The 57,671-nt window shown below is 38.0% G+C and carries 53 protein-coding genes (2 of these 53 running past the window's edge); 12 read left to right on the top strand and 41 right to left on the bottom strand.

What is annotated here, in order from left to right:
* The 5 genes from BMW39_RS07335 to BMW39_RS07315 form a co-directional block, all read right to left on the bottom strand.
* Positions 1-1,518, bottom strand: the 5' portion of a protein-coding gene (locus BMW39_RS07335) for a TonB-dependent siderophore receptor (protein ID WP_034973458.1). It extends 657 nt beyond the left edge of the window; only the first 1,518 of its 2,175 coding nucleotides appear in the window; it begins with the start codon at positions 1,516-1,518; the stop codon falls past the left edge of the window.
* A gap of 147 nt (positions 1,519-1,665) precedes the next feature.
* Positions 1,666-4,737, bottom strand: a complete 3,072-nt coding sequence (secA, locus tag BMW39_RS07330) for a preprotein translocase subunit SecA (protein WP_034973456.1) — start codon at positions 4,735-4,737, stop codon at positions 1,666-1,668.
* A gap of 96 nt (positions 4,738-4,833) precedes the next feature.
* The gene (locus tag BMW39_RS07325) at positions 4,834-5,055 is read right to left on the bottom strand and encodes a DUF2795 domain-containing protein (RefSeq protein ID WP_027382805.1); all 222 of its coding nucleotides are present in this window, start codon (positions 5,053-5,055) and stop codon (positions 4,834-4,836) included.
* Positions 5,056-5,176: 121 nt separating this feature from the next.
* The gene (locus BMW39_RS07320) at positions 5,177-6,205 is read right to left on the bottom strand and encodes a GDP-mannose 4,6-dehydratase (RefSeq protein ID WP_034973454.1); all 1,029 of its coding nucleotides are present in this window, start codon (positions 6,203-6,205) and stop codon (positions 5,177-5,179) included.
* A gap of 87 nt (positions 6,206-6,292) precedes the next feature.
* On the bottom strand, positions 6,293-7,108 hold the full coding sequence (locus tag BMW39_RS07315; RefSeq protein WP_051879825.1) for a T9SS type A sorting domain-containing protein: 816 nt from the start codon (positions 7,106-7,108) through the stop codon (positions 6,293-6,295).
* 167 nt (positions 7,109-7,275) lie between these two features.
* Between BMW39_RS07315 and BMW39_RS07310 the strand changes: the two genes are divergently transcribed.
* Both BMW39_RS07310 and BMW39_RS07305 read left to right on the top strand, forming a co-directional pair.
* The gene (locus tag BMW39_RS07310; protein ID WP_034973453.1) at positions 7,276-8,067 is read left to right on the top strand and encodes a DUF2797 domain-containing protein; all 792 of its coding nucleotides are present in this window, start codon (positions 7,276-7,278) and stop codon (positions 8,065-8,067) included.
* Between the two features lie 205 nt (positions 8,068-8,272).
* A complete protein-coding gene (locus BMW39_RS07305; RefSeq protein ID WP_034973451.1) occupies positions 8,273-10,282 on the top strand; it encodes an AsmA family protein in 2,010 nt (669 codons plus the stop codon).
* Between the two features lie 61 nt (positions 10,283-10,343).
* Here BMW39_RS07305 and BMW39_RS07300 read toward each other — a convergent pair whose 3' ends face one another.
* The 4 genes from BMW39_RS07300 to BMW39_RS07285 form a co-directional block, all read right to left on the bottom strand.
* The gene (locus BMW39_RS07300) at positions 10,344-10,688 is read right to left on the bottom strand and encodes a hypothetical protein (RefSeq protein WP_034973449.1); all 345 of its coding nucleotides are present in this window, start codon (positions 10,686-10,688) and stop codon (positions 10,344-10,346) included.
* A gap of 135 nt (positions 10,689-10,823) precedes the next feature.
* Positions 10,824-11,084: a hypothetical protein gene (locus BMW39_RS07295; RefSeq protein WP_034973447.1), complete on the bottom strand. Its 261-nt coding sequence runs from the start codon at positions 11,082-11,084 to the stop codon at positions 10,824-10,826.
* Positions 11,085-11,188: 104 nt separating this feature from the next.
* A complete protein-coding gene (locus tag BMW39_RS07290) occupies positions 11,189-11,803 on the bottom strand; it encodes a hypothetical protein (protein ID WP_034973445.1) in 615 nt (204 codons plus the stop codon).
* Positions 11,800-12,177: a hypothetical protein gene (locus BMW39_RS07285; RefSeq protein WP_131474271.1), complete on the bottom strand. Its 378-nt coding sequence runs from the start codon at positions 12,175-12,177 to the stop codon at positions 11,800-11,802. The genes BMW39_RS07290 and BMW39_RS07285 overlap by 4 nt, the downstream gene beginning before the upstream one ends.
* A gap of 122 nt (positions 12,178-12,299) precedes the next feature.
* Here BMW39_RS07285 and mfd point away from each other — a divergent pair, with 122 nt between their 5' ends.
* Genes mfd through pth form a run of 3 tightly spaced genes read left to right on the top strand, consistent with a single transcriptional unit; the run spans position 12,300 to position 17,156 of the window.
* Complete coding sequence (gene mfd / locus BMW39_RS07280; protein ID WP_034973442.1) at positions 12,300-15,647, top strand: transcription-repair coupling factor; 3,348 nt, start codon at positions 12,300-12,302, stop codon at positions 15,645-15,647.
* Positions 15,648-15,692: 45 nt separating this feature from the next.
* Positions 15,693-16,589 (top strand): hypothetical protein, encoded by an 897-nt coding sequence (locus BMW39_RS07275; protein WP_034973440.1) that lies wholly within the window; start codon positions 15,693-15,695, stop codon positions 16,587-16,589.
* A 3-nt stretch (positions 16,590-16,592) separates the two neighbouring features.
* Complete coding sequence (gene pth / locus BMW39_RS07270) at positions 16,593-17,156, top strand: aminoacyl-tRNA hydrolase (protein WP_034973438.1); 564 nt, start codon at positions 16,593-16,595, stop codon at positions 17,154-17,156.
* Positions 17,157-17,222: 66 nt separating this feature from the next.
* Here the strand turns inward: pth and BMW39_RS07265 are convergent, their stop codons facing one another.
* The 9 genes from BMW39_RS07265 to BMW39_RS07225 all read right to left on the bottom strand — a co-directional run bounded on the left by BMW39_RS07265 (position 17,223) and on the right by BMW39_RS07225 (position 25,856).
* On the bottom strand, positions 17,223-17,858 hold the full coding sequence (locus BMW39_RS07265; protein ID WP_034973436.1) for a carbonic anhydrase: 636 nt from the start codon (positions 17,856-17,858) through the stop codon (positions 17,223-17,225).
* A gap of 46 nt (positions 17,859-17,904) precedes the next feature.
* Positions 17,905-19,500, bottom strand: coding sequence for a SulP family inorganic anion transporter (locus BMW39_RS07260; protein ID WP_034973434.1), 1,596 nt, complete (start codon positions 19,498-19,500; stop codon positions 17,905-17,907).
* 135 nt (positions 19,501-19,635) lie between these two features.
* Entirely contained in the window at positions 19,636-19,929 is a 294-nt protein-coding gene (locus BMW39_RS07255) for a hypothetical protein (protein WP_034973432.1), read from the bottom strand.
* A gap of 10 nt (positions 19,930-19,939) precedes the next feature.
* Positions 19,940-20,617, bottom strand: coding sequence for a carbonic anhydrase (locus BMW39_RS07250; protein ID WP_034973430.1), 678 nt, complete (start codon positions 20,615-20,617; stop codon positions 19,940-19,942).
* Between the two features lie 173 nt (positions 20,618-20,790).
* On the bottom strand, positions 20,791-21,342 hold the full coding sequence (locus tag BMW39_RS07245) for a serine acetyltransferase (RefSeq protein ID WP_034973428.1): 552 nt from the start codon (positions 21,340-21,342) through the stop codon (positions 20,791-20,793).
* A 9-nt stretch (positions 21,343-21,351) separates the two neighbouring features.
* A complete protein-coding gene (locus BMW39_RS07240) occupies positions 21,352-22,500 on the bottom strand; it encodes a glycosyltransferase (protein WP_034973426.1) in 1,149 nt (382 codons plus the stop codon).
* A 96-nt stretch (positions 22,501-22,596) separates the two neighbouring features.
* Positions 22,597-23,547 carry a 3-oxoacyl-ACP synthase III family protein gene (locus BMW39_RS07235; RefSeq protein WP_034973424.1) on the bottom strand — a complete coding sequence of 317 codons (951 nt, stop codon included), beginning with the start codon at positions 23,545-23,547 and terminating at the stop codon, positions 22,597-22,599.
* A 203-nt stretch (positions 23,548-23,750) separates the two neighbouring features.
* Positions 23,751-24,671 carry a glycosyltransferase family 2 protein gene (locus tag BMW39_RS07230; RefSeq protein WP_034973422.1) on the bottom strand — a complete coding sequence of 307 codons (921 nt, stop codon included), beginning with the start codon at positions 24,669-24,671 and terminating at the stop codon, positions 23,751-23,753.
* A 27-nt stretch (positions 24,672-24,698) separates the two neighbouring features.
* Positions 24,699-25,856 (bottom strand): glycosyltransferase, encoded by a 1,158-nt coding sequence (locus BMW39_RS07225; RefSeq protein WP_034973420.1) that lies wholly within the window; start codon positions 25,854-25,856, stop codon positions 24,699-24,701.
* A gap of 88 nt (positions 25,857-25,944) precedes the next feature.
* Here BMW39_RS07225 and BMW39_RS07220 point away from each other — a divergent pair, with 88 nt between their 5' ends.
* Positions 25,945-26,721 carry a class I SAM-dependent methyltransferase gene (locus tag BMW39_RS07220; RefSeq protein WP_034973418.1) on the top strand — a complete coding sequence of 259 codons (777 nt, stop codon included), beginning with the start codon at positions 25,945-25,947 and terminating at the stop codon, positions 26,719-26,721.
* Positions 26,722-26,779: 58 nt separating this feature from the next.
* Here BMW39_RS07220 and BMW39_RS07215 read toward each other — a convergent pair whose 3' ends face one another.
* From BMW39_RS07215 to BMW39_RS07205, 3 genes are read right to left on the bottom strand one after another with little or no spacing between them, the layout of a single operon-like run.
* Complete coding sequence (locus BMW39_RS07215; RefSeq protein ID WP_051879823.1) at positions 26,780-27,583, bottom strand: glycosyltransferase family 2 protein; 804 nt, start codon at positions 27,581-27,583, stop codon at positions 26,780-26,782.
* 7 nt (positions 27,584-27,590) lie between these two features.
* Positions 27,591-28,709 carry a glycosyltransferase gene (locus tag BMW39_RS07210; RefSeq protein WP_034973416.1) on the bottom strand — a complete coding sequence of 373 codons (1,119 nt, stop codon included), beginning with the start codon at positions 28,707-28,709 and terminating at the stop codon, positions 27,591-27,593.
* A gap of 13 nt (positions 28,710-28,722) precedes the next feature.
* Entirely contained in the window at positions 28,723-29,286 is a 564-nt protein-coding gene (locus BMW39_RS07205; protein WP_034973414.1) for an acyltransferase, read from the bottom strand.
* A gap of 76 nt (positions 29,287-29,362) precedes the next feature.
* Here BMW39_RS07205 and BMW39_RS07200 point away from each other — a divergent pair, with 76 nt between their 5' ends.
* Entirely contained in the window at positions 29,363-30,370 is a 1,008-nt protein-coding gene (locus tag BMW39_RS07200) for a glycosyltransferase family 2 protein (protein WP_034973412.1), read from the top strand.
* Position 30,371: 1 nt separating this feature from the next.
* Here BMW39_RS07200 and BMW39_RS07195 read toward each other — a convergent pair whose 3' ends face one another.
* Positions 30,372-31,382, bottom strand: coding sequence for a glycosyltransferase family A protein (locus tag BMW39_RS07195; protein ID WP_034973410.1), 1,011 nt, complete (start codon positions 31,380-31,382; stop codon positions 30,372-30,374).
* Between the two features lie 126 nt (positions 31,383-31,508).
* Between BMW39_RS07195 and asnB the strand changes: the two genes are divergently transcribed.
* The gene (gene asnB / locus BMW39_RS07190; protein WP_034973408.1) at positions 31,509-33,335 is read left to right on the top strand and encodes an asparagine synthase (glutamine-hydrolyzing); all 1,827 of its coding nucleotides are present in this window, start codon (positions 31,509-31,511) and stop codon (positions 33,333-33,335) included.
* A gap of 16 nt (positions 33,336-33,351) precedes the next feature.
* Here asnB and BMW39_RS07185 read toward each other — a convergent pair whose 3' ends face one another.
* From BMW39_RS07185 to BMW39_RS07095, 19 genes are all read right to left on the bottom strand, one after another.
* On the bottom strand, positions 33,352-34,638 hold the full coding sequence (locus BMW39_RS07185; protein WP_034973406.1) for a nucleotide sugar dehydrogenase: 1,287 nt from the start codon (positions 34,636-34,638) through the stop codon (positions 33,352-33,354).
* A gap of 6 nt (positions 34,639-34,644) precedes the next feature.
* Complete coding sequence (locus BMW39_RS07180; protein WP_034973404.1) at positions 34,645-35,328, bottom strand: NAD-dependent epimerase/dehydratase family protein; 684 nt, start codon at positions 35,326-35,328, stop codon at positions 34,645-34,647.
* Positions 35,325-36,404: a non-hydrolyzing UDP-N-acetylglucosamine 2-epimerase gene (gene wecB / locus BMW39_RS07175; RefSeq protein WP_034973402.1), complete on the bottom strand. Its 1,080-nt coding sequence runs from the start codon at positions 36,402-36,404 to the stop codon at positions 35,325-35,327. Before wecB ends, BMW39_RS07180 begins: the two co-directional genes overlap by 4 nt.
* 29 nt (positions 36,405-36,433) lie before the next feature.
* Entirely contained in the window at positions 36,434-37,216 is a 783-nt protein-coding gene (locus BMW39_RS07170; RefSeq protein ID WP_034973400.1) for a glycosyltransferase family 32 protein, read from the bottom strand.
* A 35-nt stretch (positions 37,217-37,251) separates the two neighbouring features.
* On the bottom strand, positions 37,252-38,085 hold the full coding sequence (locus tag BMW39_RS07165; protein ID WP_034973398.1) for an alpha-1,2-fucosyltransferase: 834 nt from the start codon (positions 38,083-38,085) through the stop codon (positions 37,252-37,254).
* Complete coding sequence (locus BMW39_RS07160; RefSeq protein WP_051879822.1) at positions 38,082-38,915, bottom strand: glycosyltransferase; 834 nt, start codon at positions 38,913-38,915, stop codon at positions 38,082-38,084. The genes BMW39_RS07165 and BMW39_RS07160 overlap by 4 nt, the downstream gene beginning before the upstream one ends.
* Positions 38,916-38,926: 11 nt before the next feature.
* The gene (locus BMW39_RS07155; RefSeq protein ID WP_051879821.1) at positions 38,927-39,829 is read right to left on the bottom strand and encodes a glycosyltransferase; all 903 of its coding nucleotides are present in this window, start codon (positions 39,827-39,829) and stop codon (positions 38,927-38,929) included.
* A 44-nt stretch (positions 39,830-39,873) separates the two neighbouring features.
* The gene (locus BMW39_RS07150; protein ID WP_034973396.1) at positions 39,874-40,773 is read right to left on the bottom strand and encodes a hypothetical protein; all 900 of its coding nucleotides are present in this window, start codon (positions 40,771-40,773) and stop codon (positions 39,874-39,876) included.
* Between the two features lie 76 nt (positions 40,774-40,849).
* The gene (locus BMW39_RS07145; RefSeq protein WP_034973394.1) at positions 40,850-41,710 is read right to left on the bottom strand and encodes a glycosyltransferase family 2 protein; all 861 of its coding nucleotides are present in this window, start codon (positions 41,708-41,710) and stop codon (positions 40,850-40,852) included.
* A gap of 88 nt (positions 41,711-41,798) precedes the next feature.
* Positions 41,799-42,755 (bottom strand): glycosyltransferase family 2 protein, encoded by a 957-nt coding sequence (locus BMW39_RS07140; RefSeq protein ID WP_034973393.1) that lies wholly within the window; start codon positions 42,753-42,755, stop codon positions 41,799-41,801.
* Entirely contained in the window at positions 42,739-43,851 is a 1,113-nt protein-coding gene (locus BMW39_RS07135) for a DegT/DnrJ/EryC1/StrS family aminotransferase (protein ID WP_034973392.1), read from the bottom strand. The genes BMW39_RS07140 and BMW39_RS07135 overlap by 17 nt, the downstream gene beginning before the upstream one ends.
* Positions 43,848-44,303: an acyltransferase gene (locus BMW39_RS07130; RefSeq protein WP_034973391.1), complete on the bottom strand. Its 456-nt coding sequence runs from the start codon at positions 44,301-44,303 to the stop codon at positions 43,848-43,850. Before BMW39_RS07130 ends, BMW39_RS07135 begins: the two co-directional genes overlap by 4 nt.
* Positions 44,304-44,306: 3 nt before the next feature.
* Positions 44,307-44,699 carry a sugar 3,4-ketoisomerase gene (locus BMW39_RS07125; protein WP_034973390.1) on the bottom strand — a complete coding sequence of 131 codons (393 nt, stop codon included), beginning with the start codon at positions 44,697-44,699 and terminating at the stop codon, positions 44,307-44,309.
* Positions 44,696-45,652: a glycosyltransferase family A protein gene (locus tag BMW39_RS07120; protein WP_034973389.1), complete on the bottom strand. Its 957-nt coding sequence runs from the start codon at positions 45,650-45,652 to the stop codon at positions 44,696-44,698. Before BMW39_RS07120 ends, BMW39_RS07125 begins: the two co-directional genes overlap by 4 nt.
* A gap of 98 nt (positions 45,653-45,750) precedes the next feature.
* Positions 45,751-47,016, bottom strand: coding sequence for an ABC transporter ATP-binding protein (locus tag BMW39_RS07115; protein WP_034973388.1), 1,266 nt, complete (start codon positions 47,014-47,016; stop codon positions 45,751-45,753).
* A gap of 17 nt (positions 47,017-47,033) precedes the next feature.
* Complete coding sequence (locus BMW39_RS07110; protein WP_034973386.1) at positions 47,034-47,885, bottom strand: ABC transporter permease; 852 nt, start codon at positions 47,883-47,885, stop codon at positions 47,034-47,036.
* Between the two features lie 19 nt (positions 47,886-47,904).
* Positions 47,905-48,765, bottom strand: coding sequence for a glucose-1-phosphate thymidylyltransferase RfbA (gene rfbA / locus BMW39_RS07105; protein ID WP_034973384.1), 861 nt, complete (start codon positions 48,763-48,765; stop codon positions 47,905-47,907).
* A 19-nt stretch (positions 48,766-48,784) separates the two neighbouring features.
* On the bottom strand, positions 48,785-49,864 hold the full coding sequence (gene rfbB / locus BMW39_RS07100) for a dTDP-glucose 4,6-dehydratase (RefSeq protein WP_034973382.1): 1,080 nt from the start codon (positions 49,862-49,864) through the stop codon (positions 48,785-48,787).
* A gap of 8 nt (positions 49,865-49,872) precedes the next feature.
* Complete coding sequence (locus tag BMW39_RS07095; RefSeq protein ID WP_034974227.1) at positions 49,873-51,186, bottom strand: UDP-glucose dehydrogenase family protein; 1,314 nt, start codon at positions 51,184-51,186, stop codon at positions 49,873-49,875.
* A 177-nt stretch (positions 51,187-51,363) separates the two neighbouring features.
* On the opposite strand from BMW39_RS07095, the gene rimP reads away from it, so the two are divergent.
* The 4 genes from rimP to BMW39_RS07075 form a co-directional block, all read left to right on the top strand.
* Positions 51,364-51,831 carry a ribosome assembly cofactor RimP gene (gene rimP / locus BMW39_RS07090; protein WP_034973380.1) on the top strand — a complete coding sequence of 156 codons (468 nt, stop codon included), beginning with the start codon at positions 51,364-51,366 and terminating at the stop codon, positions 51,829-51,831.
* Positions 51,832-51,902: 71 nt separating this feature from the next.
* Entirely contained in the window at positions 51,903-53,138 is a 1,236-nt protein-coding gene (nusA, locus tag BMW39_RS07085) for a transcription termination factor NusA (protein ID WP_034963312.1), read from the top strand.
* Positions 53,139-53,247: 109 nt separating this feature from the next.
* Positions 53,248-56,115: a translation initiation factor IF-2 gene (infB, locus tag BMW39_RS07080; RefSeq protein ID WP_034973378.1), complete on the top strand. Its 2,868-nt coding sequence runs from the start codon at positions 53,248-53,250 to the stop codon at positions 56,113-56,115.
* Positions 56,116-56,413: 298 nt separating this feature from the next.
* On the top strand, positions 56,414-57,671 hold the 5' portion of the coding sequence (locus BMW39_RS07075; RefSeq protein WP_051879820.1) for a SusC/RagA family TonB-linked outer membrane protein. Its footprint extends 1,598 nt past the window's final position; the window shows 1,258 of its 2,856 coding nt (coding positions 1-1,258); the start codon lies at positions 56,414-56,416; its stop codon lies beyond the right edge, outside the window.

Raw genomic sequence — 57,671 nt, 5'->3', positions numbered from 1 at the left:
ACTGTTTTGGTAATTCCCGAAAACTGAGAATTTGTCTTTTACAATCTCATAAACCAATCCTGCTTTTGGAGACCATGCTGATTGATTGTAAGGATCAGTATCATTTATCCAAACTTTTCCGCCTTTAGAATCATTACTTTCATAACGTAATCCTAGAACTACATTAAGACCTGAAACAGGTGTGAAAACGTTGGAAACATATCCACTGTAAGTATTAAGGTCAGAATCAATATCATAATTGCTCAAGTTGGCAGGATTATTATAAAGAGCTCCTAAAGCAGAACCATTAAATCCAGAATAATCTCCACCATTAGCAGAAACCGTATCAAAAGCACCAGTATTCAAATAGATGAACCTGGATCTGTCCTTAGTTTGTAAGAAATCAAAACCTGCAACAGTTCTGTTTCTCATTCCATTTCCGAAAGTGTAATCGAAGTTGAAGTTCTGCTGTACTTGGAACCAAGATTTTTTACTGTCTTTTGTTCCTTGATCATATCTTTGAATGAGCAATTGGTTGTCCATCATTCCCAGTCCGAAATATGGACCGAATCCGTTTGAGAAGCTGTGAGAGTTATTAATATTTGTTGATGACTTGATGTTGTCATTGATCTTATAATTGATCTGTCCAAAGACGTTATTGACTCTTGCAGTTGTGTACAGATCATCACCAATGAAAGATTGTTTGTAATCAAGACCTGCTTTTTCCAGATCTTTCATATTATCAATGCCATTAAGTCCAACGGGAGATAGATAAAAGAATAGCTGCTCGCCGACTGCTCTGTTGTTGAACATTTCGTACTCCACATTAAACTGTAATCTGTCAGAAGCGTTATAGGTCAATGAAGGTGTGAATGCAAAATATGAATTTTTCATATCACTTTTCTGGAAAGTGCCAGAGTTTGTGTAAGCTGTATTAACTCGGAATAGAAGTTTTTTATCTGCAGTCAAAGGTGCGTTTACATCCGCCTGAGCTCTGTAAGTGTTATAGCCACCGCCAGTAACGGTAACATTTCCTCCGAAGGTACCATAAGGTTTTTTTGTAACTCTATTGACCAAACCTCCGTAAGATGCAACATTACTTCCATACAAAGTTCCGGAAGGGCCTTTTAACACTTCAAGTTTTTCAAGATTGATCGCGTCCACTGTTGTTGTTACAGGTGCTACCAAACCATTTCTCATAGAACCGGTAGAAACGAAACCTCTTAGAATTATAAATGATCCACCATCACCAGCTCTGCTGGTAGCGTTCCACATTTTTTGTAATCCAGTAATATTTCTGTAAGCATCATCTATGGTATATAAAAGCTGATTCTCTAAAGCTTTGTAACTAATTGATGATAGTACTTGAGGATCCTCAATAGCTTTTAAAGGCATTTTGTTAGAATAGTCACTATCTTTTTTTACCAAAGCATCGATGATAACTTCTTCTATGTTTTTCGAGTTGTTTACAGTATCATTCTCTTGAGCATATGCAAACGTGGAAACCAAAACCACAGCACTCACAATTATTTTCTTCATTAAGGACTAATTTTTTGCAAATGTATTATTTTTATTAATTCTAAATTAGAATTAAATATGATATTTGTCATTTTGTTAATAAATGTTAAAACAAAAAAGCTGTTGAAATTATCAACAGCTTTTTGGTTATATCGTAAAGTCCTTTGTTTATGCAGGAATTTCGCCTTTGTATAAGAATGAAACAATTTCTTTGTTCACTTTCTCTACCATTTCGCTAAACAAGTAGAAAGATTCTTGCTTGTAGATGACCAATGGATCTTTTTGCTCATAAACAGCACCTTGGGAAGAACGACGTAGGTCATCCATTTCTCTCAAGTGTGTTTTCCAGTTCTCATCAATGATAGATAAAGAGATATTCTTTTCAAAATCAGTAATCAACGATTCACATTTGGTTTCATAAGCTTGTTGTAGATCCGTTACAATCGTCATTGTTTTAATGCCATCTGTAAACGGAACCTGGATCATTTTGAACATCGAACCTTGATTTAGGAATACATTCTCGATGATTGGATAAGCATTTTCTTTAAGAAGGTTTAATCTTAAGTCATAATCTTCTTTTGCCGCTTTGAAAACGATGTCTGTCAACGCAGGAATCTGAGTGCTTGAAAACTGAGCTTCTGTAACCGGCGATTCCATTGTGAAATATTTGATGATATCGAATTCGAAATCTTTATAAACTCCAGTAGCTTTGTGTTGAGAAACGATTGCAGCAGCTGTATCGTAGATCATATTCACGATGTCGTACTTCAAGTGATCTCCGAACAAGGCGTTCTTTCTACGTTTGTAGATCACGTCACGCTGTTTGTTCATCACATCGTCATATTCCAACAATCTCTTTCTAACACCGAAGTTGTTTTCCTCTACTTTTTTCTGAGCTCTTTCGATAGACTTGGAGATCATAGAATGCTGAATCACTTCGCCATCTTTATGTCCCATTCTGTCCATCATTTTCGCAATTCTTTCGGATCCGAAAAGACGCATCAAGTTGTCTTCCAAAGAAACATAGAACTGAGAACTTCCTGGATCTCCCTGACGTCCCGCTCTACCTCTCAACTGTCTGTCAACACGACGAGAATCGTGTCTTTCTGTTCCGATGATCGCAAGACCACCGTTGGCTTTCACTTCGCCTTTCAGTTTGATATCCGTTCCTCTACCAGCCATGTTGGTTGCAATGGTTACAACACCTGCGCCACCAGCTTCAGCTACGATCTCTGCTTCTTTCTTGTGAAGTTTCGCATTCAAAACGTTGTGAGGGATTTTTCTTAAGCTTAATGCTTTTGACAACAATTGAGAGATCTCAACAGAAGTGGTACCAACCAAAATAGGTCTTCCAGCTTCTACCAATTTTTCGATTTCCTCGATTACTGCATTATATTTTTCGCGATTGGTTTTGAAAACCAGATCTTGTCTGTCATCTCTCTGGATTGGTCTGTTGGTAGGAATTACAACAACATCCAGTTTGTAGATTTGCCAGAATTCTCCTGCTTCTGTTTCCGCCGTTCCGGTCATTCCAGCCAGTTTGTTGTACATACGGAAGTAGTTCTGCAAAGTAACGGTCGCAAACGTTTGAGTCGCTGCTTCAATTTTTACATTTTCCTTAGCTTCAATCGCTTGGTGAAGTCCGTCGGAATAACGTCTTCCTTCCATGATACGACCTGTTTGCTCATCAACGATCTTCACTTCGCCGTCAATCACCACATATTCATCATCTTTTTCGAATAATGTATAAGCTTTCAATAATTGATTTAAAGTGTGGATACGCTCAGACTTGATAGAGAAATCTCTGTACAATTCTTCTTTCGCCGCGAACTCATCTTCTTTAGAAAGATTTTGTTTTTCGATATCAGCAATCTCAGTTCCGATGTCTGTCAAAACGAAGAATTGTTGATCCTCGTTACCAGCTGACATATATTCTACACCTTTATCAGTTAGATCGATTTGATTGTTTTTCTCATCGATCACGAAATAAAGATCTTTATCTACGATTGGCATGTCACGGTTGTTGTCCGCCATATATTGGCCTTCAACTTTTTGTAATAATGCACGGTTTCCACTTTCTGACAAGAACTTGATCAATTGTCTGTTCTTAGGAAGACCTCTGTAAGCTTGTAGTAATTTGAAACCGCCTTCTTTGGTTTTTCCAGCAGCAATTAATTTTTTTGCTTCGTTGAAAAGGACTGAAACGGTTTTCTTTTGAACTTCAACGATTCTGTCGATAGAAGGCTTCAAGACATCATATTCTTGTCTGTCGCCTTGTGGTACCGGACCAGAAATGATCAATGGCGTTCTGGCATCATCTACCAAAACAGAATCCACCTCATCTACAATCGCAAAGTTCAATTCTCCCTGAACCAATTCAGTTGGAGAAGTTACCATGTTATCTCTCAAATAATCGAAACCAAATTCGTTGTTGGTTCCGTAAGTGATGCTTGCCTGATAAGCTTTTCTTCTGGCGTCTGAGTTTGGCTGGTGAAGGTCGATACAATCGATGTTCATGCCGTGGAATTCGTACAATGGACCCATCCAAGCGGAGTCACGTTTTGCCAAATAGTCATTCACGGTTACCACGTGAACACCACGGCCAGGAAGTGCATTAAGATAAATCGGCAAAGTTCCAACAAGTGTTTTTCCTTCTCCGGTTGCCATCTCAGCAATTTTCCCTTGGTGAAGGACAACACCACCGATAAACTGTGTGTCGTAATGAACCATGTCCCAAACGACAGGCGTTCCCGCAGCGTCCCATTTGTTTTTCCAAACAGCGATGTCGCCTTCCAGCACCACAAAATCCTTTGTAGCTGCCAATTCGCGGTCTCTATCTGTAGCAGTTACACGAATTTCTCCGTTTTGCGCCAAACGTCTGGAGGTTTCTTTTACCAAAGCAAATGCTTCTGGAAGAACTTCAGCTAATACTTTTTCTTCCACTTCGTAAGACTCTTTTTTCAGAGTTTCGATCTTGGTGAAAAGTGCTTCTTTCTCGTCAACGTTGGTTGAGTTTTTTATCTGCTCTTTAGTTTCTTCAATTTGGGTTGTAAATTTTGCAGTGGCAGTTTTCAATTTCTCTTTGAACTCTGCTGTTTTATCTCTCAATCCATCATCGGATAATGCTTGGATGCCAGATTCTACTGTTTTGATTTTTGCGACAACTTTTTTTACTTCTTTAAGATCTTTTGCATTTTTGTCTCCCAAAAAACTTTTAAGAACTGTATTTAAAAAACTCATAATTTGCTATTTGCGGTTTGCACTTGGCTTGTGGCCAACTGCGTTATTTATTTAAAAGAATTGGCAAAAGGTAAAACCAAGAGCCAAAAAACCGAATTAATATTCGTCCTCGTTCCAGAGGTAATCCTCATCTGTAGGATAGTCGCTCCAGATCTCATCGATTGCATCATAGATCTCTCCTTCGTCCTCGATAGCTTGTAGGTTTTCTACAACTTCCATAGGCGCTCCGGTTCTGATAGCGTAGTCGATCAATTCTGCCTTGGTCATCGGCCAAGGTGCATCACTAAGGTAAGATGCTAATTCTAATGTCCAATACATAATTTATAATTTTTGCAAAAGTAAAAAATTAGGTGATACTTTATACACTTTTCTACTGATTTTCAACAATATTTAAAAATTATTTTATTTAATATTTAAATTTGATTGTCATCGTGGCGTATTACTGCGGATTTCCCAAAAACCATTCCACAAATTTTTTTATGCCATTTTGGAAGTTTGTGCCTGGCGCATATCCAATTATTGTCCTTGCTTTGGTAATGTCAGCATTGGTTTTTTGGACGTCGCCTGGTTGCATTGGCAGCATTTTTTTGTTTGCTTTTTTGCCAATTGTCGTTTCTAGGACAGACAGCATTTCGTTGAGTGTCACCACTTCACTTTCACCAAGATTGATGATCTCATAAACGTTCTCATTGGCCTCTAGATATTGGATAGATTTCAAAATACCATCAATAATATCATCAATGAAAGTGTAATCTCTAGCTGTGGAACCATCGCCATAGAACGGGATTTCTTTATTTTCGGAAATCAGTTTTGTGAATTTGTGAATCGCCAGATCTGGTCTTTGTCTTGGTCCGTAAACCGTGAAAAACCGCAGCTGGATCATATCGATATGATAAAGACTGTGGTAAACGTGGCCGATAATTTCGCCACATTTTTTTGTCGCTGCGTAAGGCGAAATAGGATTGTCCACATTGTCGGTCTCAGCAAACGGGATTTTCTCATTATTCCCATAAACACTTGATGATGAAGCACAAACGAACTTTTTGATTTCAAAATCTTTACACAGTTCCCAAAGATGCTGAGTGCCACGGATATTCACTTCTTCATATTCCAAAGGCCTTTCAATAGACGGACGAACGCCAGCCAAAGCCGCCAAATGGATCACGACATCGATTTTATGATTTTGGAAAATCGCTTCCAATCCTTTTTTATCCCGAATATCTTGATAGTAAAGTTGATAATTGTCTGACTTTGTTTCAGTTGATAATTTTTGAATATCAGTTTCTTTGTCCTTAAAATTAAACTCAGATTTTATATCCAAAGATTCAAGTGTATTTTGAACTTTGATCTTATAATCATAAAAACCGTCGAAGTTGTCAATATTAATGACAGAATGTCCATTTTTCAAAAGTTGTTCTACCAGATGAGAACCGATAAATCCACTGCCGCCAGTAACTAGATAATTCATAAGATCAAATGTTTTGCGAAGATAAGAATTAAACAAAAAAAAGAATCTCTTAATTGGGAGATTCTTTTAATATTCAGAGGATTATTTTTATTTGACAATAAACTTTTTGGTTTGTGAAACACCATTTTCTTCAACATTCATAATATACGTTCCTTTTGCAAGTTTGGAAACATTCACTTCTTTTGGAGTTGCTGTGCTGATGACCAATTTTGCAGAAGCGTCGTAGATCTTGATATTTTTCAGTCCATTACTTGGAGATGTAACATAGACAATTCCATTGCTGACCGCAGTAGGATAGATATTAAAACTTTCTTTTTTGGTGTTGTTGACCGCTAGAGCATCTACGGTTCCCACTAATTTGATATCATCAATTCTGTATCCAACCGCTGAATCCATAGTATTAGTAAAACGGATTCTTAGATTTTCTGTCTTCGGAATTGTTCCTGTAGCCGTCACATATTCCCAAACAGAAGCATTGGTACTAACTCTTGCATAACTAAGAGCGGTCCAGTTAGATCCATCTGTGCTCACTTCAACTTTTGGGACAAAGCTTGTGTTTGCAATGCCATTGTAATGCCCAAAAGATAAACTTATATCCTTGTATTCTGATGTCTTGATTCCTGAGATTGTCAAAAATTTCTCTGGTGCAGTTGCAGCTGTGGTAGCTCCTAAAAACAGACAGCCAGCTCCGCTAGCACCAGTATAACCGGTGGAAGAGAATGTTGTTCTTATATCAGAATTTCCACTGTAAACAATCGGAGAAGCATTTTGATATCCAGTGTAAACTCCCACGCTGGTATTTGTAGAGCCTGTTCCAGCACCAAAATTTTCTGTGAAAATAGTTGTTTGAGCAATTGCGAAGTTGGTCAGTGCTAATAATAGCAATGCATAGATATTTTTCATAAAAAGTGTTTTTAATTGCGACAAATTTATTATTAAAAATCAAATTGAGAATTATCTTAAGTTTATTTCCGATCATCCGCCAAAGTGCTCGTTCAAAGTCTTCGATAAATTTTTAGAAATTGATTTATAATGTTTACTTTTAATCCCAATTTCTAATCCACGACAAAATGCAATTCTCCGGACAAATCCTGAAAATGATCTCTCAAAACGGAAAACCGATCCAGTATTACCTCAACCTGAATGGCGATCTCATCAATATGAATCAGCTTTTTGGAAAAGAGCTTCACATCCAACATGTTGGCTACGAATGTGTGAATTGTGGGAGCGACGAAAAGATCTACCGAATGGGATTCTGCAAAAAATGCTTCTTCGAAAGTCCATACGCAAGCGACACGATTATCCGTCCGGAATTGTCAACCGCGCATCTTGGTGTGGGCGAAAGAGATCTGGAAGTTGAAAAACAGATCCAGCTGGTTCCGCATATCGTTTATTTGGCTTACACAGGCGATGTGAAAGTTGGCGTGACTCGAGAAGCGCAAATCCCGACAAGATGGATCGATCAAGGTGCAACGTTCGCTTTGCCAATTGCCATCACGGAAAACCGTTACGAAGCTGGAATGATTGAGGTAGAACTCAAAAAACACGTGGCCGACAAGACCAATCCGAAGAAAATGCTTTTGGATGATTACGAGGACACTTTAGATCTGATCGATTTCCGAAACAAAATCGCAGACTATTTTCCCAACGATTTCAAAAAATTTGCGGTGAGCGAGGAAAATATCATCAAACTCGATTTTCCTTATGAAAAACCTGAGAAAATCAATGTTTTCACATTGGACAAAAAACCGGAATTCAATGGCGTTTTGAAGGGAATCAAAGGACAATATCTTGCTTTTGAAGGTGATGATTTCATCAATGTTCGCGGGCACGAAGGTTATGTTGTGGAGTTGACAGTTTAGAAATTCGAAACCACAAAAGGCACAAAAGCTCTAATTTTATTAAAAGCTCAAATAAAGAAATTGTTTTAAAAGTTGTCTTTTTTTCTCTTTTGAATGATTAATTTTTTGATTTTCTTTTGTGACTTTTGTGGTTGAACACTCTTAAAAGAAAAAGGCATTTAAAGTTGGAACGGTTTTTAGTAATCAATTAGTTAGAAAAAATTAGATGAAAAAAACTTTAAAAGTTACCGGAATCGTTGTGGGAAGTATTTTGCTTCTCATCCTGATAGTGAACATTGGATTCACGCTTTGGCTCAAGTATCAGCTTCCGGATTACATCAAAAACAAAACACCTTACGCCATTACCTACAAAACTTTGAATGTCGAAATTCTCAGCGGAAGTATTTCGGCAGACGATATTTTGATAAAATCCAAAAATCCGAATGACAAAAAAGTTTTGGCGATTGATGGATTTGTTGACGGCTTGAATGTCAGTAGATTAGGAATCATTGATTTAATCAAAAATAAAAAAATCAATACCAATTCCATTAGATTGACGAATCCACGTCTCAAAATCAGATTGGCGCAAAAGAAAACCAAAGATTCCGTCAAAGAACCAATGCCGTTTTTCATCCGAAATATTGACATCACCAAAGGAAACATCGACGTTATAAATCCGGATGACTTAAAAGCTTTTTCAGCTAAAAACCTAAATCTCGAAATCAAGAATCTTAGCTTGAATGATAATCCGAACGAATTGCCGTTTGCGCTCGACAGTTACAAGATTACCGCGAAAGATTTCTTCGCTAAAATAAGTGACGTTTATACGATTAATTCCAGCGATGTTAAAACCAATAATGGGCAATTGGAAATCAATGATTTTGAGTTGAAATCGATTTTGGATTTTAAAGATTGGGAGAAAAGTTTTACGAAACAGAAAAGTCTCTTCAGTATCAAAAGCAAGAAAATTTCTTTCAATGATTTGGTTTTTGATAAGGCGAAACTGAATTTGAAAAATGCGCAGTTCATCAATCCGGAATTTGTGATTCAAAATCGTGATGCGAAAATCATTAAACCGAAAAATACAAAGAAAAATGGCATCGATTTGAATTTTGCCAATATTGATATTAAAAATGGAACCTTATCAATGCTGAAATCCAACGGCGAAAAATCCTTGTCACTTGCAAAATTTGATGCGAATGTGAAAGAATTTTTGATGGATGACGAAACTTCGAAGAACAAATTGCCTTTCAAATTCAAAGATTATAAAATTGTTGGGAATACGTTTTTTTACGATTCTGGCAAATATTACAATCTCAGTTTGTCAAGCTTCAATATGTCTTCGCAATCGATTGATTTAATGAATTTTAAAATGATTCCAAAAATGTCGCGCGCCGAGTTTGTGAGAACCATTCCGATGGAAGATGACCAATTTAATATTTCAGCAAACAGGATTCAACTTTCTGGCGTGGATTGGACTTTTGAAAAAGAACTCGACCTGCATTTGAAATCCGCGAAACTTCACAATGTGGACGCCAATATTTTCCGAAGCAAAATCCCGAAAGACAATCCAAAAGAAAAGTTACTCTATTCCAAAGTTCTTAGAAATATAAAATTCCCTTTAGTTGTTGACAATCTGAGTCTTATAAACTCAAAATTAGTTTATGAAGAAGACAAGCCAGACAACAACGGACCTGGAAAAGTATTTTTTACGAATTTCAATTTGAATGTCAAAAACCTGAATTCTAACAAAAAGAAAGGCACAAATACGAAAGTTCCGATTGTCATCAATTGCAATTTTATGGGCGTTTCTCCAATGAAAGTGAATTGGAACTTTGACACTTCGGACTTACGAGACAACTTTACAATCGGTGGTTACATCAATGATTTGCCGGCAAATGACATCAATCCGTTCATCAAACCTTATATGAATATCACAGCGACCGGGACAATCACGAGTCTTGATTATAATTTCAAAGGAAACAATGATATTATGAATGGGAAATTCAAGATCACACATAAAGATTTGAAGGTGGCGCTGATCGATAAAGATACCAAGGAGAAAAAGAAATTCCTCTCTGGCGTTGCCAATCTGTTTGTGAAGAAGGATTCTCAGAAATTCCCAGAATCTGTGGACATCTATGTTGAACGGAACAAGGAACGATCATTCTTCAACTTCTACTGGAAAGGTATTGAGGATGGACTTAAGAAAACTTTGCTGATCATCAAGATCTAAAAAACAAAGCCTCGTCTTTTGAGAGACGAGGCTTCTATAAAAAAACTAAAAAAGGAATTATTTAGAAATCAAATTCTTCTTTTTGTTCGTCTTCTTCTATTTTCTTCAAAAAGTCATCGAATTCCGGACCGCTGTAGTTGCTGTTGGCGCCATATGAATCGATGATCATCGCTTGGTTGCCGTACACGTCCTGCAAAAGGTACAGTGCCACGTTATCGCCTGGATCACTTGCGCCTTCGAATCTGTACGTTCGGATAATCTTCAGGTCTTCAGGTTTGTAAACAATTCCCTCGTCGCGCAACACAAATTTTTTATCCTCATTCATTAGAATTTCTTTGGTGATGCCTTTTTGTCTTAGTTTTTCCATCACTTCGGAAAGTGTAAGCATTGGTTTCGGATTATTCATAATGATATTTTTTATTGATGATAAACTTTAATCAAATCGCGAACCAAAAAAAAGACCTTACAAAATTGTAAAGCCTTAAAAAAATAAAAGTTATGAAAAATTAAATTATCCTTCTCTTCAAAAGATCGAGATAAATTACTTGTTAGCCTTGTAACGCTTGTCTGGCGTTCCGTCCTTTTTCAGGGTTTTGGCGGCTTTGTATCGTTTGTCCGGTGTTCCGTCTTTTTTCAGTTTGACGTCTGGCGTGTTTGCCACTTTTGCAGCTTTTGCTTCTACAGATGTTTTAGAAGTTTTCGCTTTGACCTCTGTCTTTGTTGCTTTCGCTGCTGGTGTTGTTTGTGCTGATGCTACTCCTAATCCGAAAGTAAGCAGCAATGTTGCTAAAAGATTTTTCATTTTGAGTTGTTTATGTTTTTTGATGAGACAAATTTATAGTAATAATTGATTAAAAATGAGAAATATAAAACTTTAACCAGAAATTATAAAAGCTTAAAATCTCCTTAAAAATTAAAGCGATAGGCCAGACTTATGTTCAGTAACGTCGCTTTGGAGTAATACTTCTCGAGGTCTGGATTCTGATTGCCGATCTTGGAATTGTAGAAATTAAGTTTCCCACCCAAAACGATTTCCTGCACGCCTTCTACATCCAAAACGTAAATAGCCTTTGCACCAAGATTCAGTCCACCATTACCTTCACGGAAGTCACCAGAGTTGTCCAGATAAGGGCTTTTCATTCGATAGGTGCTGTAACCTACAATCTCTTCCACGAAGAACGCTTCCGAGATCTTGTCTTTGTGAAAAACGTACCAATCAAAATTATTAATAGATGGTGCGCCGAGATATCCGAACAATTCCGGGTTTTTCAAAGTAGCCAGAAAATAAGTGTATTCTACGCCGAGACCAAAATTCTTGTAAAGATTGGTATTAAGCCCAATCCCGAATCCATAAAAATAATCGAAAGATTCACTTAGGAAATTATTGCCAAGCGAGGTCATCACCTTTACATGTGGATCCACGGAAAACTTCACTTGTTCTGTCCAGCTTTGTTTTCGCCGTTGTGCAGAGACAGAAATCGAAAAAATGGCGATGAAAAATAGAATAGATCTTCTTATCATTTCAAAGTAATGTCGTTGAAAATAATGTAGGTCACACCATCCGGAATCTCGATGCTGAGAGAATCTGCTGAGATTTTGCAGCCAGCGGTTTCAGTAGAGAAAGATTTGATCTTGAAGTTTTTCAACTGCAGTTTGTAAGAATTCTTTTCGTAAGGTCCAGCCAAGACAAAACTGCCACTTTCCTTAGGATAAGATTCTGCGATCACTTTTTTGTTGCTGACAAGATGAATGGGATCTTCCAAAAATTTGCCGTCCGAATACGTGAATTTGCCTTCTGCATAAGCCCGAAAGATATTGGCATCATCGTCCTTGCATCGTGTCAGGAGAACAGACATCAAGCAGAAAAAGGATAATATTTTGAATGCAAATTTCACTTTGGCAGTTTATTAGTGGATGTAAAATTAAAACTAATTTTTATTAAAAATAGTATCTTTGCCAAGAATTACGATTCCGGGAACAAGCTCGGAATCGTTTTCCTGTTTACACATATTTCAGAATGGAATTAAAAAAAATCAATGAAAATCTGCTTCCCGATTTGCTTAAGAAGGAGTTTGGGAGTGAGATTTTTTCACAATTAGATAGCAACCAACATATTTCTGTGAAAGGAAGCGCAGGTTCGGCTGTTTCTATTTTCACGGCAGAATTGTTTCTGGCGCACAAAAAGAATGTTCTTTTCATTGTCGATGACAAGGAAGATGCGCTCTATGTAAACTCAGAAATGGAAGATCTGCTTGGGAAAGAAAATATACTCTATTTTCCAGCAACGCATTTGGAACCTTATCAAGTTGAGAAAACGCAGAACGCCAATTTGGTTTTGAGAACTGAGGTCATCAATAAAATAAATTCCGAAAAATCTCCGAAAGTCATTGTGGCTTACGTTGGCGCATTGTCCGAGAAAGTGTTGAAGAAAGAAGATTTCAAAGCAATTTCGCATCAGATCAAAGTCGGTGACCAATTGGATTTTGATTTTGTGGATGAGTTGCTGAATCATTACCAATTCAACCAAACCGATTTTGTTTCCGAGCCTGGAGAATTCTCTGTTCGTGGTGGAATTGTGGATGTTTTTTCTTTCTCTAATGAAAAGCCTTTCCGGATCACATTTTTTGGTAATGAGGTGGAAAGCATCAAAACTTTTGATATCGAATCTCAACTTTCATTGGACAAGATCATGGAATTCCAGTTGGTTTCCAATATGAACTTTTCGGTTTCAGGGAACAAGGTTTCTTTCTTCGAATTGCTTTCTAATGACAGTTTGATCGTATCAAAGAATCTATTTCTCGGCGTTAAGAAAGTCAAGGATTTTTATGAAAAATCATTTGAGAAATTTGAAACACTAAGCAAAGAGATCAGTCATAGAAAGCCGGAAGAATTGTTTATTTCCGAAAATGAATTCAAGAATAAACTGATCAAGTTCAAAACCATCGATTTCAGTTCACACAAATTTGAACTTCCGAAGATCAAAACATTGGAACTTAACCAAACACAACAGCCAAGTTTTCACAAGAATTTTGAATTATTGATCGATGACCTTCAGGAAAAACAAATTCTCGGTTTTGACACGTGGATCTCTTTCTCATCGGAAAAACAAAGAGAAAGATTGCAATCAATTTTCGAAGAATTGGGACATCAGATTCCATTTAAAAGTTTTAGATCCGAACTTCATCAGGGTTTTGTGGATCTTGAACATAAACTTCTGGTTTACACAGACCATCAGATCTTCGACCGTTATCAACGTTACAAATCCAAAGACACGTTTGCCAAATCCGAACAGCTGACTTTGAAAGATCTGATGTCTTTGAAAGTGGGCGATTACATTGCGCACATCGATCACGGCATTGGGAAATTTATGGGCTTGGTGAAGGTCAATAACGATGGGAAGATCCAGGAATGTTTCAAACTGACGTATAAAAATGGCGATTTGCTTTACGTGAGCATTCACTCGCTTCATAAAATCTCAAAATACAACGGACCAGACGGAAAGGAAATTGTCCTCAGCAAACTCGGTTCGCCAGCGTGGAAATCATTAAAACAAAAAACAAAAGCGAGAGTCAAGCAGATCGCGTTTGATCTAATAAAACTTTACGCGCAACGAAAAACCGCGAAAGGCTTCCAATATTCGCCGGATTCTTATCTTCAAAATGAGTTGGAAGCGAGTTTCCTTTACGAAGACACGCCGGATCAGGAAAAAGCGACTTTCGATGTGAAGCGCGATATGGAAGATGAAGGCGTGATGGACCGTTTGATCTGTGGCGACGTAGGTTTCGGGAAAACGGAAATTGCGATCCGTGCGGCCTTCAAAGCGGCGACGGACAGCAAGCAAGTGGCGATTTTGGTTCCAACTACGATTCTGGCTTTCCAGCATTACAGAAGTTTCAAAGAGCGATTGAAGGATTTTCCGGTCAATATTTCTTATTTGAATAGATTCAGAACGGCGAAACAGAAATCCGAAACTTTAGCTGGATTGAAAGACGGAAAAGTGGATATCGTGATCGGAACACATCAATTGGCTTCGGAGAAAGTGAAATTCAAGAATTTAGGTCTTTTGATCATTGATGAAGAACATAAATTCGGAGTTTCTGTAAAAGATAAACTGAAGACGATGAAAACCAATGTTGATACCTTGACGTTGACGGCAACACCGATTCCAAGGACTTTACAGTTTTCTTTAATGGCCGCACGAGATCTTTCGGTCATCAAAACGCCACCACCAAATCGTCAGCCCGTTGATACGAGTATAATTGGTTTCAGCGAAGAAGTGATCCGTGATGCGGTTTCGTATGAACTTCAGCGTGACGGACAGGTTTATTTCATCAATAATAGAATTGAAAATCTGAAAGACATTGCAGGATTGATCCAACGTTTGGTTCCAGATGCGAAAGTCGTGATCGGTCACGGACAGATGGAAGGGAAACAATTGGAGCAAAACGTCCTCGATTTTATGAATGGAAAATATGACGTTCTGGTCGCTACAACGATCATCGAAAGTGGAGTAGACGTTCCGAATGCGAATACGATTTTCATTAATGATGCTCACCGATTTGGAATGGCGGATGTTCACCAGATGCGTGGACGAGTTGGGCGAAGCAACAGGAAAGCATTCTGTTATTTGATTACGCCACCGTTTGATATGATGACTTCCGATGCGAGGAAACGTCTGGAGGCGATTGAGCAATTTTCGGACCTTGGAAGTGGATTCCAGATCGCGATGAAGGATCTGGAGATTCGTGGTGCGGGCGATCTGCTTGGAGCGGAACAAAGTGGATTCATCAACGAAATGGGATTTGAAACGTATCAGAAAATGATGCAGGAAGCTTTGGAGGAATTGAAAGATGATGAGGATTTTGAAAACCTTTTCGAGAATGAGGAAGACCGTCAGAAGTTATTCAAATCGACGAAGGAAGTGAATATCGATACGGATCTTGAGTTGATGTTGCCGGATCATTATGTGAGCTCGACCGAGGAAAGATTGTCATTATATCAAAAATTAGCTGAGATCAATAATGCCATCGACCTTGCAAACTTCGAAAATGAATTGAAAGATCGATTCGGAGAATTGCCAGATGAAGCCATCAATCTCTTAAAATCTGTGGAGCTGAAATGGCTGGCCGCGGAAATTGGATTTGATAAATTGGTCGTGAAAAACAAAGTGTTCCTCGGATATTTCCCTGCGAATCCTCAGGACAAATTCTATCAAAGTGAAAAATTCAAAAAAATAATTGCCTACCTCACACAAAATCCGAAGGAAGCGACGTTAAAAGAAAAGAACAACCAGCTGATGATGCGGAAAGACAACGTGAAAAATGTGGATGAGGTGAATCTGGTTTTGAATAGGATCTTGGCTTAAAGGATTTATTTTAAAAAGTTAACTTTGCAAACACAACAATAATCAATGAAAAATTTATTTTATTATTTGTCTCTCATCTTCGGGCTTTTAATGCTGTCTTCTTGCGATCCCAATCAGGATGCAAACGGTGACCTTCTGGTAGGTATGGATTACAATCCAAACACGAATCCCGGTGGTGGAACAGTGACTCCGACCAAACTGCTAAAAAAAGTCACCATCGATGATGAAGGTGATATTATGACCTATAATTATACTTATAATTCAGACAAAAAATTGACGGCTGTAACGACCAGTGACAACAGCATTAAAATCGATGTCACTTATCTAGCTTCCGGTAATATCGCAAAGATCGTGAGAACCGAAAATTTTGCTGGTGATATCAGTACAGAGGAAATAGTTCCGGTCTATACAAGCAATCAAATAACCAAGCTGAATGTAACGCATACCGAAACTGGCGGCTCTATAAAAAGTATTGCCAACCTGACCTACGCTGCCAATGGCTGGCCTTCTATTGTCAATGAAGATGTTTTTGGTGAGGATAATACAAGTGTAGTTGCCAATTTTGTATCCAACCTTTCTTATTCTGGTAACAACGTTTCCCGATGGAATTTCAAATCGAAATTAAATGTGGGACTTCCTGTTCCTGTGTTCGATTTTTTACAGGAATTGGAATTGACGGTGAATCTCTCAGCTTATGATAACAAGATCAATCCATACAACTTGCTTCCAAAGGATTATTTGATATCAATGATCCATGCAGAAGCTGATGCCAGCAGTATCACAGGTTTTGCTAAAAATAATGCGGCAACGATAAATGTTATATTTAATCTAGGCGGAACTGATATGGAAGATACTCAGACTGCGACCTATGTCTATGATAATGATGGTTATCCTACTACCGTCACTGCTACATCCATCGTTACCAAATTCGAATATCAGTAATCCATGAAATATCTTATTGTCGGCATTGGCAACAAAGGGGAAGAGTATGCAGAAACGCGACATAATATCGGTTTCAAAGTAGCGGAAAAGATCGCTGAAAAGATAGAAGCTCCTTTCAAATCTTCGAATTTTGGACTTTTGGCAGAAGGAAAATACAAAGGCAGAAAAGTCTTTGTCCTAAAACCTGATACTTATGTGAATCTCTCCGGAAATGCCGTGAAATTCTGGATGCAGAAAGAGAATATTCCTTTAGAAAATATTCTGGTCATTACAGATGATCTGGCTTTGCCATTTGGTTCTTTGAGGATGAAAATGAAAGGTTCAGACGCTGGACATAACGGTTTAAAAAGTATCCAATCCCAACTGAATACGCAAAACTATCCAAGATTAAGATTCGGGATCTCTGCAGAATTCTCAGAAGGCAAACAAGCAGATTACGTTCTTGGAAAATGGAATGAGGAGGAAAAAGAAAAACTTTCTGAAAGAATCGAAAAGTTTTCCCAAGCCAGTTTATCTTTCGTCTTTGCAGGCATTCAGAATACGATGACTGCTTTTAATGGGAAATAAGTAAGCCGGATAAAATAAATTACCCGGCCTACAAACCTAATTAATTGTATAAAGAAAAAATATTTTTTAGATCCAAGTGACCACTCCGGTCTCAACATCGTAGTTGGCTCCTACGATTTTGATCTTGCCGTCTTCTTCCATCTTTTTAAGCGTAGAACTTTTGGTACGGATGTCTTCAATAGCATTTTTTACATTGCTTTGATTCAGTCTTTCCAATAGGTCTTCATTTTTAGAAGAACGCTCTTCACCGTCAGTGATGATATCTTTGATGATGTGATCGAAGTGATCGATCAAATGGTTCAGGTTGTCCATTCCAAGACCTTGAATCGCTGCTGCGTCCAATCCGCCCTTCAATGCGCCACATTTGGTGTGACCTAGAACGACAACCAGTTTGGAACCTGCCACGTTGCAACCAAATTCCATAGAACCAAGAATGTCCTGATTCACAAAGTTACCAGCAATTCTCACGCTGAAAATATCGCCCAATCCTTGGTCAAAGATCAATTCGGCAGATGTACGGCTGTCGATACAGCTCAAAACTACAGCAAATGGCCATTGTCCCGCACGCGTGTCATTGACCTGAGACAAAAGATCTCTGTTCGCTTTTAGATTTTTAACGAATCTTTCGTTTCCTTCTTTCAGGATTTCAAGCGCTTTGTCAGGAGTAATGGTCGTTTGTGTTTCGAATGTATGTGCTTTCATATTTTAAATGTTTTAAAAAGTATTAATGTTAATGATCTTGCAATTTTTACATTGCTCTTTTGTGGTTGACGATGACGTGCGAATCTTGATCGCTCGCATAGTCTCTGTAAGACGTTTTGAAGCCAAGCAATTCGACTTCTATGTCTTCTTCTTTCGCTCTCACATTGGCAAAATCCTGGATCATCTCCAGAACATCTGTTGTGATGTACGAGGTTGTTTTTGCATCAATGATGACTTTGGAGCCAGATTTTACGTTCTTTAAAGTTTTCTTGATGGCTGCTTTGTTCAGGAAGGATACTTCCTCTGCCAGTTTTATCGTGATCTCATCTGCATCGTCCAAAGTGGCTTTGTTCAGATAATAAGCACGCTTCATATTTCCCTGAAGAATGTAGAATACTGAGATCAATAATCCAATTCCCACACCTTTCAAAAGATCGGTGAAAACAACAGCCAAAACGGTTGCTACAAAAGGAATGAACTGATATTTTCCATTGTGCCAGAAATGTTTGAAGGTTGCAGGTTTTGCCAATTTATATCCTACCAAGATCAATACCGCTGCCAAAGTTGCCAATGGAATTAGATTTAAGATCACTGGAATCGACAAAACACATATCAGCAACAAAACACCGTGAATGATTGCTGAAGCTTTGGTAGTCGCTCCAGCATTGGCATTAGCGGAACTTCTTACCACCACAGACGTCATCGGCAATCCACCAATGAAAGAGCTGATGAGGTTTCCAATGCCTTGTGCTTTCAACTCGAGGTTGGTATCAGTGATCCTTCTCCTAACATCCAATCTGTCCGAAGCTTCAATACAAAGCAAGGTCTCGATAGATGCCACGATTGCGATAGTTGCTCCTGCAATCCAAACTTTAGGATTCGTAAATCCATTGAAATCTGGAAACGTGATCAGGTTTTTGAAGTCTTCCAATGAACTTGGTGTTGGCAAAGTCACCAAATGTTTTTCAGAAATTGCCAAAGAACTTCCAGACATTTTGAAAAATTCATTCAAGAGAATTCCCGCAATGACGGCAACCAGTGCGCCAGGTAAAAGTTTTATTCTTTTCAGAAAAGTAATGTGGTCCCAAGCCAGCAAAATTGCTACAGAAACCAAGGTCACAACGATGGCTCCCGGATGGATCGCTCCAAATAATTCTGAGAAATATCCGAAATTCAGACCTTTATCAAAAATAGATTCGTGGCCTTCATAATCACTGTCAAATCCTAAGGCGTGCGGAATTTGTTTTAGAATAATGATGATTCCAATACCAGCCAACATGCCTTCGATGACATTATTAGGGAAATAATTTGAGATACTTCCTGCCCGGACAAATCCTAAAATTAATTGTAGAATTCCCGCAATGATCCCTGCGCAAAGAAATAACTCAAACGCACCAAGGTCTGTGATGGCAACCAAAACGATGGCCGTCAAACCAGCAGCCGGACCAGAAACAGAGATGTTGGAATTACTGATGAATCCGACAACAATCCCGCCAACTATCCCAGCAATGATCCCAGATAATGGCGGCGCTCCTGATGCTAACGCGATCCCAAGACAAAGTGGCAAAGCCACGAGAAAAACGACAAGACCGGAAGGAAAATTCTCTTTGATCCCTCCAATCAAAGATTTTGATTTTTGCATAATAATGTAGCAGAAGTCACTGATAATGAATATCAATTATTCTAAAAAAGTGTTGATTGACTTGATACAGAACAAAGCCTACTGTTCAATAAAAACAGCAAACAAGAATCTCGTTTTATAGAAAAACGAAATGAATCAAGCTTCCGGGGGAGGAGAAAATATACTGAGGTAAGGCGAAAAATAGATATTGGTTTCCCAATTAGGTGTTGTATTTTTCTGAGGGACAGTTTCATAAAATTTCAGAAAATCATGAATGTCCAAAGTTTTAGGAATGGTCTTTTCGTAAAGCACAAAAGTGTTGGCGTGGGTCTCTTCCTCGTTGACTATAACATTGGTTCTCGGCAATTCCCAACCAAACATGGCGGCAATCCCAGGAAGCGCCGTAAAGTTCAGAAAAACCGTTAATATTATAATACTCCAATACTTCATATAGAAAATCTTAAATAAGATTTTTGTTGTTCTTTTTACTCATCACCCAATCAGAATCTGTCAGGTTATATATTTTCTGGATGTCTTTTAAAATCTTTTCAAAATCGATTTCCAGATCAATTATTTTTCCTGTTCTAAGGTCGAAAACCCAACCGTGAACAATAGGATATTCATCCAAAATGTAACGTTCTTGCACGCAGGCCATTTTTATTACATTGATGCATTGCTCCTGAACATTCAGTTCTACAAGGCGATCATATTTTTTATCGGCATCCACAGAATCCAACTCTTCCTGATGAAGCCTGTAAACGTCTCGGATATTTCTCAGCCAAGGATTCAAAAGTCCTAGGTCCTGAGAGGTCATCGCTGCTTTTACGCCACCACAATTGTAATGGCCACAGACGATGATGTGTTTTACTTTCAGATGTTCAACTGCGTACTGAATTACCGCTGTAGAACTCATATCCAAAGTGTTGACCACATTGGCAATATTCCTGTGAACAAAAACCTCGCCTGGTCCTACACCCATCAGTTCCTCTGCCGTTGCTCGACTGTCGGAACAGCCGATGTACAAGTAATCTGGGTGCTGTGTTTTAGCAAGGTCGTGGAAATAATTCGGATTGTCCGCTAGTTTTCCTTCGACCCATTTTTTATTGTTTTCGAAAATACCTTCGTATGAGTTTGTCATCACAATAAAATTTGCTGATTTATAATTATTTGATTCGGCGCCGTTATTTTTAAAAACTAATAGACCAAATCAATAATTACACAAAAATATAATATAAAATTTAAAAACAATGAGATTTAACAAAGTTTAATACTGGAAAATATGATATCAAAGTCGATAAATAATAAAATTAATTATATCTTATGGTTAATATAACCTTCAGTCGCATTCGGTTTTGAAGTTATGATTGCAGGATTTCCCAAAACGATAGAATTATCAGGAACATCGGTGTTGACATAAGCATTCGGAGCAATGAGAACATTGTTTCCAATGGTGATATTCCCGACGATCACGGCATTTGGGCCAATCCAAACCTCGTTGCCGATCACAGGAACACCTTCGTTTTTTCCTCGGTTGGCTTGTGCTATTGTAACGCCTTGCGCAATGTTGCAGTTTTTTCCAATTTTAGTTTTCGGATTGATGACAAGAGCGCCCCAATGTCCTAGATAAAAACCTTCCCCGATCTCGGTTTCTGCGTAGATCTGAAAGCCGTATTTGATCTGGTAATGGCGAAGAATCAATCGGTAAAATTTTCCTGTTAAAGATGATTTAGGATGTTTCTGAGCATTCCGGAACCAATAGATATAATGCAGATTGGGACTGAAACATTTTTTCAGCATTTGAAAATGAGACAGATATTTTCCGCTTTCCCGGTAAAAATCTTTTTGAAGAATAGAATGACCCATTGGATAAAATTACAAATTATCAATGATCTCCATGATCTTATCCACAGAATTTTTTAGGTCGAAAGGCATTTCATAATGCTCAAGATTGTCCTGATAGGTTTTGAAATGTTCTGGATTGGTCAAAGCTTGTCTCATTCCATGATAGATTCCTTCTTCCGAGTTTTCTGTGATCAAGCCTAATTTTCCGTTTTCCAACATTTCTGCTACGCCGGAAACATCGGTTGCGATGATATTCTTTTTGAGCGTGATAGCTTCAAACAAAACCGTCGGGAAACCTTCGTATCTTGAGCTTAGAATATAAAAATCGGCTGCTTTGAAGTAAGGATAAGGATTATCTGTAAAACCAAGCATGGTTGCTGTTTTGTCGATGCCTAACTCGGTTTTCAGTTTCTTTACATTTTCGAAATCGTAACCGTCTCCAACAATTAGTACTTTGTGTTGGAAACCTTCGTCCAGAAGTCGTTTGTGGACTTTCAACAATCGGTCAAATCCTTTCTGAGGAAAAACCGTTCCTACCGAAATGAATACAGGTTGGAGGTCTTCGGACTTCGGGCTACCAGCTTCGGACTTTACTAAAATCTCATTGGTGTCCAGCGGATTGTAGATTCGTACGATCTTCTGTTTTTCAGTCTCCGTTTTTGCTAATTCTAAAAAGGTTTGTTCGATTTTTTCCGAGATGACCATCACTTTATCATAATGGAAAAAATGTCTGATCTTCTCGGCTGTGTAGCCGCTAACCTTAGTCAAATCATTGTGGATCCACATTAGTTTTTTGGAAGACTTCAATGGACTATTGAGAACCTCATCCATAAAACCGTGGATGGCCGCAAACTCGATATCGTAGACTTTGTTTTTCAGTTTTCTTTTGTAAAGTATTTTTGGATATTTCTTCAAAAGTTGCTGATAGACAACGCGGTATATTTTTTTTGGAATGTCTTTTGGGCGATTGGTCGTGATCATCTCGCCACGATTGAGGTACATCACATTTACCCAACCCGGAACATCTGTCAAATATTTTCCGGAATATAGATTGAGCAACAGATCAATTTCATACTTGTCCTTCGGAAGGTTTTTGAGGAAAGTTACCAGCACTTTTTCCGCGCCACCATGGCGAAGAGAACCAATTCTGATAAGGATTTTCTTTTTGTGATCTTCCATCAATTGAAGAGAGGAATGTAAATTTTGTTTTGCTAAAATAACAAAAAATGAAGAAAATCGCTTCTCTTCATTTTGTATAGATCTTTAAAGTATTATTTAGAATTCCAAAATTCCTGCGCCCCAAGAATAGCCAACACCAAAACCAGCGACCATCACTTTGAAGCCTTCTTTTATCTTGCCTTGGTCCAAAGCTAGTTTCAAAGCAATTGGAATACTTGCAGACACTGTGTTTCCAATATCTTTCATATCCAGGAAGAATTTCTCGTCTGGAATATTACAAAGATTCTTCAAGTAATTCAGCATATAAGAACTTGCCTGATGGAAAACGAAAAGGTCGATATCCTCCAGTCTAAGTTTATTTTTCTCGAGTGTTTCGCTGATCAACGCCGGAATATTTTCTAGCGCGAATGTGAAGATTTTAGGCCCTTTCATGTAAAGAACTGGCTTTTCTGACGCGTTTCTCGCACCGCCATTTTCAACAATCAGATTATTGTAACCGGCACCGTCTGTTCCTACAACGTATTGGAAATCTGCTTTGGAATCGTCTTTTTCGATAACGGAAACCGCTGCGCCATCGCCAAAGATACTTCTGTTGGATTTGTCATTCTTATCCAAAAACTTGGTGTAAGTATCAGAAGTGACCAACAGAATATTTTTTGCTAATCCAATAGATATCAGGCCTTTCGCCAACGTCAATCCATAGACAAAACCAGAACAACCGAGATTGAAATCCAAAGCGCCGATGTTTTTCGGAAGGTTTAACTTATCCTGTAAAATACAAGCTGTCGTTGGAAGGAAGTAGTCTGGACTTTGGGTACAAAAAAGGATAAAATCTATTTTGCTGCGGTCGTATTTTTTGAAAAGTTTTTCGCAAGCTTCTACGGCCAGATCAAGTGCAGTTTGGGAATCATCTACAAAATGTCTGGATTCTACACCGATTTTTGATTTGATCTTGTCTGCATTCCACTCTGGGAATTCATTCGCAATATCTTCGTTGGTTAATATATTTTTGGGCAGATAGTATTCTATCGCTGCAATGTTGATCATATTAGCGTGGGGTAAATTTTTGCAAAGATAACAATAAAGAATGTTATGTGAATAATATAGTATCTTCAATAGATTGATCCAAACAAGCAAAATCTGATGCTTTGATAAGACCGAATCGATATTAAATGTATTTTATTATAAATAAATCAGCAATGTCGTAAAATATTTTTCTGTTTTATGAATTTCGATGATGACAGTTTTTCTTAAATCAATCGTTTGAATTTTATTAATTCAAAGATGATCACGAACGGGATCAAAAGCGCAACCACCAATTTGTTTTCAGCATTTTTTACTATTCCCGAAAAAGATTGCAGGTTGTATCGAGAATATCGGATATAATTAAATTGCAGAATCACCCACATCTTGAAGTAATTTTTTCTTAGATAAGTATTGTACTTCCGGATGATCTCAGAAAAGAAAAAAGAAAATCCAGCCATATATTTTTTCCCCGGCCCCATAGATTTGGAAATGTTTTGATGCGAATCGTGCTGGAAATATACCCGCAAAACCTTGTTGATGTACATGAAATTGTATCTATAGCTCAACTCGAACCAAAAAAGATTTTCTGGAATGTAAACATCGATCTCGGGATAGGAATATTGTATTTTTTTCAGAATTTCAACCTTGTGGAAACTGCTCTTTTCACCTTTTACATGATACTTGAAGCGCATTTCGAAGTCGTTCGATATCCAAAAGTCAAAAGGATATTTGGTTCCAATAAAATTTCCGTCCTGGTCCTCACAATGGTAAACCAGTCCACAGATATTATCTTGGGTTTGGATGTCTAGGCTATTCCAATCTTCAACAAATGTAGAAAGGCAATTGTCTGTCAGTCCGTCGTCGTGGCCTGTCAAATAGAGAAATTTTCCATTGGCATTATGGATTCCGATCTCGATATTCTTTGTGACCATCTGATTGGTTTCATTCTGAATGATCCGGATAGGGAAAGTCGCTTTGTCTTGCAACGCCTTCAGAATTTGGATGGTGTTGTCTGTAGAACAATCATCTACGACCAGCCATTCAAAATTTTTGTAGTCTTGCTTTTGCAGGGTCTCAAAAACATACGGTAGAAAGCTTTCTGCATTGTACGTCGGGGAAAAGATGGTGATCAAAGGGCTTTCCATAGAATGTTGGTGACGGATTATTTATTATTAAGAACGATTATTTGCGAGCGTAACAAACAATTCTTCAATTTGCCTATTGATGATCGAATTGTCAAATTTCACTTCCATATTTTTATTATTGTTGATGATCCTGTTTGTAAGATCATGGTCGTAGATAAATCTTTTCATTGCTTCTGCCATTGCTTCCGCGGAGTAATCTATCAACAGCCCATTTTCATCGTGGGTCATCATTTCGGAAATACCGCCCACGTTGGTACTGATGATTGGTTTTCCAAGAATCAAGACCTCACCTATGGTCAACGGGTAAGATTCAGAATCAGAAGATAATATGTAATAATCGCAAGCTTTTATGTAAGGATATGGATTTGATTTTGCACCGTAGAAAAGAAAAGAATCCTCCACATCCAGTTCTTTTGCCTGTTCCTTAAGCGGCAGATTTTCCTCGCCGTCTCCAATGATTACAATTGAGTGCTCAATGCCTTCATCCAAAAGCGATCTGTGAGCTTTCATCAATGTGTGGTAGCCTTTTCTCCTGTTCAGCCTTCCTATTGAAAGAAAAACGGGTCTTTTTTCATAATCGATTTGAAATTCTTTTGATTTCAGCCTTGTTCCGTCTATGTCAATAGGATTGTAGATGACCTGGCTGTTGGGATAGTTAATTTGATATTCATCTACGATCACTTGTTGGGTCTGTTGGGAGCCAAAGACCACCCAATCAAATTTTTTGAGTTTATTGAGTAGTCGTAAGTTATTGTTGTGGTCTTTCCCGTCTCTGATGTCTGTATGGAACCAAGCGATCTTTTTAGCATTTTTGTCATGACTATTAAGAACATCATCGAAACTGGTATATGTTGGAGCAATGATCAGATCAAATTTTTTTTTCAGATAGAATCTTTCAACGAAAAAAGGAAACTTTGCGAGAAATCTTAGTTTTATATTCCTTAAAACTAATTGAATCAGAAAAAATAATTTGAACTTTGAAAGGTCTTCCTTGCCCTTTGTCAGCGAGATCAAATTGACGTCGCCCGGGATCTGATCTCTCATTCCGCCTTGATACATTTTGAGCAACAAGGTCACATCGAAAATATGTTTATCAAGATTTTTCAATTGATTAATAACAACTTTTTCCACACCTCCAAACTCCATAGAACGGTGTATAAAAAGTATTTTTATTTTTTGCTTCATTGTGTTTCTTGATAAAATAATTCTTAATAAGGCAAATATATGACTGTTTGTGCAATTCTTTTGTATTTTTGCACCACAAAGCATATTTATGAATAAAATCTCCGAAATCGTTTCGACCTTTTTTGCATATCTGAAACGTCCAGACCTTTACCCTGAATTGAGACGTAAGATCTGGAAAAACATCTTCAACCGTTCATCTGGATTGAGAGGCAAAGAAGAAGCCGAAAAGTGGTGCAAGAGTATCGCCATCTCCGAGAAAGATTTTATAGAAAAAGTGCTCAATACGACTTTCGTCCCTTTCGAAAAACTATTCCCACAAGAATTTGCTTCGGCGTTGCAAGCTCAGGCAAAAGCACCTGTAAAAATGGGTGGCGCAGGTTCTCTAAGTGTGATCTATTACATCAATGAATTTGCAAATGCTCAAAGATCGATTGAAACTGGCGTAGCTTACGGATGGTCATCTTTTGCGGCTTTGGCTTCATTGGTTCACAGAAATGGAACGCTTTACAGTTCGGACATGCCATATATTTTGCAAAACCAAAGTGAGGATTTCGTAGGTTGTGTGATCCCAGAAAAATACAAGAAAAACTGGGACCTTTACAGATATGCTGATAAAGAATCTCTTCCAAAGATTTTTGAGAAGTCAAATTCTTTTGATGTTGTGCATTATGACAGCGATAAAACTTACGACGGTAGACTTTGGGCTTACAATCTGCTTTGGAGTAAACTGAAAAGTGGTGGCATCTTCATGAGTGATGATGTTGGGGACAATGCCGCTTTCAAAGATTATTGCGAGAAGAACAAACGCAAACCACATATTATAGAATTCGATGGCAAATATGCCGGCGTCATTATAAAAGACTAAAACAAAAACCACAGAGACTTTCTGTGGTTTTGTTTTTTATGATAAATTATTCGATTCTTTACAAAAACTTTCTCATGATCTTTGTCCACATGTTGTTTTGCTTCGTTTTTAAAAATAGTGGTAGGTTTTCTATTTCAGCTATTTTTTTTCCATAAAGAGTGTCGATATTCCTGCGCTTTGCTGAGTTCAGGATGACCTGATGCCAGTTGTGATTGAGCTTCTCCTTCTTTGTTGATTCCTGAGAAACACCTTTTTCGTGCAAACGGTAATAGTAAAGCGGTTCTTTGATGAATATGAAATTTCCGGTTTCGTAAAGCTTGAGATAAAGATCCTGGTCCACTGCAGAAGTGAGGTTTTGGTCTATTCCTGAGGTATTTTCGTATGCTGATCTTTTGAAGGTCAAAAAGTGATTGGCCTCGAGAAAGATATTGAAGAAATTCTTGTTCCCATTCTTCACCTGCCTGGAATGCTGGAATAGTCGCAAAGGCTTCAAAGCATCATCACAGAGATGAAATTGAGAATATGTGACCACATTGTTTTCTGTATGGTTTTTCATGCTGATTTCCAGGGCATTGTTCGCAAGCGCGTCATCCGGGTCTACAAAACCACAGATTTCACCTTTTGCTAATTCGGCACATCTCTTTTTGGTAAATCCAACGCCTTTATTCTCATCATTTTGGAATAATCGGAATCGGGAATCATCTTTGGTCAATTCCCTTATCTTTTCGTAAGATCCATCAGTTGAATGGTCGTCTACCAAAACAACCTCAAAGTTTTGATATGTTTGGGACATGATGCTTTTGTAGCAATCCAAAAAATAATTGTAGTTGTTGTAATGGGCAATGAGGATGGAAAAGAGCATAGGAATATTATAACTTGATGGAATTATGAATTGCACGACTGACGTCTGCAATATGCTTTTGCATAGAAAAATGATCATGGATAAACTGTCTTCCTTCATTTCCCATTTCTCCAATGATTGCAGGATTTTCCAGAAGATATGTCATTTTTTCGGCCATCAGTTCCATGTCGTGTTCATCTACCAGAAATCCAGTTTTTTCATTAATAACAATATCAACGATTCCACCATGTTTTGTAGAAACGATGGGAAGTCCAGCCGCAGCAGCTTCTATAATGGCTACCGGCGTTCCTTCTGCATCACCATCCGCGGCTGTGACAGAATGTTGAACGAAAACGGCGCTTTGCTGTAATAGTTCCAACTGCTTAGCTCTATCGATCCAGCCAATAAAATCGACGGATCTTTCTATACCTAATTTTAGGACAAGATCTTTGCATTCTTGTATGAGTTCACCATCGCCGGCAAATGTTAATTTTGCATCTGGGATTTTAGTTAGGACACGGGAAAATGCAGTCAGGGTTGTGTGCGGAGATTTGGAATGGGCGAATCTTCCAATGGCCAACAATTGCTTGGAGTGATAGTTTGGAATGACCTTAAAAAATTCTTCTCTCGCACCGATTGGAGAGTAGATGATCCTATCCTCAGAAAATCCCAGTTCTACCAATTTTGGGATCATGTTTTTTGCAACTGGGATCGTAAAGGTTTTGTATTTTCCAAAATCTTCGTACAGCTGCTTATGTCGTGCGACGAAATCAAATTGATGGATCTCGTACCCAAGAACATTGGCCACTATTGGGATGTTTAATTCTTCACAGGCTTCTCTGACAGTCGCTCCAGTGACCAGATAATCGGCTACTACGCAGTCGATCTTTTCTTTGATAAGGATTTTTTTAAACCTTCTTTTGATGATGGCAAGCAACCACTTCTGATTCTTAAGAGAGAGTAAAGTGAAAAAATATCTGGTCAGTTTTTGTTTATTGAGACTGGTGTCCTGATAGAAAAATGGAAGAAATCCACCGAACAGCACGATTTTCTCAAACGGAAGCAGTTCTATGTAACTTCGGACGAAAGGACCCATTGGTTTGTTCCTGCCAGGTGTTGCGATGAGTATCTTGGGTTTTTTTTCCATCTCTTGTGGGCTTTTACAAAGCGATTATCTGTTTCTCTTGTTTGTTGATGATGATGGAGTTGCTTGGCACATCCTTATGGATCACACAGCCAGCTCCTAAGATCACATTGTCACCGATGGTCACATCTTTCAAGATGACAACATTGGCGCCTGTCCAAACATTGTTTCCCATTTTCACTTTGCCGATGTTGAAGTCGGTTTTTGAAACTGAAAAAGGTTGTTTTGTGTATTGGTGGTTGTGGTCGAAGATCTTCATCCCTTCGCCAAGGATACAATTCTCACCGATCTCGATTTCGCCGAGACAAGAGATCGTGGCTCTGGTGATATAGGTATTGTCTCCAATCGTCAATTTTGCATTGGACTTTACTGTCAAAAAATTGGATTGGTTGATCATCACATTCTTTCCGATCTGGAAATTTGCATTGGAAGCGATGTCTAAAAAGTTATCTCGGCCTAGACGGAAGGAATCGTGGATCACACTTTCCGGAGTGAAAAAAAGACTTCTCTGGCTGGAAATGATACAATCATTGGCGAAGTTTTTTAGTTTTATAAAAATAAAGCCTAAGATTCTTTTCATTTAAAATGATGTTTTAAGCTCAAAAGTATTAAATATTCTTTATAATTTCGCTATTAATTAATCACAAACCACGACGATGGCAGACAGTCAACCTTTGATCAGTATCAATATTCCCATTTATAATTGCGAGAAATATATCGTCAGATGCTTGGAATCTGTAAAACAGCAGACATACAAGAATATGGAAGTGATCTTGGTAAATGACTGTACGCCAGATCAAAGTATGATTTTGGTTCAAGATTTTATTGATGCAAATCCTCAACTCAATGTCAAGATCATCGAGCATGAAAAGAATTCTGGACTTTCTGTGGTAAGGAACACGGGCATCAAATCATCTTTGGGAGAGTACATCTACTTTCTGGACAGCGATGATGAGATCACACCAGACTGTATAGAACTGATTTTGAAAACAGCTTTAAAGACTGATGCTCAGATTACTATAGCACAAAATAGATGGATCAACACGTTTGATAACAGCACCAAGGATTTTGGATTTGCTACGACTGCTCCCAAAAAATATTATGATAATAATCTGGAGATATTTTCGGTCTACAGCGCTGGTGGATTTCCATCGTCATCTTGGAACAAGTTGATAAAGAGGAACTTCATAGTTGAGAATAATATCTATTTTGTTCCAGGATTGTTTGCTCAGGATGAGCTTTGGTTCTTCCATCTACTTTTAAAGACCGATACTTTGGCCATTATTGATGATATAACTTATTTATATTATTTGCATGGCGAATCGGTGATCTTCAACAGAAAGAAAAAGAATTTTGAAAATTTCATGACCATTTTGGAACATTTTACCAATTCCTATAAACAGGAAAAAAATCCGGAGCTGAAAAGGTTGATCAAAAATAAGATCATTCTCTTCAAAGAAATGGTTCTCATCATGCAATGGAAAGCACTGAAGGACAAGGAATATCTGAACACCAATATTTCGCGCATGCAGAGTCTGACAAGATTGAGCCTTTTTGATTATCTAAGTTCAGCAATTTCTTTGGACATCAAAAAGAAGAATATTTTTCAGAATCTTCCTTCCTTTTTGGCGACAAGGTTTTTTATTTGGCGCTTCGAAAGATAAGCTATTTTTTGTATTGATAGAACAATGACATCATAGAGAAATTGGATAGCAAAAGCATATTGTACAATTTTGCAATTCCTTTGAATTGAGACAAAACTGTCTTTTTGTCCAGCCCAGAATAGGAATCCTGAAGTCTTTTTTTCTGTTTCTCTTGCTCTTCAGAAGTCATCTGTCCAGAAAAAAGATGGAAGATCTTAATGGCATTGACCAGATTTTTAAAAGCAACGAACTCGAAGATCGATTTTCTAGGTTCGTAGATTCCTTTTTCTTTGAATAATTCTCGGAGTAACAGATCGGTCCTGATAATATCAATTTTTTTAGCAGAAAGTAATTTTGCGGACGAATCTGGATGGATGTAATGCGTGTAGGTCGCGTCACAACTTCCTATAGATCTGGCCTCTTCCAAGATCAGCCTTTCTACGATCTCGTCGGCATTGAGCAAAGGTTCTGTGAATCGGAAAGAATGAGATTTGAAAGTCTCACTTCTGTACAAACCTCGCAGATGGATGTCATATCTTCCCACTGTTTCTTTGATCGCCTGCTTACCGGAAAGTTCTCGGTATTCAAAATCTGTAGAATATGTTTGGTGGATATTGTGAATGCTTCTGATCTTGCCATCTGTGAATTTGGTGATGACAATTGGTGTTACAATGTCCAGATTCGGATCTTTGAGAAAAGTATCATAACATTTTTCAATCGTATCCAGATCGATGAGGTCATCGTGGTCAAATAGAAAAATGAATTCTCCCGATGCCTTGTCCTGCCCATAAGCTTTCGAGTACTGTGCATATTTCTGATTTTCCTTTGTGTAGACCTTCACTCTGGGATTCTGTTTTGCAAACGATTCCAGATGTTCTAGAGTGGAATCCGTAGAGCCATCATTCACACAGATGAATTCTAAGTTTTCATACGTTTGACCCAAAAGGCAGTTCATAGAAGATTTTACAAAATCTCCCAACTGTACAGAGTTGTAATAGGTCGTAATGATTGAGATCAGAGGTAATGCTTGCATACATTTACAAATATGCGAAATTATTTTTTCATTAATAGGATCAAATCAAAAACATCATTTGGCGTAGAAAAGCCAATTGACAGGTTTGGTAAATTAATGTTAAATTTGCGGTATAATATTACTTATATGTGTGGAATTTCGGGGATTGTAAAGAAAAATATACAGGAAGAAGTTTTCTATAAACAAACTCTTAAGGACATGACGGACGCCATCGTCCATCGTGGACCAGACGATGAAGGGCATGAATATTTCCATAATTGCTTTTTAGGTTTTCGAAGGCTCGCCATTGTTGATCTCTCGACAGATGGTCATCAGCCAATGTATTCCAATACAAAAAATGAATGCATCGTTTTCAATGGAGAGATCTATGGCTACCGTGATTTGAAAAAAGGTCTTTCGGATTATCCTTTCCAAAGCAATACCGATACAGAAGTGATATTGTCTCTATTCCAAAAATATGGTTCCGAAGTTCCCCAACATCTCAACGGGATGTTTGCATTTGCTATCTGGGACGATGAGAAACAGCAACTATTTTGTGCCAGAGATCGATTTGGCGAAAAACCATTTTATTATGCCATTGGCAAAAATGGTGAATTCATCTTTGCTTCAGAGATCAAAGCTATTCTTGCAACAGGTCTTGTAGATGAAGAATTGAATGACGAAGCCGTACATCATTTCTTACGCCATATGTATGTTGATAGTCAGCAAAGTATCTATAAAAACATACACGTTCTGCCACCCGCCCATCAATTGATTTATAAAAATGAAAAAATAGAGATCTCACAATATTGGAATTTTCCGACGGAAGAAATTGAGATCTCTGAGGAAGAAGCTGTTGATCAATTCCAAAAGTTAGTCGAAGATTCCGTAGAAAAACAATTGATTGCCGATGTGAAAGTGGGCGCTTTTTTAAGTGGTGGATTGGATTCCGGAACGTTGGTGGCACTTTCATCACAGCACAATCCCAACCTCACGACATTAGGTTTTGAATACCAAGGCGACTGGAACGAGATGCCAGAAGCCAGAAGCATCTCGAAGAAGTATAATACCAACCATCTGGAGGTTTCTTTGAAAGATGAGGAGATTCCGAAGATCCTCGTAGAAGTTTTGAGAAAATTGGATGAACCACTTGCTGACACCGCTATGCTGGCAACCTACACGATCTGTAAGGAAGCTGCGAAGAACATGACGGTCGTGATCACAGGAAATGCTGGAGATGAGCTTTTTGGTGGCTACACTTGGTATCAAAAACAAAAAGAGATTTTGGAAAAAGGTAAGGCAAGTTCAACTTTGCTCCCATTTTATAAAGTTGGTTCTACCATTAGTGAGAAATTGGGTTTTTCAAAAGGGCGGGAATATTTTTTGGATAAGGTCTTCAGAGCAAAGTTTCCGGATATTGTATCTTATCAGAAAGAAAAGGTACATAATAACTTTACCCAACAGGAAACAAATTCTCTTTTGAAGTCAAGGACCAATTATCAGCATTCTTACCATTTCGAGCTGGACAAAAACAATCTGAACACGGTCATGAAAATGGATCTTACCAATATCATCCCAGGAGATTATATGGTAAAAGATGACAGAATCGCCATGATGCATTCCATAGAATTGAGAACACCTTTTTTGGATAAGGATCTGGTAGAATTCTGTTCCACGCTTCCGGCAAAGCATAAAGTGAATTCTCAGCAGACCAAGATCATTTTAAGGAAAACCTTTGGCAAATTACTGACAGATCATATTCTGAACAAGAGAAAACAAGGCTTCGGTGCACCTATCGAAAAATGGCTCAGAATTCCTGACATGGAAAAGCTTTCTTCGGAAAACCTAAAGGATCCTAGCTCCAAGATCTTTGAAAAATTAAATTTCAATGAAGTTCAGAAACAATTGAATTACAACTACAAACACTGGTCTCTCTTGGTTTTAGGGATTTGGATGAGAGAGCATGCGGATTAGTTTTTTTGATTAAGTTTTACAACCTTTTTACGCCACTTTCCTTTTCCAGGACGCCTTTCACATCATAGATGATCCCATTTTCGGAAAGCAGATTTTTGATGTTGATGGATTCAAATTCCTTATGGGAAACGGCAAGGATCACCGCCTCATATTTTTTGAAAGGTGCTTTGCTGATGATGTCGATGTCATAAGTTTCCTTCACTTCCGCCGGATTTGGCCAAGGATCGAAAACATTCACGCAGATGCTGTAATCTTCTAAACTTTTCACCACATCGATGACCTTCGTATTTCTGACATCCGGACAGTTTTCTTTGAAAGTGAAACCAAGGACCAAGACTTCAGAACCTTTGATCTTGAGGTCATTTTTGAGCATCATCTTCACCGTTTCGCTGGCGATGTAATGTCCCATGGAATCATTCATTCTTCTGCCAGCAAGGATGATCTCTGGATGATAACCAAATTCCTGCGCTTTCTGAGCGAGATAATAAGGATCCACGCCTGTGCAATGTCCGCCCACAAGTCCTGGTTTGAAGTTGAGGAAATTCCATTTTGTAGACGCCGCTTTCAAGACATCATTGGTATCGATTCCCATTAGGTTGAGGATCTTTGCCAATTCATTCACAAAAGCAATATTGATATCACGTTGAGAGTTCTCGATCACCTTTGCCGCTTCAGCAACTTTGATGCTTGGAGCCAAATGTGTTCCAGCGATGATAACCGATTTGTAGAGTTCATCAATCTCTGTTGCAATTTCTGGAGTCGAGCCAGAGGTTACTTTTAATATCTTTTCAACGCTGTGTTCCTTATCGCCAGGATTGATCCTTTCCGGCGAGTAACCCGCAAAGAAATCAACATTGAATTTTAGGGCTGATTGTCTTTCGATGATCGGAATGCAATCTTCCTCGGTCGCGCCTGGATAAACGGTTGATTCATAGATCACAATATTTCCTTTTTCTATCACAGAGCCCACTGTTTCACTGGCTTTGCGCAGCGCTGAGATATCAGGATGGTTGTTCTTGTCCACAGGTGTTGGAACTGTAACGATGTAAATATCAGAGTCTTTGATGTCATTGATATCATCAGAAAGAAATAATCCGTTCTGCTCATTGGATGGATTTTTAGAAACCAGAACTTTCAGAAGCGCTTCGGAATCTACTTCGTGTGTGCTGTCTTTGCCTTGTGTCAGTTCTTCGATCCTATTTTTTTTAAGGTCAAAACCTACAACGGCATATTTTGTCGCAAACAATCTCGCAAGCGGCAATCCAACGTATCCAAGACCAATAACGGTAATTTTTTTCTTCATATTTTCTTAGAGAGAATAATATTTCTGTAGTATATTACAAAGATAAGAATCCTTATTTGTTAAGTTGTTTTTCACAAAGTATTCTTCCACATCCGGCACATTGATGTCGTATCCGGAACCACTTTTTATTAGATTAAGGTCTAGCTTGGTCCCATAGAAACGCTCGATCACCTCCAGAATTTCAATAATTGCATAATTCTGAATATAAGCAACATTGACTATTTTGTTGAGGGCCTGCTCATCCAGTAGTTTGAATGTGATGTTTTTAATATCATCTGCGTCGATCAGATTTCTTGTCGCTTTTGTGTGGACATTTATCGTTTCATTATTTCTGATAGAACGGATGAGGTAATTCATGAGAAGGTTTGGATTTCCGCCTTTACCAACCGCATTGCTGACCCGGAGAATCAAATATCTCTCACAAGAATACTTAATGAGCTGTTCCATTTTTAATTTATGAAGCACATAATCGCTTCCTGTTTTGGAGGAATCGTAAATGCTGCAGGTCGAAAAATAAACAAAGATCTTATCTCTATTTTCTTCGAAGGTTTTTCTGATCAGATTTTCTTCTCTGATAAATTCTTCTGGTCTGTCTTCCAGTGAGTTAGAGACGCCAGAGGCAAAGAAGATGATATCCTCTCTATCATCATTGACGAATAATGATCCGATAAGTCCGTTGCCTACGATCATTGTAAAAGTTTTTTTAATATTTTCTCTGAAGCTTTGCCATCTCCAAATGGATTCTTCTCCGTTTGAAAGACGAATTCATTTTCGTCATTCCAAATCTTGTAGAATTCGGTTTTGATGGTTTGCAAATCGCTGCCAACCAAAACACCACAATTACAATCCAAGACTTCTGGTCTTTCTGTTTCTTCTCGCAGGATCAGGACTCTTTTTCGGAGGCTTGGCGCTTCCTCCTGAATTCCTCCCGAATCTGAGATGATCAATTTTGCGGAAGCCATTTTTCTAATGGTTTCCAAGTAGGGAAGTGGTTCTGTAAATATAAGATTGTCAGGCTTTTGGTCTTCAAAGACATCTAAGATGTTTTTTCGTGTATTTGGGTTTGGATGCAAAGCCCATTCGAAAATAACCTCTGGATTTTCTAGCGCTAATTCTTTGATGGCTTGTGAGATTTCCTGCAATGGTTTTCCTATATTTTCCCGTCGGTGAGCGGTAATGAAGACCTTGTTTTGATATTCTATCTCAATATTCTCTTTATTAAGAATATATTGGATCAAGTCTACGATCGTGTTGCCTGTGAGCAATACTTTTTCTTGAGGAATTCCTTCTTTCAAAAGATTGTTCTGAGATAAAGTTGTCGGTGCGAAATTGACGTCACTGCCCAAAGAAACGACTCTTCTGTTGTATTCCTCTGGAAATGGCATTCTAATATCGGCAGTTCTAAGGCCAGCTTCGATGTGATAGAATTTTCTCCTTTCCATAAAAGCTACTATTGATGAGGCCAAAACCGTAAATGTATCACCTTGAGCAACGATTTTTGTAATATTTTCTTGATGAACGAGGTCAGACAAACTGTTGATCAGTTTTGCAACCAAATTAGAATTGGTAAAATCCAGAGACTGCACAGAAAGCCGAAAATCTGGCTTCACATCGAAACTCTCTTCCATTTTGGTAAGGAGATCATCGTGCTGTCCCGTATTGATGATGAGAACTTCCTCATTCTGCAAACGAAACTGATCGATCAGTGGAAAAACTTTTAAGAATTCTGGTCTGGTCCCGTAAACAATGGCAATTCTTTGGCTCATCAATTAGTTTTTGGTAAAAATAATAAATCTTAAGGTTTTATCCGTCTTAAAATATGTTTTACTAGCATTTTCAGCGGGAATTGATCTAAAATCTCATCGGCAGAGATGATCTTCATATTGTTGACCGCATTGTGGATTTCCTTTTTCCCTTGTTTGATGTCTGAAATATTCTTCAAGTGATGATAAGCGTGCACGTAATCTTTGAAAGGATTTGGTGTGTCCCTTTCATGCCAAGTTCCTACAAAATGGTGCGCCGCGTAGTTCTTTGGAAGATCCAGACAAAAATAAGTCGAAGGATAGATTGCGATGCCATCTTCAAGTTCTTGATATTCATCTCTCGTCGGGTCAGCTTTGTAACGGTTGATCAAAAGGTCTGAGACGAAAACCGTATTGGTCGTAAGGTCAAAATCTGTTTTCTCATTATAGAAATCCAATACTTTCTTTGGCCAAGGATGTCCAGCTTCTGTAGCCCAAAGTGCTGTGAAAGGCGAACCTTTGATTTCGAACCCGGAAAATGCCCTGTGAACCAGGAATTCGTCCAAAGAAAATTTCACTTCCACATCGATGTCCATGTAGATCCCGCCGTGCTCGAATAATGCTAAAGCTCTGGAATAATCTGAGACAAAGGCCCACTTTTTCTTTTCTGCCGCCAGCCTCACATACTCACAACAATTGATATCGAAGTTGGACTCGTTCCATTCGATGATCTCATAATCCGGAAGGTTTTTCTTCCAGGAATCTAGGCAGATGTAAAAAGATTCTGGTTTAGGATTGCCTCCGAACCAGCAGTAGTGTATTTTTTTTGGGATCATTTTTTTCTATTTGGAATCAAAATTTTTGGGTACTGTTATTTCAAATCAAAATTAAAATCTCTGACCATTACCCATTTTGGATTGTATTGATAAAGATTTGTATTCTCTATTCTTCGACTACCAAAAATAGGGCAAATTGTGTTGCCTTGAGATTGGTAAAGATCATTGGAAATATATGCTGCCCAAAATGAAAAGGTGGAGTTGGATAGCACCAAATTTTTTGACTTGGCAACCCACAAAAAGCTTGATATCACTTTATCTTGCTTAAGGTCAGGGTAATGTAGGCGATGCGTGTGCTCATCTAAGAATTTGAAATTATCCTGACACCAATTCATATCGTCGGACAGAATATTGATTTGTTTCCAGTTTTTATTCTTAAAATAATTATCGAAGACATGTTTTATAAATTCGATTTGATCGTAGCCATAGATGGAGGAATTTCCCTTTTCATAAAAATCACCTCTTCTGATATTGATGGTTAGTTCGTCAGCATCTGGCTCTGGCAGTTGATTTAAAAATGCCTTTACAAATTGTGAGCTTAGAAGATGCTCCCGGATAAATTCATTGAGCTGATTCTCAACAAAGTCTTCTCCAAAAACCTGATAAAATTGATTGGAGCTATCTTTTTTGTGATAGAATTTGACCTCTTTTTCTTCAATGACATAGCTCTTCAAACCGGGAAAGTACAGAAGCAGGTCGGCCATATGTTCTGTATAAAGAAGCCTCAATGTTTTTCCTTTTTGCTCGAAGATGTAGGCACGCAAAAAAAAGTAGAGCAGATTTCCCCATCTCGCACCACCAGGCGTGATGATGACTTCCGTGCTGTTGGGAAGTATGTTGAAAAATAGTCGCTTTAGAAAGTGTCTCATTTTATGAGATATTTCGTTCTATTAACAATTTTCATTGTATTTGTAAAACCTAAAACCCATGGATTTAAGTATTTTAAAACAATTTTTAATGATTCTCTTTTACGGAATCCATATTTTTTTAAGTAAATGAGTAAGCGATAGAAATTTTCTGTTTCTAGTTGAGAATCAAATTTCTGGTCAGAGAATGTTCCTATGATGTCTCTAACTTTAATGATGTTGACCAACCATTGTTTTGATAGAGTTCCTGATGAAAAATGCTTTATTAGGATTTGACCTGTGACGTAGTTCGTGTATTTCTTAGCAGCTTTTAAACTAAATATCAAATCATATCCATGATATCCTGTGATATTTTCATCAAAATTTATATCATCATACACATTTCTTGTACATGCCAGGAATACACCATCTAGTAGTTTTACTTTTTCATGTTCTTTCCCGGAAAGGTTGTTGTTGATCCATTCTTTGTTTTCGTTATCAACCTGTATAAAATGTAATTTGCTATGGCCTTTGTTCCACCAACTGGCGGGAACATATGAATAATAATCTCCACCGGCTACTCCAACGACACCACAGTTGGGTAACTCTAATGTTTTAATCAGCTTGTGACCCCAGTTATTTTCGCAGAAGAGAATGTCTTCATGAATAAAAAGGAGATGGCCAAATTTTGACTGTTTAGCGCCTAGATTGTAGGCAGCACATATGCTCATCTTTCCTGGATTAGAAATTTTGATGATCTCGTAAACGATGTTATCTCCAATAGTTTGAGATATATTTTCGGAAATCTGTTGGAAATAATGTTCTTGATAAGATGAGATGATAATTGAGATCATGATGAGGTAATTTAACTTACATTAAAACTTTTCAATAAGTTCTTGGCGTACAGTCTTAGAGACTTATTGTCAACAAATTGCTGAAAAAGTAATTTGTGATAATAGGGATCTAGGAAGTTATATTTTTTAGAGGTTAGTTCTTTCGCAATACGGTCATTCATGACGATGTTTAGCGAATTTTTGTATCGTACAGATTTATTATTTTCAATAAGGTCTTTGTAAACATTATATGCAAATTCCGATTGCTCACGTCTTTTAAGCGATGCAAACACATTTTTACCATGAATCCTGTAGACCGCATGAAAATCTTTTGTGTAAATCCCCAGACCATTGTCCAGAATGTGATGCTTCACATGGGTGTCACAATAATAATTGTACTTTTCACGTAGACTTAAATCCAGAGCAGAGCTTCGGAAAACAATGGTCATCGTCTGGATTTTCATGAATTCTTCAAAATCTACCTGTGTAAATTTGAATGTTTCATTGCCATTGAAAAAGTCTTTTCTAAAGTAGGGGAAATCTTTTGTAGATCCGTCGTTGTATAATTCTTTGTACTGATGGCAAGCTAATACTACATCTGGATTCTCCTCTAATAAGTCGATTTGTTTCTGAAGCTTATTTTCATTGGTCCAAAAATCGTCACCCTCACACATGGCAATATATTTTGACCCAGATTCCTGGCACTTTTGTAATGTGAAAATAAAATTAGGCATCCAGCCTAGATTGATCTTCTGTTTTACAAAGGTAACAAGGTGCTTTTTCGGATGATTATTCAAAAATTTTTCTACAACTGTTTGTGTGTTGTCTGTAGAGCAGTCGTCCGATAAAATAATTCTAAAATCAAAATTGGTTTTTTGATTTAGGACGTTTTCTAATGCCTCTATTATATACTCTTGCTGATTGTAAGAGATCATAAATACAGATAGAAGAGGAGGGTTTTCTTTATGCATCATGTATTTTAAATAGAATGATATAATCTTGTAAGAAACCTTTTTATTTTCGATTTTAATTTTTTACTTTCTTCTAATTGCGCTTTTTGAGCATCAACTTTTTCCTGAAGAAAATTGGCCATTGATGGATTTACAATATTACTTTCATTTTTTGGTATGGCAATCAGAGCTGGCCATTTTGATGGCGCAAACGGATGGAGGTTTTTAATATATTTATAATTGTCATAATTGATGCTTTGCCAAAAATTGAAGAAAGAAATCGTGTCAAAATCATTATTATGTCCCCAGTTTTTAATTTTCATCATAACTTCCTCTGCTTTCCTATCCCAAGACTGGTGAAGAAATAGCAGGTCTGCGGTTTTTTTTTCTGCTGTGTTAGAAATTCTTGCGTGATCATACTTTGGTATATTGGTCAACATTGGAAACTCTTCGAAAATATCAATTACAAAATGATTATTTTCATCTGATTGAAACATAGGCAGAACTTTCGTGTAAACCATAGTTTGTTGCTGTGGGTCGGTCTTTATTTTTTCTAATTCTTGAAAAATCTTCTCAGGATTTATGATATATTCATCTGTATCCAATTGCATATACCAGTCAGAAGGAGGACATCTTTTACCCATTTCGTTTCTCAAATAGGTCTCTATCACAATGGATGGTAATGTATAATCCACTTCGTATTCGAAAATGTTTATTTTGCGGTCGGTGTCAATGTTTTTCAACCATGTAAAAAAGTCGTCCGGAATCTCAAAGGAATCACCCTTCCAAGCTTTTCTATTTTTATCAATAGCAATCAGTACAAAGCTAACATATGGATATATTAATGGCAGAGCTTTCATCAAAAACTCGTAATCGTACGAGACCAAGATGCTAAGTGCTATTGTAGGGTTTTGTTTATTTTGATTCATAATTGCAGTTTTGTAGTTATAATTTTATTCTTTTTCTAGAACCTGGTTTTTAATAAGTTTTATAAAATAATAGATACTAGTTAAGGAACAATTTTATCATTTTTATGAGTGTTTTTTTTGATCGATAGTGATAGAATAAATATTTTATAAAAATTAATTTAACAATTTTTTTTCCATATTGATCTATTTTTTGAGAGGTTGAGAGGTTAATAGTAATCGCAAATTTACGATCTTTAAAATATTTATATTTTAATATCTCAGTTTCTGCTTCTAAGGCTAACAATTTTGTTTTCGAAATGTTTGTTTCATGCTGACGGTAATAGATCAGATTTTCATTAATATAAGAAATTCTGAAGTCGTTTGAAATTACTCTTAGTATAAAATCATAATCTTCCAAAAGAACATCTTTCTTGTAGTTTCCTATGCTTTTTAGAATTGCCAAATCGTAAAAAAGTGTCGATCCGGAGATGAAATTTCCTTTAGAAAGCTTTTCCTCGATTTTTTCAGTAGGATTATTAGGAATTGGAAAAAAGTTAGCATTTAAAATATGTGAATTACCGTCAATACTATAGGCCTGAGTAAAAACCACATGAGACTGTTCCTCTATTAATTTAGAAACACATTTTTCGATATATTCTGGATGAAGGTGATCATCAGCGGCTATGATTTTTATATATTTTCCTTTAGCTAATTCCAGACATTCATTAAGTGTTGTTGCTAAGCCGGTATTTTCCTGATGGTAATTTTTCTCTGCTGTGTAATTATTTTCGGAAAGCCATTGCTCAAAAATCTCAACAGAATTATCTTTTGACGCATCATCAGCAACAATGAGTTGAATATTATCATAGGTTTGAGATCTCACACTATTAAGATTCTCCTTGATATATTTTCCGTGATTGTACGATACAACTACGATACTGACTAAAGGTTTTTCCATTTTTGTGTAAATTTAAAATATAGACAACAACTTTAATTGTTGTATTATCTATTGATATTTTTCTATTCCAATTACTTTTTGAGGAGTACTAAAATAATGATCTGATCTTCAAAATCAACAATGAAACAAATCTAAGAACTACACTATCAACGCTTTTATACAACAAATGATCCTTTTTGGAAGGTGCCCCAATCGCCTTTATTTTTTGATAAATGGCTGCGACCAACGGTTTTAGGTCATGTTTGAAAGATTCTGTCAATGAGAATCTTAATTCTTTTAAAACTCTAGCTCTGATGGTGTGGAAAACTTGATTTCGTTCCGCATAAAAGATTTGAATATCAATGATTGACAGTCGGAATGCTATCATTTTCTCAGGATTTTGAGAGTACGAGAGACTTTCAACATTCTTGCGATAGACGGCCGTGATGTCTTTCAGGTGTTTGATCTTTTCCCTTTCTGCAATGTAGAACCAAAGCGGATAATCCTCCATCAAAAATCCCCTGTCCAAAATGCCTTCAGCTATAAAATCATCAACCAACTTTTTCTTGTAAACAGCCGTCACAGGAATGATGAAGTTTCCTTGAAACAGCTCATCCAAAATATGCCCCGAAGGATAATCAGCCACGTGGTCCTGAAGACTGCCTGTATTGGTTCTCAGGATTTTATAGTTGGTGTGTACCATCCCATGATCGGGGTTGCTGTCCAAAAAATCGACCTCTTTTTGGATTTTGTGATCATCACACCAATAGTCGTCACCAGCGCATCCGGCAATATATTGTCCTTTTGCAGCAGAGATGAGTCGCTTGTAATTGGCGATCATTCCCAAATTTGGCTGCTCTGGGAAGATCCTTATGTTTTTATCAGGATTTTTTTTGATGAAAGCTTCGCAAATAGCTCTCGTTCCATCATTAGAACAGTCATCTCCAATAATGACCTCGTGATCAAAATTTACAATTTGGCTGCAGACCGATTCCAAGGTTTGCAGAATTGTATCTTTCTGATTGTAACAGATGACGAAACTAGTAACTTTAGGGCTTGAGTCCATAATTATTTAAAACATCAATTACCTTCTGCACCTCATCCTGCGTCATTACCGGACTTATTGGTAAACTCAAAACTTCTGAATGGATCTTCTCAGTCACCGGAAATGATAAGTTGTTGTAGTACTTGTAAGCCTTTTGTTTGTGCGGTGGAATCGGGTAGTGGATCAATGTCTGAATGCCATTTTCCGTCAAATATTTTTGTAGCTTTTCTCTCTTTTCTGTTCTGATCACGAAGAGGTGATAGACGTGTTCTTTCGGATGCGCAGGTAGTATGGGCAAAATGACCTTGTTGGTTTTGATTCCGTCAACATATTGCTCCGCTATCTTTCTTCTCTTTTCATTGTCTGCGTCGATATATTTGAGTTTGACATCCAAAACGGAAGCCTGGATCTCGTCCAGTCTGCTATTAAGACCTTGGTATTTATTCACATATTTTTCTTCGGAACCGTAATTGGCAATCGCTCGGATTGTTTTTGCTATAAGGTCATCTTTACAGGTCACAGCACCAGCATCACCCAAAGCGCCCAGATTCTTGCCAGGATAGAAGCTGAAACCAGCAGCATCGCCCAGATTTCCGGATCTTGTGCCATTCCATTCTGCACCAATGGCTTGTGCATTGTCCTCGATGATCTTCAGGTCATGTTTTTTCGCCAAAGCTTCCAATTCTTCTGACCAGGAGATCTGCCCATAGAGATGGACGACCATGATGGCTTTTGTTTTTGGGGTGATCAAAGCTTCGATTGCCGAAATGTCCAAATTGAAATTATCAATATTCGGTTCTGCGAAAACAGGCTTCAAACGATTGTCTGTGATTGCCAGGACAGATGCAATGTAAGTATTGGCGGGTACGATGACCTCATCTCCAAATTTCAACTGTCCAAGTTCGATATAGGCTTTGAAGATAAGTCGAAGCGCATCCAGTCCATTCGCAACACCTATGGCATTGGGAGAACCGATGTAGGCTGTTAAGTTTGCTTCGAAGTTTTTTACTTCATTGCCCTGCAGATACCAACCGCTGCGGAAAGTCTCTAAAAGTCTAGCTTCGATTTCGGCTTGGTACTGAAGGTTTATTTTCTGGAGGTCTAGGAATTTTATCATTTTGTATTTTTTAAAAATTTAGCAGGATTTCCTACCCATATTTCATTCGCTGGAACATCTTTGGTGACTACACTTCCTGCACCAATTAGTGCATTTTGGCCAATGGTAACACCACCCAAAATGGTTGCGTTCGCGCCAATGGATGCTCCTTTTTGTACTAGCGTTTTTTTCATTTCGTAACCTGTATTTTTTGAACGCGGGAAAAGGTCATTGGTAAAGGTGACATTAGGTCCGATAAAAACAGAATCTTCCAATGTGATTCCATCCCAAACCTGAACGCCAGGTTTAATGGTAACATTATCACCTATCAAGACATCGTTTTCGATAAAGACCTGACAATTGATATTACAATTTTTGCCGATTTTTGCATTTTTTAAAATGACGCAAAATTGCCATATGTAGGTACCTTCACCAATATCGGAGGATTGCACGTCTGCTAGGGAATGTATCATTGATCAATAGTTTTTGAATTCTGCAAAATCTCGGAAATAGTCGGACTCCTCATAAAGTTCGGAAGCCAGGCAAAGCAACACAGCATTGTGCGAGAACTTGATATCTCTCCAGATCAACTTTGGAAGATATAGTCCTTTCGTAGGATGGTCCAGAATAAAGGTTTCCTTTTTACCTTCCTTATCTTCTGTATTGAAAGTGATCGTACCTGAGACAGCAAAGATCACTTGCTGAAGTTTTTTGTGAGCATGACCACCTCTAATGACATCCTGAGGTGTATAGTAGGTCCAATAGACCCGTTTGATATCAAAAGGGACGTTTTTCTGTTCCTCAGCAACACTTATATAGCCAAGCGCAGAGGATCCTATGTTGTCGAAAGTGATAATTTGAGGCTTCATAATTTAATTTTATAGATTTTGGAAAAGTAAATTTCTTTTAGCCAATAAGCTTTTGCCGAAAGATTGCCAGCCGAAAACAATAGACGTAAAAGTCTGTGACGTGTTTGTTTTAAGAATTTTTCAACTTCTTTTTTTTCATGAGTAGTAGTGATACCCTTATTGATCCTGAAATTTCTTGACGCTCTTGTGTAGGTCTTGATCATGTAAGAAAACCAATTTTTTCGTTCCCTTTTCAGTTGATCAGATTGTAATATGAGTGAGTAGATTCTAAGAGAGGTTGATAATGAATAGTAATTTTTAATACCAAAGGTCTTAGTGATAGCTCCAGGATTATCTTGCCTATAGAAGAATGATCCAGTGGAGAATGCTACTTTTTTGCATTTGTAAAATAATTTGCGCGACATATAATCATCTGTATCATAGGCATCTTCAAAGAAATGTTCATCATGATACAAGTCTGTTTTTCTAAGTGCAAAACCATGTATTTGCCATTGTAAGGACTTTTGAAATGCCTGAATTCCTGTTAAAATTACAGACTGGTCTCCATTTAAACCGCATATTATTTCATTATCCTTTTCATCTACATGATAAAGGACCATATCGGGCAAAATACAGTCAGAATCTGTTTCAGCTTGTCTTTCTATCATTTTTTCAAAAACATCAGGGCTAAGAAGGTCATCTTGGGACATATAAAATACGAAATCTTCTTTTATTTTGGGTAAAACAAAATTCCATGATTTTGCAGTACTTCCACCTTGTTCCTTTGTAAAAACGATTATTCTACTGTCGATTTTTGAAAATTCATTGATGATATGCAGTGAAGAGTCGGTTGAGCTGTCATTAACACAATATACGGTGAAGTGTTCATAGGTCTGATCAAGAATAGATTGTAAAGTACTCCTCAGATATGATTCGCCATTGTATATTGGAATAAAGACAGCAATTGACTGCATACTAATTGATCATTTATTTTTTTGACTACGTTGGTCCAAGTGATTTATAATTTTGATTGTCTTGTAAAAAAATTATCACGAAGTGTTACTACAATAGACTATATGCTGGAATCTATTTTGTATTCAAATTTTGGTCTGATGATACCAGGCATTTGAGCAATGTTGGTTCCCAGTTTCACATTTTCAACCTCAAAACCTACGATGTCATCACAAATGTATAAAGCTTTTCTTTGGTCCTGACCAAATATCAGTCTGAAATAATAGTTCCCGGCATTAAGCAAATTAGCAGGCATGTCAAACTCAACGGTATATTCTCCTTTCTTGGAATCTTTGTTGGTTGTGATCAAAGCACCTGTGTGGAACACGACGCTCTCTTCGTATGTTCTTAGCTCAAAAGTGGCGTCCAGATTGATGTTTTCAGAATCATTGTAGAATCTCAATTTTACCTTTGCTCCAGAGTCGATGTCTAGGAAACTATTGGTTTGTGATTTCACAGAGAATTCCAGGATCCGGATGTACTCATTTCCTAAAGCTGTCTCAAGAGGTCCCGTATGCAGATAGCTGCTTTGTTTTTGAGAGCTTTTCTGATACTCCATGATGGTTTCAAGAATGCCACCTTGATAGTCCAATAGTCCTTGATTCAACAAGATACCTTTCGAGCACAATTCCTTTACCGCTGTCATATTATGACTTACAAACAGTACGGTTCTGCCTTCGCCTTTGGAGACGTCGCCCATCTTGCCTAGACATTTCTTTTGGAATTCGGCATCGCCTACAGCCAAAACTTCGTCCACGATCAAAATTTCTGATTCCAGATTGGCGGCAACAGCAAAAGCTAATCGTACATACATTCCGGACGAATATCTTTTTACAGGAGTGTCAATGTATCTTTCAACTCCAGAAAAATCTACGATCTCGTCAAATTTTCTGGTGATCTCTTTTCTCGTCATTCCCAGGATTGCACCATTTAGGAATACATTTTCCCTTCCAGTCATCTCCGGATGGAAGCCGGTTCCAACCTCCAGTAGTGAAGCGATTCTTCCTTTGGTAGATATTTTTCCCGTCGTAGGTTTGGTAACTTTGCTTAGAAGTTTTAATAAAGTTGATTTACCCGCGCCATTCCTTCCAATAATGCCTACAGCGTCACCTTGTGTGATCTCAAAATTGATATCGCGAAGCGACCAAACATAGTCGCTTTCTCCCTTTTGAGTTCTATCATTGGATTCTCCAATTTTCAAATAGGGATCTTCTTTGCCGCGAATCTGATGCCAGAAACGGTTGAGGTCATGAGAAAGAGAGCCTGTTCCAACTTGTCCCAGGCGGTATTGTTTTGATATATTTTCAGCTTTGAGTGCTAATGCCATTTTTCTTTGATTTAAAGTTAGACCGTATCCATAAAGCCTTTTTCAACTTTGTTGAAAATGACCGTGCCGATGGCGAAGATGATGAAGATCAGTACAGTGCTGATCAGCAACATCATAGCACTAAAATCGCCAACGCCTAACCAAGCGTATTTGAAACACTCAAAAATTCCCGTCAAAGGATTGTAGAACGCAATCGTTTTGAAAATCCCTTTCAAGCTGGATGCGGGATAAATAACCGGTGTTGCGTACATATACAAGCTGACCCCGAAGGCAAGGAGCATTTGAAGGTCACGATATTTGGTGGTAAGAGATGAAAAGATCATTCCCACTCCCAAAGCAAAAACAGCCATCAACATTATAAGAAACGGCGTTGCAAGGATCCACCAGTTGGGCTGAACCTCACCTTTGAACAAATAGTAGAAAAATGCGACCAGAAATAGCGACATTTGAACACCAAATCTCATCAAATTGGATAGTACAATAGATATTGGCATGATCAATCTTGGGAAATAGACCTTACCAAAGATCCCTGCATTAGAGGTGAAAACACTCGAAGTTGCAGTAAGACAAGATGAAAAATAATTCCATAGTGTAATTCCTGCAAGATAGAAGAGTATCTGTGGTGCACCATCCGTGGACAATTGTGCGATATTTCCAAAAACAACCATATATACGATTGTTGTGAAAATAGGGTTGATAAAAAACCAGATAGGACCTAAAATAGTCTGTTTAAAGCTGGATACAAAATCCCGCTTAACAAACATGTAGGCCAAATCCCGATAGCGCCAAACTTCTTTAAGATTGAGATCAAAAAGAGAATGGCTTGATTCTATCGTTTCCGTCCATTGATGATTTTGAGAATCACTCATTTGTGTTTTATATTAGTAATTATTTAATAAGATTTTTCAGGTATTCTCCATACCCACTTTTTCCATATTTGGAAGCAGTTTCCAGCAGTTTTTCTTCATTGATGAATCCATTTCTGAAAGCTATTTCTTCGATGCATCCGATTTTGAAACCTTGTCTCTTTTCGATAACGCTTACAAATTCTGATGCGTCTTGAAGTGAGTCAAAAGTCCCCGTATCCAACCAAGCAGTTCCTCTGTCCAGAACGCCAACTTCCAACTTCCCTTTGCTGAGGTACACATTGTTGATGTCCGTAATTTCTAGTTCTCCTCTTGGCGAAGGCTTTATGTTTTTAGCAATTTCTACCACTTCATTATCATAGAAGTAAAGTCCTGGAACTGCGTAGTTTGATTTCGGTTTTAATGGTTTTTCCTCAATAGAAAGCGCTTTAAAATCGCCATCGAATTCCACAACGCCGTATCTCTCCGGGTCTGCAACGTGGTACGCGAAAACGACACCGCCGTCTGGGTTTGTTTTATCCTTCAGCAAAGTTCCCATCTCGGAACCATAAAAGATATTATCGCCCAAAACCAATGCAGCGGAATCATCACCAATGAATTGATCCCCCAGGATGAAGGCTTGTGCCAATCCATCCGGACTAGGCTGTACCACATATTCTATATGACATCCTAACTGAGATCCATCGCCTAAAAGCTTAATAAATCCAGGCTGGTCATGAGGTGTCGTAATGATCAGGATATCTTTGATGCCTGCCAACAATAATGTTGATAATGGATAGTAGATCATTGGCTTATCATAGACGGGCATCAACTGTTTGCTCACAGCGATCGTCAATGGAAAAAGCCTTGTCCCGGATCCGCCGGCTAATATAATTCCTTTCATAAATTTGTGTTTTTAATGATTAATTATACTGTCCGTCGTAATATTTTTGATAATCTCCAGAAGTTACATTTTCCAGCCATTCTTTATTGTCCAGAAACCAATCGATTGTTTTTCCTAAGCCTTGTTCAAAGGTAACCGATGGTTTCCACCCAAGATCCCTATTCAGTTTCGTAGCATCGATAGCATAACGCTTGTCGTGGCCTGGTCTGTCTTTCACATAAGTGATCAATTTTTCCGAATGGCCTGCAGGATTTCCTAGTTTCTCATCCATTTGCTTGATCAATTCCTTAACGAGATCAATATTTTGCCACTCGTTGAAACCACCGATATTGTAAGTTTCTCCAGTTTTTGACTCGTTGAAGATCTGATGAATTGCCTTTGCATGATCGATCACAAACAACCAGTCTCGGGTATATTTTCCGTCCCCATAGATTGGCAATGGTTTTTCATTAATGATATTCGAAATACACAGCGGGATCAATTTCTCAGGGAAATGATTTGGGCCGTAATTATTAGAACAATTTGAAAGAATAAAAGGCATTCCGTAAGTATTCCCATAAGCTCTTACCAAATGGTCAGAAGCTGCTTTTGAAGCTGAATATGGTGACTGTGGGTCGTAAGGTGTTGTTTCTAAGAAGAAGCCGGTCTCTCCCAAACTTCCGTAAACTTCGTCTGTTGAAACGTGATAAAATAAATTTGTTCTTGGCTCATCTGGGAAGTTTCCGTGTTGATGATCTGGATTAAGGGTCCAGAACTCGATGCAAAGATTCAATAAGTTTGCGGTTCCATTTACGTTGGTGTTGATGAACGCATTCGGGTCAGTGATACTTCTATCTACGTGACTTTCTGCAGCCAAATGGACAACTGCATCTGGATTATATTTTTCAAAAACCTTTCTAAGTTCTTCCGGTTTTGTGATGTCTGCTTTTTCGAAAACATAATTGGGTTCGTTCTCGATGTCCTTTAAATTCTCAAGATTTCCTGCGTAGGTCAAAGCGTCAAGATTGATGATCTTTGAATCTGGATTGTTCTTTACAAATTCTCTAACCACGTGAGAACCTATAAAACCTGCGCCACCGGTGATGATGATATTTTTCATTAGTGAAATTATTGAGTTACAAGTTTTCGTCCGATACTTTTGTAGAAAAAGTTATTCTGTTCCGGCAATTCCAATGGAAACATATTTCTTCCGTCGAAAATGGCTTTGTTGATCATTTTCTGGGCCATTAGACTGAAGTTTGGATTCTTGAATTCTGGCCATTCCGTAGCGATCAGCAAAGCATCCGCGCCTTCCAGCGCAGAGTACATATCTTTTGCGTAAGTGATCTTGTCACCCAAGATCTTCCTTACATTTTCTTCGGCAATGGTATCGTAAGCGACAACTTGCGCGCCTTTTTCCAATAGTAATTTAATATTATCAAGAGAAGATGCTTCTCTGATATCATCTGTATTAGCTTTGAAAGCCAATCCCCAAACCGCGATTTTTTTACCTTGAAGATTGCCACCAAAATATTTTTCCAATTCCGGAACCAAAATTACTTTTTGGGTTTTATTGATGTTTTCTGTCGCGTCAAGGAGTTGAAAGTCGTAACCTTCTTGTTTGCCGCTATTTAGCAATGCTTTTACATCTTTTGGGAAACAGCTTCCGCCGTAACCAATTCCTGGGAATAGGAATCTGTGACCAATTCTATCATCACTTCCCATTCCAAGTCTCACAAGGTCAACGTCAGCACCTACTTTTTCGCAGAAGTTGGCGATCTCATTCATAAATGTGATCTTCACTGCAAGGAAAGAGTTCGCTGCGTATTTTGTCAGTTCAGATGATCTTTCGTCCATATTAATAATAGGAACACCGATATTGGTGAATGGCTGGTATAGTTTAGCCATGATGTTTCTGGCTTTTTCAGAAGTAGAACCGATGATCACACGGCTAGGATTCATGCAGTCTTCTACAGCAAAACCTTCTCTTAAAAATTCGGGATTGGAAACCACGTCAAAAGGAATGTCTGTTTTTGCAGCAATGGTGTCTCTTACTTTGTCGGCAGTTCCAACTGGTACGGTACTTTTGTTGACAATCACTTTATATTCTGTCATCAGATCTCCGATGTCGTTGGCAACCTTCAGTACATAAGAAAGATCGGCCGATCCGTCTTCGCCTGGAGGCGTTGGCAATGCAAGAAAAATGACCTCACTTTTTTCCAAAGCTTCCTTCAGATCGGTGGTGAAAAAGATACGTTCTGCTTGGATGTTTCTTAGGAACATCTCTTCCAGACCTGGCTCATAGATCGGAACCACGCCATTCTTCATTGCTTCTACTTTCTTTTCATCAATATCCACACAATAGACAGAGTTGCCTATTTCTGCAAGTGTAGTGCCTGTAACTAGGCCAACGTAGCCTGTGCCAACAATTGTAATATTCAAGAGAATAAGTTTTAATTTCGGCAAAAATAAGAAAATTTACTTGAAGTGTATGTAAATGAAATTTTAGCTTTTTGTTTGTTTTAATAAATTTGATTATCTTTGCCAAAGATTTACGGGAAAATGGGAAGGCTTTCGCAAGAATGCCTTTTTTCGTAGATGTAATTAGGAGGTAATATTATGGAATTTAAAACAGAATTAAGTCGATTACTTAATGAGTTTCTAGAAACTAGACCAGATCTTTTTTTAGTGGATCTGAAAATCTCTGCAACGTCCGATGTCACAGTGATTTTGGATGGTGACAATGGGGTGACACTTCAGGATTGTCTGGATGCCAGCAGAGCGATTGAGTTCAATATGGACCGCGAGATCCACGATTTCAGTCTGCAAGTGATGTCTTCCGGATTGAGCGAGCCACTTGAGTATCCGAGACAATTTAGAAAGAATATTGGAAGAGAGATCGAAGTGATGTTGAATGATTCTTCCGAAGTTGAGGGCGAACTTTTATCAGTCGATGACGAGAAGGTCGTTTTGAGATTGGAATACAGAAGACCAAAATTAGTCGGAAAAGGAAAAGAAGATGTGGTAGAAGAAAGAGAAATCCTTTACACCGATATCAAAAAAGCATTAGTAGTAATTAAATTTTAACAATTAGATGATTTGATGTTGATTCAACAAAGATCAATTATCAACCATCATTTATCAATTATATATAGGATATGGATAATTTAGCTTTAATAGAAGCCTTTGGTGATTTTAAAGAAATAAAGAATATCAGCAAAATAGACTTAATGGCTATTATCGAAGATTCTCTTAAGACTCTTCTTAGAAAAAGATATGACTCTGATGACCATTTTGATGTGATCGTGAATCCTGACAAAGGGGATTTTCAGATTTTCTTAAACAAAACTATTGTTGAGGATGAGATGTCTGAAGATGACGATTTGGAAATCGAGATCTCTGAAGTTAGAAAGATCGATTCAACTTTCGAAGTTGGTGAGGAATATACGCAGGAGATCGAAGTTGCAAATCTTGGGAGAAGAAGTATCTTAACTTTGAAGCAAATTTTGGCTACGAAAATTCAGGAGCATTTCAATGCTTCTTTATATGAGCAGTTCAAAGATAGAATCGGAGAAATTATCATTGGTGAAGTGCACCATATCCGTCACAAACACGTGATCCTTTTGGATGATGAAGATAACGAATTCATCTTGCCTAAGGAAAATCAAATCCCTTCTGATTTCTTCAAAAAAGGAGAAACGGTGAAAGGAATTGTAGAAAGCGTTGACTTCCGAGGTTCAAAACCACAGATCATCGTTTCCAGAACAGCGCCTAAATTCCTAGAAGAATTGTTGGAGCTTGAGATTCCAGAAATCCAAGACGGAACGATCATCCTTAAAAAAGTGGTGAGAATTCCTGGTGAGAAAGCGAAGATCGCCGTTGATGCTTATGATGACAGAATTGATCCTGTTGGTGCTTGCGTTGGTGTGAAAGGTTCTAGGATCCACGGTGTGGTGAGAGAACTTAAAAATGAAAATATTGATGTGATCCAATGGTCAAAAAATCCAGAGATCTTTGTGAAGAGAGCTTTAGGAAATATCATCATCAATAAAATCGAAATAAACGAGGAGTCTAACTACGCTTTGGTCTACACGCCAGTAGAAGAGATCTCTAAAGTCATTGGTAAACAAGGACAAAATATCAAGTTGGCATCATGGTTGACAGGATATGAAATTGATGTTTACAGAGAAACTTCTGATGACGACGATGTTGAGTTGAGAGAATTCTCCGACGAGATCGAAGCTTGGATCATCGATGAGTTCAAAAAAGTTGGATTGACGACTGCAAGAAGCGTATTGGACAAAGATACCGACGCATTGTTGAAGATCGTGGATCTAGAAGAGGAGACCATCGAAGATGTGAAGAACATTCTAAGAGAAGAATTAGAAGGATAACAAAATGAAATACAGTTTTTTAAATTACTTTTGAAGAACTAAAATTTAATAAAAAGAAAAAAATAAAGCAAAAGCTTAAAACGCTAAAGCCAAAAGCAAATTTATATTTATGCCAAAAATAAGATTAAATAAAGCCGTTAAAGAACTTAACATTTCTATCCCAAGAGCTGTGGAATATCTGCAGGGAAAAGGGATCGACGTGGACAGTAATCCTAACGCTCTATTGGAAGAACAGGCATTTTCTGCATTGGAAGCTGAGTTCCGAAAAGATGGAGAACAGAGAAAAGCTTCTCATGAGGTGGTTATTTCTAAAGTTCCTGACGAAAAATTAGCGATCGAAGAAAAAGCACCTGAGGTTATAAGAGCCAAATCAAACGCAAGACCTGAAACCAGGATCTTGGGAAAAATCGACTTGAATCCTACGGCTAAGCCTGCGGAAGAAGTTGCTCCTACACCAGAACCGGTAGTAGAAGAGAAAAAAGAAGTGCAACCAGAGGTTGTGAAAAAAGAAGAAAAACAAGAGTTTAAAGTTCTAGATAAGATCGACCTTTCTACGATTGATACAGGAAGACCAAAGCCTTCTGAGAAACCAAAAGTAACTGAGAAGCCTGCAGAGGAACCAAAACCTGTCATCAAAGAAGAGCCAAAACCAGAACCTAAAATTGAAGAACAACCGACAAAACCAGTTGAAATGGTTCAAGGTCCTGATTCTGAAGAGTCTCAAAAGATCGAAACGGTTTACCAAAAATTAGATGGTCCAAAGATCGTTGGTGAAAAGATCGATTTGACTCAATTCAACAGAAAACCATCTTCGAACTCAAATAATAACGCTGCCAAAAAGAAAAGAAAGCGTATTACCAAAGATGTTCCAGGTCAAACCAATACCAACCAAGGTGGAAATACCCAAGGTGGTGCTAACAGACCAGCAGGACAAGGTAACCAAGGCAATCGTCCGCCAGGACAAGGTGGAAACCGTCCGGGAGGAAACAACAATCGTCCAGGTGGAAACAACCGTCCAGGTGGAAACAACAGAGGTGGCCAAGGACAAGCTCGTACAATGCCAGTGGAACTGACAGATGAGCAAGTTAAAAATCAAATCAAAGAAACTTTAGAAAAACTAACCAACAAAGGTGGTAAATCCAAAGGTTCTAAGCATAGAAAAGACAAAAGATCTTGGAGAAGAGAGCAGGATGAGATCCAACAGGAGATTGATGCTGCAGACAGAACTCTGAAAGTAACTGAGTTCATCACCGTTAGCGATTTGGCTAGTTTGATGAATGTAAGTGCGACAGAGGTAATCTCTGCTTGTTTCTCTCTAGGAGTAATGGTGACAATGAACCAGCGTTTGGAAGCCGACACATTGATGTTGGTAGCTGACGAGTTTGGTTTCAAAATCGAATTCTCCGATGCTGATGTTGAAGAGGCAGCAGCAGACGATGTTGAAGATCTGGCAGAAGATCTATTACCAAGAGCAGCGGTTGTTACCGTAATGGGACACGTGGATCATGGTAAAACATCTTTGCTGGATTATATTAGAAAAACAAATGTAATTGCCGGTGAGTCCGGAGGTATTACACAGCACATTGGTGCATATAACGTGAAATTGGAAAGTGGACAGAGAATTACATTCTTGGATACACCAGGTCACGAGGCCTTTACCGCGATGAGAGCGAGAGGTGCTCAGATCACGGATATCGCAATCATCGTTGTTGCAGCGGATGATGACGTAATGCCACAAACCAAGGAAGCTATTGCGCACGCACAAGCGGCTGGCGTTCCAATGATCATCGCAATCAATAAGGTAGATAAGGCAGGTGCAAATCCAGATAAGATCAGAGAGCAACTATCGGCAATGAATGTCTTGGTTGAAGAATGGGGTGGAAATGTACAAGCGCAAGAGATCTCTGCTAAGTTTGGTAACAACGTAGATCTTTTGTTGGAAAAAGTATTGCTACAGGCAGAGATGTTGGAGTTGAAATCAAATCCAAACAAACAAGCAAGTGGAGTTGTAATAGAAGCAGCGTTGGACAAAGGTCGTGGATATGTAGCCACAATGTTGGTTCAAAATGGAACTTTGAAAGTGGGAGATTACGTGCTTGCAGGTAAAAACCACGGTAAAGTGAAAGCAATGCTTGACGAACGTGGAAAAGCTATGGAAAGTGCAGGACCATCAATCCCAGTAACGATTCTAGGTTTGGACGGCGCACCGACAGCAGGAGATAAATTCAGAGTTTTTGCTGATGAGAAAGAAGCGAAAACCATTGCAAATAAGAGAGAACAGCTTCAAAGAGAGCAGTCTATCAGAACCAAGAAACATTTGACGCTTGATGAGATCGGTCGTCGTATCGCTCTAGGTGACTTCAAAGAATTGAATATCATCTTGAAAGGTGACGTGGATGGATCGGTTGAAGCATTGTCAGATCAATTACAAAGATTATCGACTGAAGAGATCCAGGTTAACATTCTTCACAAAGGTGTTGGTCAGATCACAGAATCTGATGTATTGCTAGCAGCGGCGTCTGATGCCATTATGATCGGCTTCAACGTAAGAGCAAGTGTGAATGCAAAAGATATTGCTGATAAAGAAGAAGTGGAGATCAGAACATACTCTATCATCTATCGAGCAATCGATGAAGTGAAAGAGGCGATGGAAGGAATGCTTTCTCCAGAGATCCAGGAACAAGTGATTGGTAACGTGGAGATCCGTGAGGTATTCAGAATTTCTAAAGTTGGATCGATTGCAGGATGTATGGTTCTTACTGGAAAAGTTACTAGAAACTCCAGCATTAGACTTCTTAGAGATGGTATTGTGAAATTCGATGGAGAACTGGAAAGTTTGAAACGTTTCAAAGACGATGTGAAAGAAGTAACCAAAGGTTACGAATGTGGATTGAATATCAAAGGGTACAATGATATCGAAGTCGGAGATATTCTTGAAGTTTACGAAGAAGTAGCTGTTAAGAAGAAATTAAAATAATATTTTAAATATTAATAAGTAAAGCCGTCTGATGAAGACGGCTTTTTTATTTGCGAAATATTATTTATAATAATTCTAAATAAAATATTTTATGTTAATAATTTTAATATGGTTGTCAGACCAAGTGACCACATTGTTAATATTATCTAATCAAATTTTCAATCAAATAAAAAATACTTTGTCTTATTTTAATTAATTTATAAAAATCGTAATCAAATTGATAATAATACTTGCTTAGAATTTTTGCAGTGTTAAAATTTTTTAACATATTTGCAGATTATAATTAAATAGTGTTAATATGAATGTAAAATTACGATTGTTGTCTGTTGGAGTTCTCTTCTTCACAGGACAAGCATTGACTGCACAAAAAACGACTACGGATACGACCCAAGTAAAGAATATTGAAGAGGTTGTATTGGTTGGTGGTGTAAAGCTGGATCCCACAGTTAAGCTAGGTTCTTATACTGTTGTATCTAAAGCTAACTTTGAATCCACTCCTGTTGCATCTGTTGATGAGGTTTTAAATGGTAGAGTTGCAGGTTTGGTTTTTTCTACGAATGGAGGAGATCCAGGGTCAACTAATATGGTGACCATTAGAGGTGTAGGCTCTTTGATAGGTACTCCGAATCCTTTGTATGTAATCGATGGTGTTGTTGTAGGAAAAGGTTCTGATAACTCTCAGGTAATGGAATCTTGGAATCCACTTGCAAGTATAGATCCAAACTCCATTGAAAAAGTAGCTGTTCTTAAAGATGCGTCTGCTACTGCTTTGTATGGGGCTAGAGGTGCGAATGGTGTTATTGTGATTACGACCAAAAGAGGAAAATACAATCAGAAAACAAGATTTAACTTGTCAAGTGATATGTCCGTACAGGATATCGCTTATGATAAGCAAAAATACATGAACGCCAGCGAATACCTGCAGTGGGGAGGTTTGACCTTGTTCAACAAAGGTGGATTCGATACTATGGATGCTGCGATCACTCAGTTTGCTCAAAATAGCAACTATGATGGTGTATCAGACGAAAATTGGCAAGAGCGCGTTCAAAGAAACAATTCTATCGTAAATACATACAACTTTTCTGCAACTGGAGGTGGCGAAAATACTTCATTCCGATTGGGTGGGTCGTATTATCAGAATCAACCGTTGGTCCTTAACAGTAACTTTGATAGAATTAGTTTGACTGCAGCTGTAGATCATAAAGTTTCAGATAAATTCAACTTGGCATTCAATTCCAATTTTACCAATGTAGAAAGAAAGACTTATGATGATGGTGGTGCTTACAGAAACCCATGGTTGACCAACTGGTACATAGCTCCAATTTATCCCGCATATAATCCAGACGGAAGCTACAATCAGACAAACTTAGGAGACGGAAACGATACATTCAATCCATTAGCGATCCAGAATATGGATATGATGACAGGTTCTATCAAGACTTTTGTATCATCAGTTAGTGGAGATTTGAAATTAGCAAAAGGCTTCGCTGTCAATTCTTTATTTGGAGTTCAGTACCAAGCTTTGGACGAAAAGCAATTCTGGCACCCAGATATTG

The organism is Epilithonimonas lactis, assembly GCF_900110605.1.
Taxonomy (GTDB): domain Bacteria; phylum Bacteroidota; class Bacteroidia; order Flavobacteriales; family Weeksellaceae; genus Epilithonimonas; species Epilithonimonas lactis.
Note: the sequence above shows the minus strand (reverse complement) of the source record. Positions and strands in the feature narration are given on the sequence as shown.

Coding starts and splice junctions, on each gene's coding strand:
- secA (WP_034973456.1), bottom strand. CDS start 4,737: ATGAGTTTTTTAAATACAGTTCTTAAAAGTTTTTTGGGAGACAAAAAT.
- BMW39_RS07325 (WP_027382805.1), bottom strand. CDS start 5,055: ATGTATTGGACATTAGAATTAGCATCTTACCTTAGTGATGCACCTTGG.
- BMW39_RS07320 (WP_034973454.1), bottom strand. CDS start 6,205: ATGAATTATCTAGTTACTGGCGGCAGTGGATTTATCGGTTCTCATCTG.
- BMW39_RS07315 (WP_051879825.1), bottom strand. CDS start 7,108: ATGAAAAATATCTATGCATTGCTATTATTAGCACTGACCAACTTCGCA.
- BMW39_RS07310 (WP_034973453.1), top strand. CDS start 7,276: ATGCAATTCTCCGGACAAATCCTGAAAATGATCTCTCAAAACGGAAAA.
- BMW39_RS07305 (WP_034973451.1), top strand. CDS start 8,273: ATGAAAAAAACTTTAAAAGTTACCGGAATCGTTGTGGGAAGTATTTTG.
- BMW39_RS07300 (WP_034973449.1), bottom strand. CDS start 10,688: ATGAATAATCCGAAACCAATGCTTACACTTTCCGAAGTGATGGAAAAA.
- BMW39_RS07295 (WP_034973447.1), bottom strand. CDS start 11,084: ATGAAAAATCTTTTAGCAACATTGCTGCTTACTTTCGGATTAGGAGTA.
- BMW39_RS07290 (WP_034973445.1), bottom strand. CDS start 11,803: ATGATAAGAAGATCTATTCTATTTTTCATCGCCATTTTTTCGATTTCT.
- mfd (WP_034973442.1), top strand. CDS start 12,300: ATGGAATTAAAAAAAATCAATGAAAATCTGCTTCCCGATTTGCTTAAG.
- BMW39_RS07275 (WP_034973440.1), top strand. CDS start 15,693: ATGAAAAATTTATTTTATTATTTGTCTCTCATCTTCGGGCTTTTAATG.
- pth (WP_034973438.1), top strand. CDS start 16,593: ATGAAATATCTTATTGTCGGCATTGGCAACAAAGGGGAAGAGTATGCA.
- BMW39_RS07265 (WP_034973436.1), bottom strand. CDS start 17,858: ATGAAAGCACATACATTCGAAACACAAACGACCATTACTCCTGACAAA.
- BMW39_RS07260 (WP_034973434.1), bottom strand. CDS start 19,500: ATGCAAAAATCAAAATCTTTGATTGGAGGGATCAAAGAGAATTTTCCT.
- BMW39_RS07255 (WP_034973432.1), bottom strand. CDS start 19,929: ATGAAGTATTGGAGTATTATAATATTAACGGTTTTTCTGAACTTTACG.
- BMW39_RS07250 (WP_034973430.1), bottom strand. CDS start 20,617: ATGACAAACTCATACGAAGGTATTTTCGAAAACAATAAAAAATGGGTC.
- BMW39_RS07245 (WP_034973428.1), bottom strand. CDS start 21,342: ATGGGTCATTCTATTCTTCAAAAAGATTTTTACCGGGAAAGCGGAAAA.
- BMW39_RS07240 (WP_034973426.1), bottom strand. CDS start 22,500: ATGGAAGATCACAAAAAGAAAATCCTTATCAGAATTGGTTCTCTTCGC.
- BMW39_RS07235 (WP_034973424.1), bottom strand. CDS start 23,547: ATGATCAACATTGCAGCGATAGAATACTATCTGCCCAAAAATATATTA.
- BMW39_RS07230 (WP_034973422.1), bottom strand. CDS start 24,671: ATGGAAAGCCCTTTGATCACCATCTTTTCCCCGACGTACAATGCAGAA.
- BMW39_RS07225 (WP_034973420.1), bottom strand. CDS start 25,856: ATGAAGCAAAAAATAAAAATACTTTTTATACACCGTTCTATGGAGTTT.
- BMW39_RS07220 (WP_034973418.1), top strand. CDS start 25,945: ATGAATAAAATCTCCGAAATCGTTTCGACCTTTTTTGCATATCTGAAA.
- BMW39_RS07215 (WP_051879823.1), bottom strand. CDS start 27,583: ATGCTCTTTTCCATCCTCATTGCCCATTACAACAACTACAATTATTTT.
- BMW39_RS07210 (WP_034973416.1), bottom strand. CDS start 28,709: ATGGAAAAAAAACCCAAGATACTCATCGCAACACCTGGCAGGAACAAA.
- BMW39_RS07205 (WP_034973414.1), bottom strand. CDS start 29,286: ATGAAAAGAATCTTAGGCTTTATTTTTATAAAACTAAAAAACTTCGCC.
- BMW39_RS07200 (WP_034973412.1), top strand. CDS start 29,363: ATGGCAGACAGTCAACCTTTGATCAGTATCAATATTCCCATTTATAAT.
- BMW39_RS07195 (WP_034973410.1), bottom strand. CDS start 31,382: ATGCAAGCATTACCTCTGATCTCAATCATTACGACCTATTACAACTCT.
- asnB (WP_034973408.1), top strand. CDS start 31,509: ATGTGTGGAATTTCGGGGATTGTAAAGAAAAATATACAGGAAGAAGTT.
- BMW39_RS07185 (WP_034973406.1), bottom strand. CDS start 34,638: ATGAAGAAAAAAATTACCGTTATTGGTCTTGGATACGTTGGATTGCCG.
- BMW39_RS07180 (WP_034973404.1), bottom strand. CDS start 35,328: ATGATCGTAGGCAACGGACTTATCGGATCATTATTCGTCAATGATGAT.
- wecB (WP_034973402.1), bottom strand. CDS start 36,404: ATGAGCCAAAGAATTGCCATTGTTTACGGGACCAGACCAGAATTCTTA.
- BMW39_RS07170 (WP_034973400.1), bottom strand. CDS start 37,216: ATGATCCCAAAAAAAATACACTACTGCTGGTTCGGAGGCAATCCTAAA.
- BMW39_RS07165 (WP_034973398.1), bottom strand. CDS start 38,085: ATGAGACACTTTCTAAAGCGACTATTTTTCAACATACTTCCCAACAGC.
- BMW39_RS07160 (WP_051879822.1), bottom strand. CDS start 38,915: ATGATCTCAATTATCATCTCATCTTATCAAGAACATTATTTCCAACAG.
- BMW39_RS07155 (WP_051879821.1), bottom strand. CDS start 39,829: ATGATCTCTTACAATCAGCAAGAGTATATAATAGAGGCATTAGAAAAC.
- BMW39_RS07150 (WP_034973396.1), bottom strand. CDS start 40,773: ATGAATCAAAATAAACAAAACCCTACAATAGCACTTAGCATCTTGGTC.
- BMW39_RS07145 (WP_034973394.1), bottom strand. CDS start 41,710: ATGGAAAAACCTTTAGTCAGTATCGTAGTTGTATCGTACAATCACGGA.
- BMW39_RS07140 (WP_034973393.1), bottom strand. CDS start 42,755: ATGGACTCAAGCCCTAAAGTTACTAGTTTCGTCATCTGTTACAATCAG.
- BMW39_RS07135 (WP_034973392.1), bottom strand. CDS start 43,851: ATGATAAAATTCCTAGACCTCCAGAAAATAAACCTTCAGTACCAAGCC.
- BMW39_RS07130 (WP_034973391.1), bottom strand. CDS start 44,303: ATGATACATTCCCTAGCAGACGTGCAATCCTCCGATATTGGTGAAGGT.
- BMW39_RS07125 (WP_034973390.1), bottom strand. CDS start 44,699: ATGAAGCCTCAAATTATCACTTTCGACAACATAGGATCCTCTGCGCTT.
- BMW39_RS07120 (WP_034973389.1), bottom strand. CDS start 45,652: ATGCAGTCAATTGCTGTCTTTATTCCAATATACAATGGCGAATCATAT.
- BMW39_RS07115 (WP_034973388.1), bottom strand. CDS start 47,016: ATGGCATTAGCACTCAAAGCTGAAAATATATCAAAACAATACCGCCTG.
- BMW39_RS07110 (WP_034973386.1), bottom strand. CDS start 47,885: ATGAGTGATTCTCAAAATCATCAATGGACGGAAACGATAGAATCAAGC.
- rfbA (WP_034973384.1), bottom strand. CDS start 48,765: ATGAAAGGAATTATATTAGCCGGCGGATCCGGGACAAGGCTTTTTCCA.
- rfbB (WP_034973382.1), bottom strand. CDS start 49,864: ATGAAAAATATCATCATCACCGGTGGCGCAGGTTTTATAGGTTCTCAC.
- rimP (WP_034973380.1), top strand. CDS start 51,364: ATGGAATTTAAAACAGAATTAAGTCGATTACTTAATGAGTTTCTAGAA.
- nusA (WP_034963312.1), top strand. CDS start 51,903: ATGGATAATTTAGCTTTAATAGAAGCCTTTGGTGATTTTAAAGAAATA.
- infB (WP_034973378.1), top strand. CDS start 53,248: ATGCCAAAAATAAGATTAAATAAAGCCGTTAAAGAACTTAACATTTCT.